Below are 57,671 nucleotides of genomic sequence, written 5' to 3' on the forward strand. Positions count from 1 at the left end.
TAATAGCAGTGAGGGACTTTTTTGTATGGATATCATTTCATATATCAATATACAAATAACTAATAAGAAGGATTGGGCCTTCTTAGAGTTGTATGTTTACTTATAAAGAAGAATAGCCGAATTAATTGGAGAGCGTGTCTTCTATTCTTTGTATTACTATTTTCGGATCAATATCCAGACAATCATATACTTTAGGATTAGTGCAAGGTTTATTTCCAAATATGGAACAAGGCTGGCAGCTTAGATCTTTAATTAAAGCATCTTTTCGTCCCAGGTTAGCTGGATAATAGCCATTTTGCGGTGCGGTGGCTCCCCAAATACTGATTACCGGTACATCTAATAATGCTGCTAAATGCAAATTCGCAGAATCCATTGTAAGAGCGATGTCACATTTAGACATCACGGTTGTTTCTTCATCGAAAGAAATACGATCAATAAGTGAGATTACTGAAGGATATTTTTTGATCCAGATATCTACCTGCCTTTTCTCCCTGATTCCTCCACCAAATATTAATACTTGATATTTGTTTTTTTTGCTAAGGTGTGATATTATACTTTCCATCTTATTCAATGGATATATTTTCGTGTTTTCTTTAGAGAAAGGTGATATTGCAATTAATTTTTTCTTAGAGTTAATATTCAGCTTGTTAAATAATTTATCCGAATTTCTATTCTTTATTATCCCCGGATTGAATGCCGGCTGAAGCCCATTGTAGCCTAAACAGGCAAGTGCCTCTTTGTGTAAATCAATCATGGTCAGACCATCATTACATTTATTGGGTATTCTTTCTTCGGAAAAAAATCTGTTTTCATCAGTTAGGGCTATTTGTATATTAAGATTATTCTGAAGAATACTTTTGTGTAATTTCTGCTCAATGATATCATATTGTAGAAAAGCTATTTTGTCAAATGAGCTGGCAAAAGACCTCATTTTTGCCGAAAAAAGACGTTTCTTCATTGAGAAGATCAGACCCCTGAAAACCCCTTTCGATTTCTTGGATATCATAGGTTTAAATACAACATTCGGAGGCATTACCTCCAGAAAGGTATTGAACCGCTCATTTGTAAGTATTGTAAAGGTGTCATCTTTATATTTTGTCGCCAGAGATACAATTAAGGGTAAAACTATTAAAGCGTCGCCTATCCTGTGATATCTGATAATTAAAGTATTTGCCATTATTTGTATGTGTTTTCTAAAATGCATGTAAATATAATAATATTAGGCTGAGCTTTGTCTTGTTCTAGGCGAAACTTGCCCGATATTTGATAATATCTAATGTAAATTATATAGATAAAGATGGTACTATCCAATAATAAAAAAAGATATTTATCTTTGTGTTTCTTTAAATAAAAAGATATGCCAAAGATTTCGATAATAACACCTACTTACAATTCGGAAAATACAATTCATGGAACAATTGATGCCTTACTCAGGCAAACGTTTTCTGATTTTGAATACATAATCATAGATGGAGTCTCCAAAGATAATACAGTGGAGAAAATAAAAAGTTATATACCAGCATTTGAGCAGAAAGGAGTAAGTGTACGAATATTGAGCGAGCCGGATAAAGGTGTTTACGATGCAATGAATAAGGGGATTACTTTAGTGCAGGGAGAGCTTGTAGGGATTACAAATTCTGATGACTGGTATGAAGATAACGCATTGGAAGTAATGTGGGATAGATTTACTGATGGAGAAGTAAATAGGTCTAACTGTATGATATATGGTATTGAACGGGTTTGGAAAGATGATAAGATATTTAATGTGCAACGGCGTGGTGCTGCTTTCATCTCTGAGAGCGTATTACCGCATTCAACTTTCTTCGTATCAAAGGCTGTCTATGATAAATTCGGGGCTTTCGACTTATCTGTAAAAGTATTAGCTGACTATGATTTTATTTGCAGATGCGTGACTCAGGGTGTAGATTTGGAAGAAGTGGATGTTGTAATATCTAATTTCAGATTAGGTGGTATATCCTCTTCATTCTTTGATTTCTACTCCGATTATTATAGGATAAAGCATAAATATGGATTTATTGATAATAAGAAGTATAAAGAATTGAAGTTTGTTCTAAAAGTGAAAAAGCTTATTAATAAGATATCAAAGAGATGGTAATTATAATTTAGTATACACTCAGATATAACAAATGAGGGTATTATATCAATTACAATACCCTCATTTTTATAATATAAGTTGAGACTTACTTCAATTCCTGATCTATCCAGTTGATTCTCTTGGTAAGCCAATCTTTCAAGTAATTGACTTCTCCCTGATAACTTCCTGTTACAATAGGATTTGGCCATACAGCTTCGTTTAATATCGGCCATCGCTTAAAGTTTTTATACTGAGATACTTCCATCCTATCTGCTAATTCGTCGATAAATGGATATAGGTTACTGAGCTTATCGCTTCGCAATTCGATCCAGCGATCTGCAACCATTTTAGCAAATTCCGGATGCTTAAAGAATTCTTGATACCAGGCAGCTTTAATTCGTGCATACCAACCGGTTGTAATTTCACAGTCTTCATAATTTACATTCCCGAAAGCGATATCGTAGTCCCATACAGGGCCAAAGTATAATTTATCATTATCCCTGTCTTTGTAGACAAAAGTACTTAGACGAAGATTTCCATCAACATTCTTTGATAATTCACTTAATAACAGATAATCAATGAAGGATTTCATATCCAGGTATTTGGGTAATTCTGATATAGTATTGATGTCATTTTTTCCATAAATGATATTTTCTATTTTCTGAATATAATCACGGATATACTCTTTTTGATTGTCTGGGATATCTTCAGGCCTGTTTACACAAAACACCATCTTAGCCTCTTCGGTTTCGAACCATACAGGTTCTCCCTTCCGTTCGTCTATCTCCAGAAGGTATCCGCCTGAGATATTTGTGTCCGATGGCCCCATTTCAGCTATATTTACTCTGTCCTTGTCTATTCTTATATGTTCTCCGATCATATAATTACCGATGAAGTCACCGTTGAGAACGACATCTACATATTCCATACGTGGAGTATAGGCAAATCCCATACGCCGGCTAATTTCAAAAGCGAGTTCATTTCTCATTAAGGTTTTGTCTGAATAATTCGCTAGCAAAACCCAATGTTTGTTTTTAGGCATACCAAGTATTTCACTGGATTTGTCTAATTTTAGACGATATGGTTTCTTGTCCATCCCCCATGTGCTGTTTCCACGACCTCTTATCTCAGTTTTTACTTCGAGCAGTGTTTCTATAGTTTCACCTTTTTCGTCCCTGGATTGAAGCGTAATAGTGGCATTTATATAATCCTCTTTTGATGTAATCGGGTTTCCATTCTCGGTATTAATCGTCAAGAGAGGATAATGGTATCCTTCCGGATCAGGGATTACCGGAGGCGCAGCCTCTTGAGTAATTTTTACTGTCTCAGATCTCTCTGCGGTTTTTATTGATAATGATATCAGGCGTACAGTCTCATCTGTATTTTCAGATGCATTTACTGTAATGTTCATGTTTCCTTTCCCACTTAAAGGGCTGATGGTTATCCAGTCATTTTCTTCTGCAATTATTTTCCATTCGGTATTGGATTTTATTGAAAAAGTTTGTGCTCCTCCTTGTCTGCTGAAGGGCAATTCATTTTTAGACAGACTCAAATACTTAATATCTTCTTTTTCATCGTTTTTGTCGGAACAACTAATTATTGAAAGCAAAAATAAGGAGATCGTAAAGTATAAAATTTTGTTTTTCATGAAGCTGGATATATAAGGTGCATTTATCTTTTACAAAGAAAGTAAGAAAATCGAATAATCAAATATATCCTCATATTTAATTGATATTTTATCCTATATTTTGAATAATAAAAGGGTGTCTTATTTACTTGTTTTTCCCGATAAAAATTCGTATATTTGTTAGATTTTTGAACGCAAAACAACAGGTGGGTATCCATCTAAAAAAATAGCAAGATATAGATATGACAGAGAAACAAAAAATGGCAGGCGAGTCTTACTCGGCGCAGAATATTCAGGTGCTTGAGGGTCTGGAGGCTGTAAGAAAAAGACCTGCGATGTACATCGGGGATATCAGCGAAAAAGGTTTGCATCATCTGGTGTACGAAGTTGTTGACAACTCTATTGACGAAGCCTTAGCCGGTTATTGTGACGATATTAAAGTTACTATTCACGAGGATAATTCTATTTCAGTAAAGGATAATGGGCGAGGTATCCCTGTGGATATCATGGAAAAAGAGAAGAAGTCGGCTCTGGAAGTTGTGCTAACCGTATTGCATGCCGGAGGTAAATTTGATAAAGGAACATACAAAGTTTCGGGTGGCCTTCATGGTGTGGGGGTGTCATGTGTGAATGCTCTTTCTACACACCTGCGTGCCGAAATTCATAAGCAGGGTAATATATATGTGCAGGAGTATTCTTGTGGCAAACCATTAACTGCTGTTGAAAGAATCGGTGAGACAAAGGATAATGGTACAACCATCACTTTCAAACCGGACGATACGATATTCACAGTTACCGAATATAAATATGATACATTAGCGTCACGTCTTCGCGAACTCGCTTTCCTGAATGCGGGAGTTCGTCTTTCGTTGACAGATTTGCGCCAGAAGAAAGAAGACGGGACTTTCCGCACCGATGTATTCTATTCCGAAAGAGGACTGGAGGAATTTGTACGCTATATCGACGCTTCAAAAGAGGCCCTTATCGATGATGTTATACACATTGTGACAGAGAAGCAAGGCGTTCCTGTAGAAGTAGCGATGACTTATAATACTTCCTACAATGAAAATGTCTATTCCTATGTGAATAATATCCATACTATCGAAGGCGGTACTCACCTTACAGGTTTCCGTCGTGCATTGTCGCGTACTCTGAAGAAGTATGCCGATGATATGAAGATGCTGGAAAAAGTCAAAATAGAAATCAGTGGAGACGACTTCCGTGAAGGTCTTACAGCTGTAGTTTCTATCAAAGTAGCAGAGCCGCAATTTGAAGGACAGACCAAAACAAAACTCGGAAACAATGAAGTTATCGGAGCTGTAGATCAGGCTGTAGGTGAAGCTTTAGGGCATTTCCTTGAAGAACATCCGAAAGAAGCTAAGATTATAGTTGAAAAAGTTATACTTGCCGCTACGGCTCGTGCTGCTGCACGTAAAGCCCGTGAAATGGTACAACGTAAATCTCCGCTTACAGGTGGAGGTCTTCCCGGTAAACTGGCTGACTGTTCCAGTAAAGATGCTTCCAGTTGCGAGATATTCCTTGTCGAAGGGGACTCTGCGGGGGGAACTGCAAAGCAGGGTCGTGACCGTGCATTTCAGGCCATTCTGCCTCTACGGGGTAAGATATTGAACGTTGAGAAAGCGATGCCTCATAAAGTTCTGGAGAGTGACGAGATCAAGAATATATATACAGCGCTTGGTGTTTCTATTGGTACCGAAGAAGATTCGAAGGAATTGAATCTGGAAAAGCTGCGTTACCATAAAGTGGTGATAATGACCGATGCGGATGTGGACGGTAGCCATATTGCTACATTGATCCTTACATTCTTCTTCCGTCATATGAAAACTTTACTGGAGAAAGGGTATGTGTATATCGCTACTCCGCCGCTTTACTTATGTAAGAAAGGAAAAGTGGAAGAATACTGCTGGGATGACAGGCAGCGCCGTACCTTTATCGATAAATATGGCGATGGTGATGAAAACTCGATCCATACACAGCGTTACAAAGGTCTTGGAGAGATGAATGCTATCCAGCTTTGGGATACGACAATGAATCCGGACCATCGCACTTTACGTCAGGTGACAATTGAGAATGCTGCCGAAGCCGATCATATTTTCTCCATGCTGATGGGGGAAGATGTTGCCCCTCGCCGTGAGTTTATAGAAGAAAATGCCACTTATGCCAAGATTGATGCCTAAGGGATTTTGACGATAAGAATGAGCCGCAGAAATGCGGCTTTTTTTGTAATAGCCTTTATCAGATAATATTAAAATGACTTTAAGGATATCATATCATTTCTTATCTTTGCATCTGTATATTTTAACTGTAAATAAAATGACCTTTAAGAATATTATCGCTGTGTGCCTTATGCTGTCGCTGATAGCCTGTGCATGTAATAATAAGACTTCTACATCAAAACCAGTGGAAGCATACCAGAAAGTTTCGCCCGATTTCAATGCTGATAGTGCATATCAGTTTGTAGATAAGCAAGTCGCTTTCGGCCCTCGTGTACCTAATACCCCTCAGCATGTTGCCTGCGGCGATTATCTTGTAGGCGAACTGAAGCGTTTCGGGGCGGATGTGCAGGAGCAAAAGATGGTGCTGACTGCATATGATGGAACAAAGCTGAATTCCCGTAATATAATAGGCTCCTACGGACTGGATAAAAAGACCAGGGTATTGCTCTTTGCTCATTGGGATACACGTCCTTATTCAGATCACGACCCTAATCCGGACAATTACCACAAACCGGTATTAGGAGCCAACGATGCCGCCAGTGGAGTAGGAGTGTTGCTTGAAATAGCCCGTATAATCCAGTCTCAATCTCCGGAAGTAGGAGTGGATATCATTTTCTTCGATGCGGAAGATTATGGGATACCTGATTTTGCAGAGAAATCTGTTATCGAAGGGAATACATGGTGCTTAGGCTCTCAATACTGGTCTAAAAATCCACATGTGCCTAACTATAAGGCTAAGTATGGTATCTTACTCGATATGGTAGGAGCTGACGAGGCTACTTTCTACAAAGAAGAATATTCGCGCATTTATGCAAAGAACATTGTAGAGAAAGTGTGGAGTACTGCTAGCCAAATGAACTACGGACCATTTTTCAAAGGAGAGGAAATCGGTATGATTACTGATGACCATGTACCTGTGAATGAGGTACGCCGAATTCCAAGTGTAGATATTATCGATTACAGACCAAATACAGAACATGGGTTCTTCCATTCGTGGCATACCCAGAAAGACGATATGAGCAATATCAGCAAAAAAACACTCGGGGTTGTCGGACAGACAGTTCTGGAGGTTATCTATAAGGAGAAATAAGAATGACTACAATAAACGAGATACAAGACGAAATAATAGAAGAGTTTTCCATGTTCGACGATTGGATGGATCGTTATGCGCTGCTCATAGAACTGGGTAACTCCCTTGATAAGCTGGATGATAAATCGAAAACCGAAGACAATCTTATAGTAGGCTGCCAGAGCCGTGTATGGCTGCAAGCCGATTATGTCGATGGCAGGGTTGTATTCAAGGCAGAGAGCGATGCTGTTATCGTGAAAGGGATAATTGCTTTGCTAATTAAGGTTTTATCAAACAGGACTCCCGATGAGATCATCAATGCAGACCTTTACTTTATAGAAAAGATCGGTTTGAAAGAAAATCTGAGCCCCACCCGTTCCAATGGATTGGTTTCAATGATAAAACAAATCCGTTTCTATGCCATGGCGTACAAGGCAAAAGAAATGGGATAATGTTTCCTGTCAAAATGCCCGGTATACCACGGTCCGGCCTTTTGTCTCTATTGTAAACTCATTGCCTGTACACTCATTCAGCGTTGCCTGCCACCAATTTGTAAATATGTGATTATTTACCGCATATGCAAGATTGTGTGTGGTAAGAGGTATTTTGTCAATAGAGAAAAGTGATACCTGTTGCTTTTTTTTGCTTTCAAATACAGAGTCAGAGTCAATAGCGACAAATATCCCGTAATCTGTAATCATTTCCACATCGGCATCTTTCATATATTCACATAGCAGGCTGATATTTGCTATTGTATGGTCATCCCTTTTGCCTGTGGCTCCCAAAATAGTTATATTTCGCTTCCCCTGTTTTATACAGAATTGTACCGCTTTTGTCAGATCGTTTGTTTCCTGTTCGGCAATGCGGTGTATGATATCTGCAAATTTTGATAAGCTATCCTCCGATAGCGAATCGCAGTCGCCAACAATAGCATCCGGTATTAAATTAGTCTTTTCCAGATTATTAATAGCGCCGTCGCAGCAAACAAGATATTTGCTATTATTCAATATTGCCAAAGCAATAGGATGTGTAGGGAATTCTCCATTCGCTAATATTACTGTTTCCGTTTCCCTGTATGGATAGGGTAAGTTGTATCTTTTCATTCTTAGTGTTCTATAGCCTATAGAACAGCAAAGTTAGCGATTAGTTCGGTTTTTTAATCCATCTGTTTCCTCATTTTGTTCGAATGAGCCGACAGGTGTAGCCGTATTGGAATTACCGGACAGGTCAAACTCTTTCACTTCTTCTTGCCCTGTGCTGTCGAAGTTAAACATCTTGTATTGCTGTCCGTTTTTATCGACTCTTACACCCCATGTCTCGCTTTCAGGAGTGTGCCAGAATGTGCATTTCCATATATTGCCATCGGTTTTGTTGTAAACGCCCTCAAATTCGAGATATTCTAATACATCGTTATATCCGAAAGCATTCCGCCCACTTTCGTGGTCTATGATTGAACAGTCGCCACGGGCATCACATTCAATCCATTTACCGACTTTTACCTGCAAAGGCAATAATACCCCCTTTTGCTTTAGATTTCCATTGGGATAAAATTCTTTATAAATGGTATGGATGGCAGGGTATGCAGGCCTTTCGAATATTTCGATATTGGAATTGCGCCTGTAAGCTTTTGCCTGTACCTGTGTCCCGTCAGGTTTAGTTTCCGTATAATCCAATATAGAGCCTTTAAATTTGGAACTGTACTGACTGATACTTAGTTTTTCGCTACTAATTGCCACCTTAATATTCGGGTAAATTTCGGTGTAAGTGGATTGAGCCGTTGTTGTGATGAAAGCCATTAATACGAGAATTGCGAAAATAGCCGGCTTTAATACAGTTGTTTTCATAATTCAATATGTTTGTGTTTGTAGTTTTGTTAATATGTCAAATATACGAAAAAATGATTTTAACGATTAAAAGCGAGAGTAAATAGATATTTATTATTTACATATTTTAACTATGTATAGTTAAAAAGTAACAAAAGTAACACATTTTACAGTGAACAGTTAGCAGTCATCAGTTAACAACTTGTATCTCGTGTCTTGTATACTCGTAACGTCCCCAAAAGGTAACAAAGGTAACAGATATATCAGTTAACAGTAAACAGTCATCAGTGAACAATATTCTCTCGCAAAGACGCAAAAAGGTAACAAAGGTTACACCTTTTACAATTAACAACTTGTATCTCGTATCTTGTCTACTCGTACCTCTTTACTTATTACTTAAAACTATTACTTACTAAAAAGTAACAAAAGTAACAGCTTTTTTCATTTTTACAGATGTCTCTTTTTCCAGAATTTCAAAGATCTCGTATTCGTTTTATTATATAGATAAAGTTCTTGTGAGAATAGACATATTAATTTTCAAACATTTAGGAAAGAAATTTCAGAAGAAAATAAGGGTTAATATGACTGGTATATAATTTATGAACCGTATCTCTCCACTATTCAATAAAAATAGCGACCTTTGCAAGCGAAAAAATATAGATTAATAATTACATGATAGAAATACATAAAGTACCATCTCCATGTTTTGTCATGGAAGAAGAATTGCTCAGGAAGAACCTTTTGCTTATCAAATCGGTAAAAGAACGGGCGGGAGTAAATATAATACTGGCATTCAAAGCATTTGCCATGTGGAAATCTTTTCCCATCATCCGCGAATATGTTCCTTATTCAACGGCCAGTTCGGTATTTGAAGCACAATTGGCATATGAGGAAATGGGTAGCCTTGCCCATACATTCTCTCCGGCTTATACTCCGGATAACTTTCCTCTATTCATGCGATATAGTAGCCACATTACGTTCAATTCTTTATCTCAGTACGAACGTTTCTATCCGGAAACACTGAAGCATAGAAAGAAAGTTTCGTGTGGTATCCGCATCAACCCCGAATATTCGGTAGTAGAAACGGATCTGTATAATCCCGCAACTCCGGGTTCCCGTCTGGGTGTTCCCGCCAGCCATTTTGGAGATGAGTTGCCCGAAGGGGTGGAGGGCTTGCATTTTCATACGTTGTGTGAATCGTCTTCCTACGATTTGGAAAAAACGCTGGAACAGGTAGAGAAGAAATTCGGACACTTTCTCCCAAAAATAAAATGGCTCAATATGGGCGGAGGTCATCTGATGACCCGTGAAGACTACAATGTGGAACACCTTATAAATTTGTTACTGTCTTTTAAAGCAAAATATCCGAACCTTGAAATTACGATGGAGCCCGGAAGCGCTTTTGCATGGCAGACAGGAATATTAGTCTCCACAGTGGTGGATATTGTTGATAATGGCGGAATTAAAACAGCCATACTCGATGTGTCTTTTGCTTGTCATATGCCCGACTGTCTCGAAATGCCATATAAACCTTATATCAGGGGGGCGTATCATGAGCCGGTGGAGGGACTGCCTACTTACCGAATGGGGGGGAGCAGCTGTCTTAGCGGTGACTTTGTAGGGGAGTGGTCATTTGACGAACCGCTTTTGGTTGGCGACAGGATTATTTTTGAGGATATGATACATTATACCATTGTGAAAACAACTATGTTTAACGGTATCTCGCATCCTGCTATCGCGCTTTGGAACAAATATAACCAACTGGAAATCTATCGTGAGTTCGATTATGAGGATTATAAGAATAGAATGAGTTGATTTGGTAAAATGTTAAAAATGAGGTTGTAGGCAATAAGACTTTTATACAGGCGTTTCATTAATATAACTCTAAAAAAACGGAAATCGCCTATGAAGAAAATCTTTACACCTGAGCAATGTCAACATTTTGAAAAAAATGAAGAGAAGGTTGTCGCACCTTCTGAGAAAACACTGGACTTTCTTAAACAATTTGCACGGGTGCATTATGTAGACAAATCCTTACCGGATACTATAAATGGACTTTGTGTTAATTGAAAAACAGATAAATGAAATAAAGTACAGGCTATTAACAGCTTGTGCTTTTTTGTTGAAAAAGTATGATGTTAGGCTGAATCTCAAATTCGGCCTTTTCTATACCGTCCCGTCCCTTTTTTTACTATATTTACACTCATAATTCTAATTTATAATTTGTAGACATGTCTCACAAAATAGCACCCTCTCTTCTTTCCGCTAATTTCCTGAATCTTCAGGCAGATGTGGAGATGATAAACAATAGTGAAGCCGATTGGTTTCATTGCGATGTAATGGATGGTAGTTTTGTCCCTAATATCTCGTTCGGTTTCCCGGTAATAAAGCAAATCAGTACGATTGCAAAGAAGCCGCTGGATGTTCACCTGATGATTGTCAATCCCGATAAATACATATCGCAGGTAAAGGATGCCGGGGCATATATGATGAATGTGCATTACGAGGCTTGTACCCATCTGCATCGCACGGTTGCAGCTATACATGAAGCAGGAATGAAAGCGGGAGTGACATTGAATCCGCACACGCCTGTTTCTCTGCTCGAGGATATATTGCAGGATGTGGATATGGTACTCCTTATGACTGTGAATCCGGGATTCGGCGGACAAAAATTTATTGAGCATTCCCTCACTAAAGTTTCCCGTTTGAAAGAAATGATATTAAAAAGGAATTTGCAGACTTTGATCGAGGTCGATGGTGGGGTAAACTTGCAGACAGGAAAGCAACTTGTCGATGCCGGAGCCGATGTGCTCGTGGCAGGTAACGCGGTATTCGCAGATGCCAATCCTGCGGAAATGATACATAAACTGAAAAGTATTAAATAATAACTAAATAGGTCTGAGGCCTTCTTTCGACTGGCGGGAATGAAGAATCCGTTTTCCAGAATACCATTCCTGTTTTTTCTTATTCCGCTAATAGCTGGGATTTTATTACAGTATTATTTAAAGATAGAATATTCAGGCATAGCTTTCTCCTTGACAGGGCTGATGGCTATGCTTTTTTCATACCTTATACCGGAAGACAGGCAATTTCGCTGGCGTTGGCTGTTTGGTGCGGGAGTTTGCTTATTTCTGATAAGCGTTGGTATCGTATCCACAACCTTACGTCAGCAAAAATCAGGATTCGAATATCCGGATAAAGTACAGGTATATACAGGTATTGTTGCCGATACGCCGCAGGAGAAAGGAAAAACGACAGCGTACAGGGTGTACCTGCCCGGCGAAGATAAACTGATAGTTTGTTATTTTCAAAGAGATACATTGAATAACAGCAGGCTGCAGCCCGGAGATGCCTTTTCTTTTCAGGGAAAAATACAACCATTTCAGAACATTGGAGATTTCGATTACAGGTACTATATGTACAATCAGGGCTTTGTTGGCTCTGCTTATATCTCTCGGCATTTGTGGCAAACAACAGGAGAAGTGTCTTTATCTCTGAAATATACGGCATTGCGCTGCCGTCAGCATATCATGGACTTTTATAAGTCGTTAGGATTTAATGATACCGAATATGGTATTTTGTCGGCTTTGACCCTTGGTTATCAGGATGGCCTGACAGATGATGTAAAGCAGGGATTCAGGACTACGGGTACGGTACATGTGCTTTCCGTCAGTGGACTGCATGTCGGCATTATCTACCTGATGATAAATTTTCTACTCGGGTTTATTCGCAAAGGTACAAGATATTATTGGCTGAAACCCTTATTGATAATTGTTCTGCTATGGGTATATGCTTTTATTACCGGTTTGCCGCTTTCGGTGATAAGGGCAAGTGCGATGCTCACGGTATTCTGTGCTTCGGAGATTTTCGGACGGAAAAGCTTTTCCCTGCATGCTTTATATATAGCCGGGTTCTTTATCCTGTTGATAAATCCTTTCTCATTATTTGACATAGGTTTCCAGTTGAGCTTTATGTCTGTTCTCTCCATATTATATTTATTACCTAAAGTTTCAGGGTTATTGAAGGTGGAGAATAAATATTTGCGAAATATATGGCAGATGTTCGTATTGTCTGTTGTGGCGCAGCTGGCGACATTCCCTCTTTGTTTATATTACTTTGGCACATTTCCTACTTATTTTTTTGTTACTAATTTACTGATTATACCGTTGGTAACATCGATAACCTATGCCGTGGGAGGTATTGGTCTGGCTAAATTGCTGAGTCTGATAATGCCGGATTTAAGCGCTGCTTTTTACTGCTTGCCTGTAAAAATATTACAGGGTTTAGTCGGGTTGATGACAAGTATTATCAGTTTCTTTGAGAATTTACCATTCGCTTTGGTCAACGATGCGAAAATATCATTTCCGGATATGATTTTAATATATACGTTGATAATAGGTGTTCTTGTGTTTTTTATTTACAAAAAGCCTAAAGGATTGATTCTCGGATTGCTCTCCATACTCTTGTTTTTTATAGTTCGGATATACCATAATGTTAGTATATAGGTACTTCATTTTCAAGGGATATACAATCCAAATTATCTAAAGAATGTCAAAAACAGAACTTTCTTTATAACGATATGGTTCAAAAAGGTGTGTTTAGTTTGTTTTTTTAGTATTTTTGTGCCTGCATAACGCAGGGTTAGAGGAAAAAGTATAAGTGAATGATTTCAAAGATAATAGCAAGTCAGAAAATAACAGAGGTAGAAGAGTTACTCAATAAATATGATAAAATAGTGATTGTGACGCATGTGTCACCCGATGGTGATGCTATTGGATCATCTTTGGGATTATATCATTATCTGAACGATTTAGGTAACAATGTAAATGTAATTGTCCCTAATTCTTTCCCTGATTTTCTGAAATGGATACCTGGTGCAAAGGATATTCTCGAATATGAGAGATATCCTGAATTTGCCCAAAAACTGATTGCTGAGGCCGAATTGATATTCTGTCTCGATTTTAATGTGCCGAAACGGTCTTATCATTTAGGGCCTTTCATTGAAGCGGCAAAAGGGAAGAAGGTATTGATAGACCATCATCCCGAACCTGCTGATTTTTGTGATGTGATGATTTCATATCCCGAAATATCATCGACCAGTGAACTTATTTTCCGCCTTATTTGTCGGATGGGTGATTTTGAGGTGATGAGCCATGAAAGCGCTACTGCGATCTATACTGGAATGATGACTGATACGGGGGCATTTACCTATAATTCCAATAGTGCCGAGATCTATTATATTATCGGCGAATTATTGAAAAAAGGGATAAATAAAGATCAGATATATTCGAACGTTTATCATAACTATTCGGAAGACCGTTACCGGATGCTGGGTTTTACCCTTTCTGAAAAGATGAAGATATATCCTGAATACAACACCGCATTGATATGGCTCACAAACGAAGAACAGAAAAGATATAAAGTAAGGAAAGGTGATACGGAGGGTTTCGCCAATCTGCCTTTAAATATTAAAGGAATTATTTTCTCTGTTTTTATCCGTGAGGACAATGAAATGATAAAAATTTCGTTTCGTTCTCAGAAGGACTTTCCCAGCAATAAGTTTGCGGCTCAATGTTACAATGGCGGAGGACACCTTAATGCTTCAGGAGGAGAGTTTTACGGGACAATGGATGAGGCAATAGCCATATTTGAAAAAGCATTGCCGGAATATGCTGATTTACTAAATAAGAAATAAGTAATTACTAAATACGAATAAGAATACATGAGAAAGATTATTGGCGCAATATTTACTTTTATGAGCTTAGCGATTCTTTTTTCTGCTTGTGGCGGAGAAACATATGCTGATAAACTGAAAAAAGAAAAGAAAGGTATCGAACGCTTTATAAATGATAATAAGATTACGACGAGAGGAACATATCCTGCCGATCATAAATTTGCTGATAACGAGTATTATCTGGATGGGAGCACCGGCGTTTATTTCCGGGTTATCGATCCGGGTAATGACGATAAGCCGGTAAAAGGAAAAACAGATGTGTATCTCAGGTATGAGAATATCCTTAATTTGCTGAATGAAAATGATACTATAGCAGTAAATAATTTTCAGGGCACATATATGACTTTCCGTTATGGGAATTCGTCCACTTATATGGGGAGTAGTACATCCACTACTTATCAGCTCCAGATGTATTATTTCTTGTCTCAGGCATGTGTATTGCCGTTGGAGCAGGGCTTAGGGAATGGGGCTGAAGTTAGTCTGATTGTCCCGTTTGCAAATGGTTCTACTTATCAGCAGGCAAATTACATCCCTCTGTTTTATGGTCGTTTGATATACCAGTTTACATTGGATGAAACTAAAGAATAAATAAGAAAATGGCCTTAATTAAATCTATATCAGGAATACGTGGGACTATCGGCGGAAGAGTCGGGGATGGTCTCAATCCGCTAGATACGGTGAAATTCGTATCAGCATACGCATCTTTTATAAGGGAGAATGTAAAAAATGGCTCTAATGCTATTGTGATTGGTCGCGATGCCCGTATTTCGGGTAAGATGATGGAACAGATAGTTGTAGGTACGCTTATGGGGATGGGATTTGATGTGATAAATATCGGTTTGGCGACAACTCCTACTACCGAACTGGCCGTAGCTATGGAACATGCCTGCGGCGGAATCATCCTTACAGCAAGCCATAATCCAAAGCAATGGAATGCACTGAAACTACTCAACGAAAATGGAGAGTTTCTCAATGCAAAGGAAGGTGAAGAGGTTCTTCGCATAGCCGAAAGCGAAGATTTCCATTATGCGCATATCGACCATATTGGCGGTATAAAAGAAAAAGATTATACGGATAAACATATACAGGCTGTTCTTGATCTTGCTTTGGTCGATGTGCAAGCCATTCAAGCAGCAGATTTTGAAGTTTCCGTCGACTGTGTCAACTCTGTTGGTGGAATCGTTATTCCCAAGCTGTTAAAGGCATTGGGTGTAAATAAAATTAATGAATTGTACTGTACTCCTAATGGTGAATTTCCGCACAATCCGGAACCACTTCCAGAGCACTTGAAAGATATATCGATAATGATGAAAACCACATCGTCTGATGTCGGTTTTGTTGTCGATCCCGATGTTGACCGTCTGGCAATTATTTGCGAGAATGGTGAAATGTTCGGTGAAGAATATACGCTGGTTGCAGTAGCCGACTATGTATTGAAGCATACTCCGGGTAATACCGTATCCAATCTTAGTTCGAGCAGGGCATTGCGTGATGTGACCCGTAAATACGGTTGTGAATATAACCCTGCTGCTGTAGGTGAAGTAAACGTGACTACCAAGATGAAAGCTACCGATGCCGTAATAGGCGGAGAAGGAAATGGAGGGGTTATCTATCCGGCAAGCCATTACGGACGCGATTCGCTGGTGGGTATTGCTTTATTCCTTTCGCATCTGGCACACGAAAAAAAGAAAGTAAGTGAGATACGGGCATCTTATCCGCAGTACTATATAGCAAAACAGAAGGTAGAACTAACGCCCGGACTTGACGTGGACGGTATCCTAAAAGCCGTTAAAGAAAAATTCAGCGAATATGATGTAACAGATATAGATGGTGTAAAAATAGATTTTCCCGATAAATGGGTACACCTTCGCAAGTCGAATACCGAGCCTATTATCCGTGTATATTCCGAAGCGCATACGATGAAAGAGGCCGAAGAAATAGGCGGCGAGATAATGAATGTAATCAGGCAGTTGGCAAAATAAATAAGGCTGATGCATAAAAAATATAGGATAACAATCTTTTTCTTTATAGATTTGTTATCCTTTTTTTATGTAAAGTCGCAGATTGATTTATTAGTTTTGTATATGCAGTAACAATAGCTGGTTACGATTAAATAATGTTGCATAAAATACTATCTTTTGCTTATTCAGTAAATATAATATGGCTAAAATAGAAACATTTAAAGGTTTTACTCCGGAGACGTTCAGGTTCTTTAACGACCTGAAAGAGAATAATTATAAAGAATGGTTCAACGAACATAAGCATATCTACGAGAAGGAGGTCTTGAACCCATTAAAAGCATTGGTTACCACATTATCGCCTGTTATGCATAATATAGACCCGTCATTCGAACTGCGGCCGCATCGCTGCCTGTCGAGAATATACCGGGATGTCCGCTTTTCGAAAAACAAAGATCCGTATAAAGATTTTATGTGGATGGCATTCCAGATTCCGGTGACAAATGATGTCTGGAAAGATTATCCAGGCTACTATCTGGAAATATCAGGAGAGGGATATACTCTCGGATTAGGTCTTTTCCAACCGAAGAAGAAAGTAATGGATGCATTCAGGGAAGAAATAACCTATGATGCAGAAGAATTCCGGCGAGTGACACAAAAGTCAGTATTAGACAGGGGGTATGTTATAAATGGAGAGGAGTATAAACGTCCTATACCTAATGATTTACCTGAATATTTTCAGCCATGGATACATCGCAAAGGCATATGGGTGAGCAAGCACAGACCGGTAGGGGAAGAGTTGTTCTCAGCCGGTTTTGCTAACCTGATGAAAGACGACTTTGTAGCTATGGAATGGCTCTATAACTTTATGAAGGAAGTAACGGTGGACTAATCCGTAAATGTCTTTAACTTACAACTCATAACTCTTAATTCATAATTAAAAATACATTTCAATGAAAAAAATCAGAGCAGCAATTGTCGGATACGGAAATATCGGGCAATATGTATTGGATGCGATACTATCATCACCGGATTTCGAAGTGGCGGGTATTGTACGCCGTGACCCCAACAATGTTCCGGACGAACTGAAAAAATATCCTGTAGTAAAGACAGTAAAAGAACTGAAAGACGTAGAGGTGGCAATTCTTTGTACACCTACACGCAGTGTCGAAGAATATGCAAAAGAGTGTCTTGCTGCCGGAATCAATACCGTAGACAGCTATGATATACACGGAGGGATTGTCGCTTTACGCAGGTCGCTGGATGCAGTAGCCAAGGCTAACAACGCAGTGTCTGTCATTTCTGCGGGATGGGACCCGGGTACGGATTCTATGGTTCGCTCCATGTTTGAATTTATGGCGCCTAAAGGTATCACATATACTAATTTCGGTCCGGGTATGAGTATGGGGCATACGGTTGCCGTAAAAGCCATAAAAGGAGTGAAAGCAGCATTATCCATGACTATTCCTGTGGGTACGGGAATTCATCGCCGTATGGTCTATATCGAAGTGGAAGACGGACATAATTTTGCTGATGTAGCGGCAGCGATCAAAGCTGACGACTATTTCGCACATGACGAAACGCATGTAATGCAGGTAGAATGTGTAGATAACCTCAAAGATATGGGACATGGTGTAAACATGGTGCGTAAAGGTGTTTCAGGAGATACGCAGAATCAGCTTCTGGACTTCAACATGAAGATAAATAATCCTGCTCTTACTGCTCAGGTACTTGTGGCGTCGGCACGTGCTACTTTGAAACAAAAGCCGGGTGCTTATACAATGATCGAGGTACCGGTGATAGATTATATATATGGCGACAAAGAAGCCTTGATAAAGAAATTGGTGTAAAAAATTAATGAAGAATTAAGAATAGGGTATTGCATGTTACAACACTCTCTATTCTTCGTTCTTCATTCTTCATTCAAAAACATGATTTGTTTCCCCAACGCGAAAATAAACTTAGGGCTGAATATTGTTTCCAAACGGACAGATGGATATCATAATTTGGAAACCATTTTTTACCCCATTGGCATAAAAGATGCTCTGGAGATAATAATCCGTGAAGATCAGTTTTGCGACACCTTCGTCGAAGCTGGAATAAAAGTGGACTCTACTACTGAAGATAATCTGGTAATGAAGGCCTTGAGGCTGATGCGCACTAAATATAAGTTTCCTCCGGTTGAGGTACATCTTTTAAAAAAGATTCCTTTCGGAGCAGGACTTGGAGGAGGGTCGGCGGACGCATCTTTCATGTTGAAACTTATAAACAGCACTTTTGGTCTGAATATTTCCAACGAGGAACTGGCAGCATTAGCTGTACAACTGGGAGCCGACTGTCCTTTTTTTATTTACAACCGGCCCGTATTTGCTAGTGGGATAGGAGAGGTATTTGATGAAATAGATTTATCCCTCAAAGGATATTTTCTGGTATTGATTAAGCCGGATATCCATGTGCCTACTAAAGATGCTTTTGCCGAAATAAAACCGAAACAGCCTCATATATCATTGAAAGAAATCATAAAACAGCCTGTTTCCGGCTGGAAAGGGTTGATGGAGAATGATTTTGAAAAAAGTGTATTTGTCAAATATCCTGTAATTGGAGGTTTGAAAGAGGATTTATATAAGAAAGGGGCATTGTATGCATCCATGACAGGTTCGGGCTCTTCTGTTTTTGGAATTTTTAAGGAAGAGCAATCTGATATTCAAAACTCTTATCAGGACTGCATTGTATGGCAGGGACCCGCATAATAGGGCTATATATGTAATTTCATTTCTGAAAATAAAATCGTACCTTTGATAGTTATTATCTATTCAAAAAGAATAGAGGCCTGACTGTATTTAATGAAATATTGTTTAGCTCTTACTGATTGAATATTTTATACATAAAATATTAACAAAAAGGTCTGCGACCTTAGTTTTCTCCGATGAAAAAATATATAATATATTCCCTTTCCGTCCTCATTTTGTGCTTTCTGGCATTTTTTTTACTTTCCAATAATAGCGGGGACGATGTACAATCCAAAGTACCCTATGTGCTGTCGATGACTAAGTCGGTAGAGGTTCCCCATAAGGTAGAATTTGCCGGCGAAGAGCTCATTTTGGACAGATATGATTTACATGAGCGTTACGATCGTGAGATAAACGGGTTTACTTATCTACATTCTACAACTTTACTCCTGATAAAGAAAGCCAACCGTTATTTCCCTATTATAGAACCTATACTGAAAGAAAATAATGTTCCCGAAGATTTTAAATATCTCGCAGTAATAGAGAGTAGCCTCGATCATCGTGCGGTATCATCCGCCGGAGCGGCCGGGTTGTGGCAGTTTATGCCTAAGACTGCACCTAGCTACGGATTAGAAGTATCATCGGAGGTAGATGAACGGTATTCGATAGAAAAATCGACAGAGGCTGCTTGCCGTTATCTGAAAGAGGCTTATGCCAAGTATGGAAGTTGGGCGAGCGTCGCTTTATCCTACAATGCAGGACAAGGGCGGATAAGTACCGAACTGGATAAGCAACAGGCCGAAGATAGCCTTGATCTTTGGCTGGTAAACGAAACTACCCGGTATTATTACCGTATGCTGGCTATTAAGCAAATATTCGAAGACCCGGCTAAATACGGGTTTGTCCTTACAGAAAACGATTTATACAAACCTATTGAGTTTACAAAAGTAGAGGTGGCACAGTCTATCCCCGATTTGGCAAGCTTTGCCAAAGAGAAAGGACTTACCTATGCTCAGTTGAAAGATTTCAATTCATGGCTCAGAGATAGAAAACTAACTATTACTACCAAAAGCCGTAGTTCATATACAATTCTTTTACCTACGCAGGAATCGCTCTATTATAAAAAGGGAGAGAAAATAAAAGTACACGACAAAGCCTGGATTTACAAGGATAGATAAGTGTTTAGAAAGGAACGTTTTAAGTAGCGAAGGCAGAATCAAAGTTTACTTTGCATTATGCCGGGCCACGCAAAACGACTAATGTAATTGAACATTTTTATTTAATGGAAACAAATACACAGGAAGCAAAAGAAACGATAAGCGTGTATGGAGCACGCGTTCACAATCTCAAAAATATAGACGTAGAAATACCCCGCGATTCGCTTGTAGTTATCACGGGTCTTAGTGGTAGCGGAAAGTCGTCATTGGCGTTCGATACTATCTTTGCAGAAGGACAACGTCGTTATATTGAAACATTTTCGGCATATGCACGTAATTTTCTGGGTGGTATGGAGCGTCCTGATGTGGATAAGATAACGGGGCTTAGTCCGGTTATCTCTATCGAACAAAAAACGACTAACCGTAATCCCCGTTCTACGGTAGGCACAACCACCGAGATATATGACTTCCTCCGTTTGCTGTATGCACGTGCAGGAGATGCTTATTCCTACCTTACCGGGGAGAAAATGGTGAAATATACCGAAGAGCAGATTCTGGAACTCATTATGGAGCGCTATATCGGGAAAAAGATATATTTGCTGGCTCCCGTAGTCCGGAACCGTAAAGGGCATTATAAAGAGCTGTTCGAGCAGATCAGTAAGAAAGGCTATCTTACAGTACGTGTAGACGGTGTGATACGGGAAATACTCCCGGGTATGCGTGTCGACAGGTACAAAATGCACAGTATAGAAGTGCTGATAGATAAGTTGCAGGTATCCAATAAATTTGCGGATAATCTGAAGGCCAGTTTGCGCACGGCGATGAAGCAGGGAGACGGGCTTATAATGATTCAGGATGTAGAAACCGGGGACGTACGCCATTTCAGTCGTCAGCTGATGTGTCCTACAACCGGATTGTCGTATAGTGAACCCGCACCTCATACATTTTCATTCAACTCGCCGCATGGAGCATGTCCCCGTTGTAAAGGGCTGGGAATAGTCAATCAGGTAGATATGGGGAAGATAGTACCCAAGCCGCAACTGAGTATTTATGCGGGTGGTATAGCCCCGCTTGGAAAATATAAAAATTCATTGTTTTTCTGGCAAATAGAAGCCATTTGTGAGAAACATGGAGTTTCTATCAAGACACCGATAAAGGATATACCACAAGAGGCGATGGATGATATCATGTTTGGTACTGACGAACGTTTACAGATTAAAAACGAATCGTTGGGAACATCGAATTATGTAGTAGCGTTCGAAGGTGTTACGAAGTATATTGAGATGCAGCAGGATAGCGACTCATCGGCATCGGCACAGAAATGGGCGGAGCAATTTATTAAAACGGATGTCTGCCCTGATTGTAACGGCCAGCGCCTGAATAAAGAAGCGCTTCATTACAAGATAAATGAAAAGAATATAGCCGAACTTGCAGAAATGGATATCCAACGGTTATATGAATGGATACAGGATATGGATGTGCATATCTCGGAGCGTCAGCAAGTAATAGCGCAGGAGATCAAGAAGGAAATTGTATCCCGTCTTTCGTTTCTGCTCGATGTGGGACTGAATTATCTTTCACTGAACAGGGCTTCGGTAACGCTGTCCGGTGGCGAAAGTCAGCGAATAAGGCTTGCCACGCAGATAGGTTCCCAGTTGGTAAATGTTCTTTACATATTGGATGAACCCAGTATCGGCCTGCATCAGCGGGATAATAACAGGCTCATAGATTCATTGAAGAAATTGCGTGATTCGGGCAACTCGGTGATAGTCGTAGAACACGATAAAGATATTATGCTCGATGCCGATTATGTGGTCGATCTTGGCCCCTATGCAGGGCGTCGCGGAGGTAAGGTCGTTTTTGCCGGAACCCCAAAAGAGATGCTAAGTGCAAGTACTATGACTGCTGATTACCTGAATGGTAAACTCAAAATAGAGATCCCGAAGAAAAGGCGAAAAGGTAACGGTAAGAAAATAACAATAAAAGGTGCGACAGGACATAATCTGAAAGATGTGTCAGTCACATTCCCGCTCAATACATTCATTTGTGTGACGGGAGTATCGGGTAGCGGTAAATCGAGCCTTATAAACGGAACGTTGCAACCGATATTGAGCCAGCACCTATACAAGTCATTAACCGACCCGTTGCCATATAAAACATTAGACGGAATTGACAATGTAGATAAAGTTATCAGCGTTGACCAGTCGCCTATCGGACGTACTCCGCGTTCCAATCCGGCAACCTATACAGGTGTATTTTCGGATATCCGTAACCTTTTTGTAGGTCTTCCCGAATCGAAGATCAGGGGGTATAAACCCGGACGCTTTTCTTTTAATGTGAAAGGCGGTCGGTGTGAAGTCTGCGGAGGAAACGGTTATAAGACTATCGGTATGAATTTCCTTCCGGACGTTTATGTGCAATGCGAAGAATGCCACGGGAAACGTTACAACAGGGAGACGTTGGAAGTCCGGTTTAAAGGTAAATCCATTGCAGATGTATTAGATATGACAATCAATATGGCTGTCGAGTTTTTTGAGAATGTACCTGTTATATTACATAAAGTGAAAGTGTTACAGGAGGTCGGTCTGGGCTATCTGAGACTCGGTCAGCCTTCCACGACTCTGTCCGGCGGGGAGTCGCAGCGCATCAAACTTGCATCCGAACTGGCAAGAATAGATACGGGAAATACTATATATATACTGGATGAGCCCACTACAGGGCTTCATTTCGAAGATATAAGAGTATTGCTCGGTGTGCTGAATAAGCTGGTAGACAGAGGGAATACAATCATCGTAATCGAACATAACCAGGATATTATAAAGAGTGCCGATTATATTATAGATATGGGTCCTGATGGGGGAATCGGAGGGGGAACTGTTGTCGCTGTCGGAAAACCGGAAGAGGTAATTAAAGAGAGAAATAGCTTTACGGCTGAATATCTAAGAGATGAGTTAAGTTAATTTGTTTGAAAAGATAATTTTTCAAAAAAATAGATATTATCTATTGCCAATGTGTAAAATTTACTATCTTTGTCGGGTGATAATAGAGAAACGGCAACTATAATATCTGAAGGTAGAAATGTAAAGAAAAATGAGGGTTTCCTCAGATTAATTGATAGATTCACTTACTACTTTGAACCGGAGAATATTACATTCTAATCTATAGTTTCCAAAATCTGTTTTTATTAGAAAGCATTAAAACAATAAGAATTGATGACATGTTGCTTATGGGTACACGTTGTCTTTATCTTAAGAAGATATAATCGAACACAGAGTTGGTTCCTGAAATTACGAATGAACCAAATATCAGGCTGCAATCAGCTCTATTGTGTAGTTTTGTAAAGTTTGTGTTAAGGTTGGGAAGTCTGCGAAGGTGATTTCGCGGACTTTCTGTTTTTATATGATTAACTAACTTTTAATTATTATTGAGTTGTTGAAAATACTTATAATATATAATTTCATAACTTACAACTTATTTTTACCTTTGTCCCCGAATTTAAAGGAAAAGGAATAAATTACTATGAGTCAGCTATCTTTATTGGAAAAACTTGATACTTTGGTTATGCGCTTCGAAGAAATAGGTAAGCTTATAACCGATCCCTCGGTTATTGCTGATATGAAGCGATATGTCAAGCTGAATAAAGAATACCGTGATTTGGAGAAAATAAGTATAGCCCGTAACGAGTATAAACAACTGTTGACTACAATAGAAGAAGCAAAGGATATTCTGGATTCGGAAAATGATGCCGAATTGCGGGAAATGGCTAAAGATGAACTCGAAACAGCCAATATACGTCTGCCGGAGCTGGAAGAGGAAATAAAATTACTGTTAGTCCCGGCAGATCCCGAGGATAGTAAAAATGCTATTGTAGAAATACGTGGAGGTACAGGCGGAGATGAAGCAGCTATTTTTGCCGGAGATCTTTACCGGATGTATATTAAATACTGTGAACTCAAAGGATGGAGAACGGAGATAACCAGCTTGACAGAAGGAACTTCGGGAGGGTATAAAGAAGTGATATTTACCGTTGCAGGCGAAGGTGTTTACGGGATATTGAAATACGAATCGGGTGTACATCGTGTACAACGTGTGCCCGCTACTGAGACACAAGGGCGAGTGCATACCTCGGCTGCTACAGTTGCCGTATTACCAGAGGCAGAGGAAGTAGATGTAGAAATAAATCCGGCCGATATAGAGATGCAGACAGCCAGATCGAGTGGAGCAGGAGGTCAGAATGTAAATAAAGTGGAAACGAAAGTACAATTGACTCATAAGCCTTCGGGTTTGGTCGTTGTCTGCCAGCAGGCTCGTTCCCAGCTGGCAAACAGGGAGTTGGCAATGCAGATGTTGAGGACAAAATTGTATGATATAGAATTGTCTAAATATCAGGCCGAAATAGCCTCAAAACGTAAGACGATGGTATCTACGGGTGACCGTTCAGCCAAAATCAGAACTTATAATTATCCGCAGGGAAGAGTTACGGATCACCGTATCAACCTTACGCTGTATAACTTGTCGGGTGTGATGGATGGCGAAATACAACCGATAATAGACCAGTTGATTATAGCAGAGAATACTGAAAGATTAAAAGAGAGTGAACTATGACAAAGCAAGAATTATTTGAAAATATTAAAAAGAAAAAATCCTTCTTGTGTGTAGGATTGGATACTGACATAAAAAAGATACCATCTCATCTTTTAGAAGAGGAAGATCCTATATATGCTTTTAACAAGGCGATTATAGACGCCACAGCTAAATATTGTGTGGCCTATAAACCCAATACTGCTTTTTATGAAAGCTACGGGGTGAAGGGTATTATTGCTTTGGAGAAAACAATAGAATATATACGGATCAAGTATCCGGATCAGTTTATCATACTAGATGCCAAGCGGGGTGATATAGGTAATACTTCTGAAATGTATGCCGTATCGGCATTTGAACACTTGAAAGCTGGTGCCGTAACGGTAGCTCCTTATATGGGAGAAGATAGTGTGAAGCCATTTGTAAAGTATCCGAAGAAATGGGTTATTCTTTTGGCGCTTACCTCCAATAAGGGTTCGGCAGACTTTCAGTTAACCGAAGATAAAGCAGGAGAACGTTTGTTTGAGAAAGTATTGAGGAAATCTCAGGAGTGGGCTACCGATGAACAACTTATGTATGTGGTAGGGGCTACACAAGGTGAAATGTTTGCCGATATCCGGAAGATTGTGCCTTATCATTTTCTTTTAGTACCCGGAGTAGGGGCACAAGGAGGTAGTTTGGCCGAAGTGGTGAAATATGGGATGAATTCGCAATGCGGACTGTTGGTTAATTCATCACGTGCGATTATCTATGCTGATAATACACGTGAGTTTGCTTTTGCCGCGACAGCAGAAGCAAAGAAAGTACAGGTAGAGATGGCCGGGTATCTGGAAAAGATTATTTGAGAACGTATATCTGAAGATATGAAGCCTCGTAAAATTCATTTTACGAGGCTTATTTTATTTTAGTGTATATTTTTCTGTAAATTGTAAGATGATATATTGTATGAAAAAATTATGAAAACTGAACTTTTTGTTGTAAACTTGCGTTATCCTAAATATAAACTTTTAAAACAAAACAAAATGGGAAAATTTGAAATCAAGAAGAGAAAAAGTGGAGAATACCAGTTTGATCTTAAAGCTAGTAACGGACAAGTAATACTTACAAGCGAAGGCTATACAACTAAGGAAAATTGTAAAAACGGAATTGAATCTGTAAAGAAAAACAGTCAGGTAGATGCCCGCTTTGATAAGCTGGAAGCAAAGAACGGGAAACCGTACTTCAACCTGAAGGCAACTAACGGACAAATTATCGGTACAAGTGAAATGTATGAAAGTGTAGCCAGCCGTGACAATGGTATTGCTTCTGTAAAGAAAAACGCTCCCGAAGCTGAAGTCGTAGACCTGACAGTTGAAAAATAAAGAATAATATTTATTATATGTAGATGAAGGCCTGTTTTACAGGCTTTCGTTTTTTTCTATTAAAATAGAAGAATGAAAAGCGGGAATAGATAAGAATCTATCTCCCGCTTTTCTCGTCGTGTTTTTATAGTATAATGTAATCTCTGATATTTTTATTCGTCTTCACTGTAAGCAAATTCTCCATGTTGGGAAATATCAAGTCCCACAGCTTCTTCTTCTTTGGATACCCTAAGTCCGATTGTTTTGTTAACGATGAAGAACAGGATGAATGTAAGTACTGCACTGTAAACGACTGATGCTCCGGTAGCCACTACTTGTATCCAGAGTTGGTTCCAGTCACCGTATAAAGCACCCTGTACACCTTCTGCTCCGGTAATTGCCTGTGTGGCAAATACACCTGTAAGGATTGATCCTACGATACCGCCTACTCCATGTACACCAAATGCATCCAGAGAGTCGTCGTATTTCAGTTTTGGTTTCATATAAGCAACCATGAAGAAACATACCAGTGCAGAGATGCCTCCTATGGCGAATGCTCCTAATACATCAACTGTTCCTGCTGCTGGAGTTATTGCCACCAGTCCGGCTACTGCCCCGGTACAGAAGCCTACGATAGTAGGTTTTTTATACAAGAACCATTCCAGTGACATCCATACTACTGCTGCCACACAGGTAGCCAGATGTGTTACAAGGAAAGCATTCGCTGCAAGTCCGTCAGCTGCAAGCCCGCTGCCAGCATTGAAACCGAACCAGCCCAACCATAGTAATGCTGTACCGATGAACACGAATGGTATATTATGAGGGGTAAATGGATGACCTATTGTTCTGTACCCTTTACGACGTCCCAGCATAACAGCCATTACCAAGGCTGAGATACCGGCATTGATATGTACGACAGTACCTCCGGCAAAATCAATGGCACCCATCTCCTGAAGCCATCCGCCTCCCCATACCCAGTGTGCCATAGGGTTGTAGACTATGATAGACCAAAGTATGATGAACACGACATAACCCGAAAATTTGATTCTTTCGGCAAATGCACCAATGATAAGCGCAGGGGTAATAACTGCAAACATACACTGGAACAATGCAAACAGTATTTCGGGGATGTTTCCGGCTGTGAGGGTGTCGAGGGTGAGACTGCACAGAAATACTTTATCCCATCCTCCGATTATTGCCCCTAAGGCGTTATCAGACTCCATAAAACTTGTACCGAATACCCAACTGTATCCGAAAGCTATCCATAATATACTGATAACGCCTGTTATAAAGAGACATTGCATTATGACACTCAATACGTTCTTCTGACGTACCAGTCCTCCGTAGAACAGAGCCAGACCCGGTACTGTCATCATCAGTACCAGTACGGTGGCGACTATCATCCATGCCGTATTTCCTGAATCCAGTGTTGCAGGGGCTTCTTCTGTTACTTTTTCTACAATGGTAGTTGCTGCCACCTGTAAAGAATCTGTACTTGTGGCCAGGGAATCTTGTGCTATTACGGCTGTGGGGAGAGTCAGCGAAGCGAACAGCAATATAGTTATATATTTAAATAATCTTCGTTTCATATTTTCTTGTTTTTACCTTAATTAAATTTTATAACCAAATCTTTATTTATCTTCATCTTTATCGTACAACGACTCGTCGCCGTGGTCACCTGTGCGTATGCGTATCGATTGCTCGATACTGGAAACGAAAATTCGTCCGTCACCGCTTTCTCCCGTATATGCCGCTTTTAGTATGGCGTCTATTGACTTTTCTACATTGATATTTCTTACTACGAATGAAATATATATACGGTCTATAGCATTCACGTCATATGCTATTCCCCTGAATATTAATCCTTGACGGGCACTACCCTGTCCTTTTACATCCCACCACGACAAGAAGTCTATATCTGCTTCGTGCAATGCAGCGCGGACTTCATTAAATTTTGATTTGCGGATAATCGCTTCGATTTTTTTCATTTTAAATAATAATTATAGAGTGATTTTTACTTACTTGATGGATATTCCGAATACAAAGTGTATGTCTTCCATTGCCGGATTAGCTATTATATTGGCAAATACGGGTAGAGAGAATGAATCTGTTATTTTTATACTTTTGGATGCATTCAACATAACGGAGGTAACTTTAAATCCTTTGGAAGTGCCGAGAGTCGTATTTTCCCAAGGGGTGAATCCTGTGGATATGCCCATGTCTACACCTTTGACTGAAAAAGGGTATGCTAGTTCCACATAGGTGGAGTAACTGTTATCCCCATTTTCTTTTTTATTTCCTCTTCCCAGAAAGAAAGTATTCCATGTCACGCTCAGAGGAAAGGATTCGGGTAGCGTGTAGCCTACTGTCGCTTCCAGCATATGCCCTCCGTTTCCTTCTGCCGGATAACTGAAATAGCGGTAAGCTCCTTCGCCATCCCACCAATAGTCCGTTACGGCAAGTTTTAGTCCGCTGGTTTCATAGGCTGCTGTGAAATCGACTTCTTTTGTGCCTTCATTGCTGGTAAAATCAGTTGAACCCCATGCACTTAAAGAGAAACCTCCAACGCTTGCACTCAGGCTGGGTTGTATGCTGGCTCCGGCTGTCTTCACTCCACGCCATACATATGAACTTACAATGTCTGCTCCTAAATCAACATCGATCTTTGATTGGGCATCGATCTGGGCCGTCGATAATAAGCCTGATAAAACGATAACTAAGTAAACTTTTTTCTTTAAAGTTGAAATTTTCATAATCAAAAATATTTAAAGATGTTAAAAATGTCTTTTTATTCTCTTTTTGATTAGAAAAATGGTATTGGAGTATTCTTTTTGATGTTTATATCGGCAAAAGTATGTCAAAATATTTTAATGAGCAAATTTGAAGCATGTAAATTTGAAAAAAAGTTTTAATGACTGTTTTTGGTGTGTTATATTGTTTGTGTAATGGCGCTATTTATGCTTATTAGATACTGTTTGTCTCTATAATTAATCAAAATGATTATTGTATATTTTTGAGAACTCTTTATCTATATAGCGAAATAATTGTGTCGACTTATTCCGGATTCTTTGAAAAAGTGAAAGAAGTGATTGAAACAGGTACAGAGAGTAACGCATTCGAAAAAGAGGAAAACTGTTACCTTTGTTACCTTTTAACAAGTAGTAAGTTTTAAGTAATAAGCTGAAAAAATTGTATTTCTGTTTCCGGCTAACTGCTGACTGTTAATTGCATTGAATTACTTATATAAAAGAAAGATACAAAGTTGTTTGGCCATATCGGGCAGTTGCTTAGTCCACTGTTTTACAGGCAATGTTTTGATATATTCGTCTTTGCAGGTAATATTCATTGCTATACAAAGCTTCGTTGAAGGTGTGCAATGCTTGATTATGTCTTCTACCAGCTTTTGATTCCGGTATGGTGTCTCTATGAATATCTGGGTCTGGTGATCGTATTGTATAAAGTGTTCGAGTTGTTTTAGCTTCTTGATACGTTCCGCACCATCGACAGGCAAATACCCCTGAAAGGCGAAACTTTGGCCGTTGAAACCCGATGCCATCAGCGACAAGAGGATGGACGACGGGCCAACTAACGGCACCACTTTATAGCCCTTTCGCTGAGCAATAGCAACTATATCGTTCCCCGGGTCAGCTACTGCAGGGCAACCGGCTTCGGATATAATGCCGATATGAAAGCCATTGGTTATTGGTTGCAGGTAATTATCTATATGTTCGGGTTTGGTATGTTTGTTCAATTCATAGAAGGTGAGTTCGTCTATATTGATATTGCTATCCACCTTTTTCAAGAAACGGCGTGCCGAACGGATATTCTCAACAATGAAATATTTTATTTGCAATATTATTTCCTTGTTGTGTAGTGGCAATACCTGTTCTATGTCGGTTTCTCCTAATGTAACGGGGATAAGGTATAATGATGTTTGCATGCTTCTTATTGTTTTAGTTTATAGAGATAATACCTGTCACCTGTGGTAGTATATTCCGGCAGGATGATGACGAAACTTCTCTTATATTTGTTTATTTATCATTTGTTTGTATGATTTAGTCTTTTCGCTTGTATAGGAAATAAGTAGACTTTCCATTCTCTTCAAAGGTGCTTAAAAGCGTGTAATTTCTGTGAAGGACAGGCAAAGATATATAGTAATCGTAGCTGAAAGAAGCCTCTGATAATATGATGAATTGTACTTTTTTCTCTTCTATATATCTTGTCTGTTCGTCCCTCATTTCGGGGTAAATATTGTAAGGCAGATTGGGAGAGATAAAATATTTTACAGTCGGCATTATATTAGCTTTGGTAAAGATACCTGTTGTGGCATCAAGCCCCATGCACATGAGAGTAGGGTTCTTTTCTTTCGCTATTATGTTGTAGAACTTATAGAAAACACCATTGTCTTCTTCCTGTTGTCTGAAAATGACTTCTTTTGGTTTGCCGAAAAAGTCTTTGGTCATGATTCCGCAAGCAAGGGCTACGAGAGTAAAAAATAGGTAGAAATACCATCGGGCAGGTATCTTAATATACTTGCGCAGTATATCGAGGATAGCGATTAAGCCCGTTATACAGAAAATGTAATAGGGTATGGAATAGTAGAAAACATAATTGGCGGGCATGAATATAACTGTGTACAATGACGCAAATGACAGTGTCAGTCCCATCTTACCCCATATATTTCCTATATACCTGACAGGGAAGTATAGCGCACCGATGAGTATGATTATAAATTCGTAGTTGTCATATTTCAGGCGTTGGTAGAAGCGTACAATCAGGTTCTCCATGATGCGGGCGAAATCGCCGAGCTGCGCATATGTCCTGTTCAGTGTAATGTAAGTATCCCAGGCATGGGAGAGCGCTCCGTTTATCAGGAAATAGATAACGATAGGCAAGGTTACAATCAGTACCCCGGCTAGGAATGCAGCTATATTCCGGAGCAGGTTCTTATATTCTTTTTTTAGCAGTATATTGGTAAATACGGCCAGCAGGGGAAAGAACCAGAAGACGACCAGATTGAGCTTTATAAATAGCACAATGGTACACATAATACCATGTACAAGCATATGTGAGGGTTTGTGCAGAGCAGCGTCTTTATTCTTAAAGTATCTGATGAACAGGTAGAGACTGATGACGATAAATAACGTGATAAATTCTTCGGCCGAACCTCCTTCCGATGAATGCGAAAGCATCAGGACAGGGAAAAAGAGCGCGGTAATGAAGGCATATATTTTATCGAGGTATAATTTTCCTATAAGGTAGGCGGTAAATGTCATGCCCACCCATGCAAGGGATTCGATGAAGTACATGCCTATAAAAGAGTCTTCCGAAAAAAGGGAGCCGATACCATAAATGACGAAGATAAGCGGACCCTTGTGATCGAAGATATCAGTATATAGTGTCTGCCCGTGAAACATAGCTTTACCTATATTGAAATAGAGGTTTATATCCGACCAGTCATTGAACGGATACAATGGCGACATCAGCGAGCAGAAAAAGACAAGAAGGAAAGCGTATATGAATAGAACAATAAATATGTTCTTGTCATCAGATATCGTTTTCTTTATCATTATATATAAATTGAAATCAGAGGCAAAAATAGGAAAAATATTACTGACAGTGAATTGTTTTGCACATTCATTCGAGAATGTTACTTTCATGAATTATAAATTGTTCTAACTTTACAGCCTAAAAAAATAAAAATGAATTTGCCCGGTGATTTTATAATACGTACTAAACCGCTCTTGGGAGAAGAATGGAACAACCTTGTCGCAGCATTAAGCAGTGATTCACCAACAAGTATCCGTTTGAATAAAAAGAAGCGGAAAGAAATATCCGGGACTAAAGTCCCTTGGTGCGAAACAGGTTACTATCTCGACAAACGGCCGCAATTTACGTTCGATCCGTTGTTTCATGCGGGATGTTACTATGTACAGGAAGCGTCTTCCATGTTTGTAGGGCAGGCGTTGAAGCAGTATGTTGAGGGAGATGTAAGAGTTTTGGATTTGTGTGCGGCTCCCGGCGGCAAATCTACTCTGATAGCCGATTTATTGAGTGAGGATAGTTTGCTGGTATCGAACGAGGTAATCCGTTCACGGGCAAATATCTTGTCTGAAAATATGACTAAATGGGGTAATCCGAATGTTGTCGTAATAAACAACGATCCTGCTCATATTGGCAAACTGAAAGGCTTCTTTGATATTATACTTGTCGATGCTCCCTGTTCGGGTGAGGGTATGTTCCGAAAAGATGAAGGAGCAATATCCGAGTGGTCTGTTGATAATGTAAAATTATGCAAAGAACGCCAGCAACGGATTTTAGCGGATATATGGCCTTCATTAAAACCTGACGGATTATTATTATATAGTACATGTACCTATAACCCGGAAGAGAATGAAGAAAATGTACAGTGGATTCGCGATGAATTAGGAGCAGAAGTATTGCCTGTGGATATACAGGAAGAGTGGGGGATAAGCCCATCTTTTGCAGAGGGTATTCCTGCTTATCGTTTTTTTCCCCATAAGACGAAAGGGGAAGGTTTCTTCTTTGCTTTATTGCGGAAGCAGCGGGAAGAGGGTGTCCGTACCGACTTCAGAAGAAAAAAAAATGAGAAAAAGAATAGAGTGGAATTGCCGGATCAGTATAAAGATTATATTTTGGATAAAGAGCAATTTGTGTTTTATCCGAAGGGGGATTTTTGGTATGCCTCCAGGGAAGAACTGTATAATGATGTCTGTATTTTAAATTCCGGTTTGAATATTGTATCGGAAGGTATCTGTTTGGGAGAGTTTAAAGGAAAGGATTTTATTCCCGCGCAATCATTGGCTTTGAGTAATAATCTGAATATAGAAGCTTTCGAAGTTTACGATGCGGATTGGAAAACTGCGATAAGCTATCTGAGAAAGGAAGCCCTGATACTACAGGATATGCCGAAAGGCTATATTCTTTTGACATATAAGGATATGCCGTTCGGATTTGTAAAGAATATAGGGAATCGAGCTAATAACCTTTATCCGCAGGAATGGCGCATACGTTCTGCAAATATACCCGAAATCGAAGTTAATGTGGCGGATTAGCCCTTTACGAAACCGAAGATCCGCCCGATTTTACAGAATGCGCGGAACCCGTTGTATATCCAACGCTTAGACTTCATTATATCGGTAACAAAGCCGTTTTGTTCGAGGTAATAGAGCCGTTCCAGCTTTCTGACTGCATTTTCGTTGAGGAACTCACGGCAGACTTTCAGTTTTTCAGGATATATGACACTGCCGCCAATCCGGGTGCTGAATCCTTCCATATTGTAGATGACGATAAATGTGTCTACATATTTTACCGGTAGCTGGTCGATTCCTATTCCCTGAAAGAATAGTTTCCAGTCGGCGACTACCCGCAGGCTTTCGTCGTACAGTCCATATTTTTCGAAGTTGCTGCGGTGAATAAAGAATGCCTGATGGCAAAGGAATCCGGAAAACAGTTCGTAGATAGCCATATGCCAGTCACGGTCTTTGTATGAGGTGTCTGCTTCCAGTTTGCCTTTTTGCTCCATATAGAAGCTACCACAGATGAAAGGGTCGTGCGGGTCACCTGTAAAGACTTTTTCCAGAGTATCTTTTTCATATAAGGCATCGCCGGAGTTCAGAAAGTACAGGTATTCGCCTTTGGCCTGCTTTATGCCTTTGTTTTGAGCGTTATATATGCCGCTGTCCTTTTCACTTACCCAGTATGATATCTTATCTTCATATTTGCGGATAAGGTCTATACTGCCGTCAGTGGACTTACCGTCGATGATGATAAACTCATAGTCGGTAAATGTTTGTGAAACAACACTGTCGATAGTCTTTTGCAAACCGGCTTTGTCATTCAGGTTTATGGTTATAATGGACAGTTTCATATTTTATTTACGTTGCGATTCTATAAGGAACGGATTGATAAAGGATAATTTCTGAAACAAAGTGAGAACAGCAGCGGCTTTTCTGAGGCTGTAGCCCTTGGCATAGTATATCTGTATACGGTACATCCTTCTTATGCGATCTTTGACAATCTTTTTATACTTATGACAGGTGTATTTATCAAACTCATGCAATAAATATACCATCCATGCGGTTTGGTTCAAGGGCTTTAATGTGGATGACATTCCCCCCAGATGCTGCCGGTACACTGCCATATATTCAGGCAGGAACTTAATTTTACCTGACAGGGAAACAATGAGTTGCAGGGCATAGTCGCCGTTCTTTACAGTGTAATACCAATCGGGTGTTTTATGTGCGTCTTTGCGAAAAAGGATAGAGGCCGTAAGTAGTCCCCAGTCTTTACTAATAAGATCTTCTGTTGTCAATACATCCCGCTCCATTTCTATATTTTCGTCCAGGACGCCGCACAGTAGTGTATAGGCCTTATGAGAGCACAAGGCGAAACCGGGATTGGCTTCCATAAAGTCTACCTGCTTCTGTAGTTTATATGGATCGGTCCAGTAGTCGTCACCATCGCAAAGAGCAATGTATTTGCCTTGTCCGGAGTTTATATTGTTTATCCAGTTAAGCATCATGCCCTGATTGGTTTCGGGTAACCTAAGGCGGATAATGTCGGGGTATTTCTTCTGATATTCAATGCATATGGCCCGTGTGTTATCTGTGCTGCAATCTTCGCCGATAACCAGTTCGATGGGAAAGGTTGTTTTTTGCATCACTATTCCTTCAATAGCTTCAGCTATAAACTTCTCATGATTGTAGGTAATCATGGAAACGGAGACCAATATATTTTGTTGCTTATCCATTTTATAGGCTTAGAATGAACTTTTTATTTTGATGCTTCCTCCAGCTTTATTTTCATATTTTTATTTCCCGGATAACCGGTGAATCTTCCAGTCAAATTACCTTCTTTATCATAGATTAGGTATGCAGGTATTCCTGACACATTCATATTCTCAGATATATACTCCCATTCTTCATTTGTCAGGTAGTAATGTTCTCCATCTATCCCTTTCACTCTCTCGTCCCATAATTTCTTAGGGGAAGAAGGGTTTGTGATATATACAAATACAATATCTTTTGTATTTAGTTCTCTTTTCAGAGGAATCATTTCTTTCATAGCTCCTATGCAAGGGCCACACCACGTCGCCCAGAAATCAATAAGGATTGCTTTTCCTTTATATTTCCGGATGATGGTCTCTATGATTTTTTCTTTTTCTACAGACGGAGTTTCATTAAGTATAACCTTACCCTTATTCGCTGTCAGTCTTTCAATCTCCTCATTCTTGAGAAGAATAACTTTTGCTATTTCCGCGTTCCCAAAGTATTCATTTATATTTTGGATTTGTTTGTTTGATAGAGGTTTCAGCTGATAAGTCAATTGGCTGATATATGCCTGACTAATTGCCACATCATAAAAGAGACCTCTATTGATACCTGTCAGAGGCACAAATATATTTTTAAAATTGGTAATCCATTCTTCTATAGGAGTTTCTTTAATTTCCGGAGTATTAAAAGGTTCTATTCTGAAAATGGTTTGGAATATCCGGCCGTAAACCTCATTGTACAAATATTGGGGGTTATTTAGGTCAAATTCTTTGAGGAATGTAAAATATGAGAGATCAGGTGCCTTAATCTTTATAGTAGTAGTATCTTCTTTTTCCCGGGTATAGTTGTAGAGTTCCTCTACTACTTGTGAAAATTGAAGGGGGGTAGCTAAGTATAAGAGCTTCATATAATAATTAAGAAACATTTTGCTTTTTTCTGAAAGGATAGTATCGTTTTGAAATATTTCGAGTCTATTTTGCAAATCACGTTTCAGGATAGGCCTTATTTCTTTCGGATCATCTATGTAACGATTCAGACTATCTTTGGTTGCAAAACGATACAGATAGCCAGTTTGGCTTGCTTTTATAAAGAGATCAGAAATATGCTTATTGTTTTCAGTATAAAAATCGGGACCCGAAACAGTTTTAAATTCTCGCCCTTCGCATACTATTTTTGTCTCCTTATTTACCTCCAGATTTAGAGTAAAACCTTCAAAAAAATCCGCATAGATGAATCCTATTGTCGGATTAATCTCCAGAGGTACTTCAGCTAAAAAAGTACCATCATCTTTTACTTCTATATCTATTCTGTCAATTTCTAATGTTATAGGTTTTGGAATTGTAAGTTGGATCTTCGATTTATTTTGCGGATTAAATCTAATTATCTTTCCGGATAACTTTGCGGTACCAACTTCTATTTTAGGATTAGGCAGAATATTGCCTTTGTCTTGTGCCGAACTTTGGAGGGTTATTAACAAGACATAAGCTATCAACGTTAATATAATTATACTTTTGAAATTCATCATTTTTTTACTATATTTAACCATGAGAAAAAAAGACAAAAATACAAGGTCCAAAAAACTGCAATTTACAGTTTTAGTCACTGCTGCATTTGCGGCAGCTTTGATTGTATTGCTAATCCTTATCTGGGTTCTTATTCTGTAATCCTTTTTTAAGAACGAATCACTTCTACAATTCTTCTCATATCCTCCTCATCATACCGATGGTCACAAGGTAAAGGTAAGAGATAATTTACAATTCTGTATTCGGCAGAATCTTTTTCTACCAAGTCCAGTGTCGCTTTCCAGTATGTAGATACAAAAATCTTATTGTCTATCAGCTTTTTTCTCAGGTCCGGATCTTCCGAATAGAACATATAGCTGAGTGGACAGGTATCTTGGGGGAAATTGTCGAACTCATATATATTGTCTTTACCTAAGACAGAATGCAGGTACTTAAAGTTGCTTATCTGCTTTCGTTTCAGATTTTCGTAATCTATATTCGCCAGCAAGGCATTTGCCAGATTAGACATCCTTTTTATCGGCTGATCAATAAGGCTGGCGCAATAGTCCAGATAATCCTGATAGGCCGCGCCTGCATTCGCATATTCGATACGCTTCATCAGGTGCGTCATATGCGGAATGGCCATATCCTGTTCGAATACTTCATCCAGCAATGTATCAGTATAAAGGTACGCACCATCGGGTAGTCCGAAAAACTTGCGTGGAGAGTAAATGGTATCTATACTATCATATGGCTTGGAATAGAAAGCATGGGTATTATCCACAATGAGCTGCTTACCAAACCTCCTGACTAGTTTTTCGATAGTATTGCATTTGATCCCATATATGTCTGAATAAAGGAATACTTCATCCCCCGCCAGTTTCTTATCGAAAATCGGATCTATATTGAAATCAACAGGATAGAATTCAGATTCGAGGCCTAATTTCCTTATCGGCTCCCATATTACCTCCGAATTGAGATATGGAATATATATCTTTCTATACTTTTTTGCTCTCAAAATATATTCAAGGCAATTACGGGCAGTATTCAGCTGTACCGCTCCTTTGTGATAATGCTCGCCTTTGCGGAGCTGAAGTTCGAAGTATCCGCCAATTTCTTTCATTCGATATAGTTATGTCTTGAGCGTTTTCTGTTTATTTTTCAACATAATTAAAGCCTTTCCTGCCCTTACTTCCCGGGTTGCCTGTTGTTTAGCTCCGCCTATCCAATCACAATATCCCCGTTTATATCCATCTGTAAGGCTTTCGAAGAACTCCTTTTCATCATTATTATCATTAAGAAGTTTTATGAGTTCTTCCGGTACAATGATTTCACCTTTACTTCTTTCCATATATCGCTGGATTATATTAATTTATAATTATCTAATATTTTATGTATATTCTCTAAAGAATTGAACATCATTACATCCAATATGGAAAGCCAAGGTACAAATTCATTAGCAAACTGCTTGTATTCAATTGGATTTGAAGAAATGAAATACAGGTTTATATTTTCTTTCTTAAATTCTTCGGGAGAATATAACTCCTGTCCCCCGATTGCATTATAATAATCTGTAGCTTTCAACTCCTTACAAATTGCAATTACTTTATCCTGTCCTTTTAATGAATGGTCAATATCAAGGGTGGATGATATGATTATTTCTGTTTTAATATCAAGATATTTGCATATTTCACGAATTGAATTATCTATATAGTGAAACAGATTGGTATCATCATAATTGACTATTCTTTCAATTAGAGGCATCAGCATATCAAAATAAGGAGCTTTTCTATAAGATTCTCTTGTTTGATTTAATAATTTCTTTTTATCGAAGCCAACTGATAAACATCGATCTTTGATATCCAGATAATCCGAGTCTTTTTCCAACGGAATAGTAATCATCAAATCTTTGCCGTTTTGCAGAATTCTGTTCCTGTTAATCCAGCCTTTCTTAGTATATTGAATATTATCATAAATTACATATTTGTCGACAGCATTCAATAATTGGAAATATCCGATATACGGCAGAAAATATGGCTGCATTATCCCCAGTTTCATTTCTCCCAAGGTTTATTTTTTATCAAATCACAGATTTTTCGTACTTCTTCAAATTCCAGATTGGCATATATAGGAAGGCACACGATTTCTTTCGAAATCTGTCCTGCTACCGGAAGATTTCCTACGCTTGCGGATGGTAACCCTTTATATGTAGGGAAATCGCTGATAAGCGGGTAGAAGTACCGGCGTCCGAAAATATCATATTCCTGTAATTTGAAATAGAGGTCATCACGGCTCATACCATATTCTGCCGTATTGATCCGCACAGGATAATACGGGTAGGTGTGTTGTACACCTTTGGCAACTTCCATATAAGATACTCCGGGAATATCTTTCAACAGACTATCATATAGTTTTGCCAACTCCAGGCGTTTGGCTATATAGCTGTCTACATATTTGAGCTGGAGGGAACCATAAGCGGCTTGCAACTCATTCATCTTTGCATTGATGCCCGGTTCTATGACGGTGGTTTCATTGCGGAATCCAAAGTTCTTGAGTAAGTCGATACGTTGCTTGGTCTTTTCATCCTGGCAAACGATCGCACCGCCTTCAATCGTATTATATACTTTTGTGGCATGGAAACTCAGTATTGAAAGGTCGCCCCAGTTCATCACCGACTGTCCGTCTTTCTTTACAGAAAAAGCATGGGCTGCATCATAGATTACACGCAGGCCGTATATATCGGCAATACGTTGTATTTCCTCTACATTACAAGGATTGCCATATACATGCACAGGCATGATCGCTGTTGTTTGCGGTGTTATGGCAGCTTCTATCTTTGCGGGGTCTATATTGTAATATTTATCGTCGATGTCTACAAATACAGGTTTGATATTATTCCACCAAAGGGAATGGGTGGTTGCTACAAAGCTGAACGGCGTGGTTATTACTTCTCCCGTTATACGCAGAGCCTGTAATGCTGTAATTAGAGCCAGTGTACCATTAGAGAATACCGAGATATATTTCACCCCGAGGTAATCGGCCAGTTCCTGTTCGAACTGTTGATGAAAAGGCCCGTTGTTAGTCAATATCTTATTGTCCCATATCTGCTGCAGATAAGGAATAAATTCTTCTAATGGCGGTAGTGCCGGTTGCGTTACAAATATTTGTTTGCTCATAATCTTTATTTCTTATATCGATTACAGGTACATAAATAAAAGATAATTATCTATTCTGTAATGTCATTATGATTTTTTCTTGCTTCTGAATCCATTCGTTTTGTCTATCATTCTCTTTTTTAAGGTCAATGACATGCAAAGTTAATTCTTCTATTTTTTGGAGGAGTTTTATCTGCATTTCATTTAGATTCAATCCATTCTGTTGCATTTCTCTTTCAGAGGGAATATTTGGTAAATGTTTATTCTCATTAATGAAATTTTCTATTTCAGACAAGGATTTAAGTTGATAGTCTGTATCAAAAACGAAGTCTGCCCCTTTATTTATTTTTATCTCAATCTCATCGGCTATTATTTTACCTCTAACATCTAGTTTCGCTTGAGGATTTGTTGTTCCTATACCAATATTTCCTATATCTGTAGTCGCTAAAGTTGTAGTAAGAGGAAACTGATCAGTTACATTTACTTTCCCTGCTGGATCATATTCCTTAATAACTAGAGGCGTTAATTCGGTCGGACGGCCCTCAAAATTTGTTGTTCGCATACACCATGATTTTATCCATATTGCTGTCCAAAAATGAGCAGTTGTTCCGATAACAAAGTCATATCGATTTTCTATCTCAAAAATACGAAGTTCATAATTACCGACACTTCCATAATGAATCTCTCTGTTAATTTTAAGTCCATCTCGAGTGGATATAATAAATGTTTGTTCTCCCATATAAATACAACCTAGACTTCCTCCCAAAATTTCAATTTTTAATTTTTCATGAGGTTTAGTTTCATTTTTAGGTAAAGAACCTACATGGTAAAATCTTTCTCCTATTGTAGGTTGGGTACCAATAGCGTAGCCTTGTGCAGAAATATCCACAGGAAAGATTATAGCTAAAAAAGTAATAAATAATAATAGATTTTTCATAGTATTTTATATTTGGCGGTAAATCTTTTTGATGAAATAAGGTATTATTTTTTTTATCTTACCCTTTAGCGATTTGTCGCCATAGAGAAGTATTTCCAGTCTCCGTTTATGTTTTGTAAAAGCTTCTGTATATTTATACTTGAAGTATCTGTCGTATTCGTTTATAAATTCTATGATTCGCAGATACTGTGTTTTATCATCCATTTTCGACCATTGTCCGTTGTCGTGTATCCGGTAAGCGGAAGTGACATCTTCAAGATAGAGCAAAGTACCGAATTGCCCCATATACATACCCAGCATCCAATCGGCAATCTCCATATCGAACAGCTTGGGATCGAGATTTTGCACATATTTACCTCTGAAAACGCAACAAGACAGGTTACCTATTTTGTTTTCCAATGCCAGTTGTTCAGTGGTAATAAGTTTGTAATCTTTGTTATCTGTCCAATCGAATATTTCTTCTCTGTTTTGGTCGATAAACAGCCGTAAATGCCTGTTGTAACTCATCGAAGATTTTGCATACGCTTCGAGATGATCTATGTGATTCTGTAAATGATTTGGTTTCAGCCAATAATCATCTCCTTCCATAATAGCGACATAATCCCCCGTACAGGCGGCAAAGGCTTGCTGGTAATTTTTATTATAGCCTACATTATGAGACTTTTGAAGGTATGTGAACTTGAATTGAGTCTTACTTTCGTATTCTTTTATGATATCCACCGTGTTGTCGGAAGAACAATCATCGGCCACAATAATCTCTACATCATGCACAGTCTCCTGCATCAGTATGCTTTCGAGCGTCTGAGGCATATATGCAGCCTGATTATATGTGATTAGTATGACGTTTATTTTCATTATAGGTAAAAGAAAGTATTATATGATGCGTTTTTATAACATAATTGCCTATTGTGGTTATACATATCAAAGTAATAAATAGGTCTGTGACCTTAGTTTGCATTAGTTTTTTCCCCGGAAAAGATCCTTCGGAATACTTTCCTTATGTATTTGACGGGAGATAAAAAAAAGTCTCCTATCTTATATTCTATTGAGTTTTTGTACAAACCTGCTTCCCTTTTATAGTAGGTTGCTTCAATATGGTCTCTTATCGGATTGAAATATTCAAGGTACAAAGGTAGGTGATTCCTGAAGATTTCGAGTAATAACCGCTCATTTTGTTCTTTTGTTATCGATGTCAGCATTGAAACATCTTTTATCCGGTAAAGGAAATGGTATCCATCCAGTTTTATTACTTTATCGGCAGGTTGAATTATAGATAGCCAGAAGTCCCAGTCTTCAAGGCCTTGCGTCGCCATATTTTTGTTATATCCCTGTGTCTTCAGAAAGTCGGTTTTCCTGAAGAAACCGGCAGGAGGGATTCTGTTTTCTGTCAGCATATCCTCGAACCTGAACGGAGGTGGTGTTTGTTTTTCATTCCGGGCCCCAAACAGGATGCGGTTCGAATAAATTACTTTCGTGTCCGGTTGTTCCCGGAATGTACATACTGCCTCTTCCATATATTCCGGGGATATTTTATCATCGGAATCCAGCGGAAGGATAAACTCTCCTTCTGCATGCATTATTCCATAGTTCCGGGTTTCGGCTAATCCTCCGTTTTCTTTTTTCAGGTATTTTATACGGGAATCTTTTTTACACCATATTTGAGCCACTTCTTCGGTGTTGTCGGGTGAACCGTCATTTACTACAATACATTCCCAGTCCTGAAATTTCTGTTCAAGGACAGATTGTAGTGTTTCGGGTAAATATTGCGCCTGATTGTAACAAGGCACTATAACTGATACAACTGGTTTATCCATTGTCTTTTTCGTATATATTAAACCACTTTAGAAATCCTAATTTCTTCAAAAGTTTTACGCTTATTGCAGTTTTAAGTTTATATATTTCTTGCTTTTTTTCCATCCAGTCTTTATATATATTATTATATAACGGATATGATAATTCTATATGTCTGTTACGTTCGTCCAGCAGTATTCTTCTGTTTTGTATATCGGAGCTGATGCCATCTATATAGAATGTCGAAAAGTAACTGTTTATATGTTTATACCGGCAATTAATCAGGCAAACAGCATCGATAAAAAAAGCCCAGTCGGATACTATTTTCATTTTTTCGGAATAATAGCCATAATTGACAAGTGTTTCTTTTTTTATGAAAGAGGCCGTATGTGGCAGAGTATCTTCGGCAAAATATTTAAAATCAGGATTGTCCGGATAAGTCTTTATGTAACTATGCCTGTTTGCATCTGCGATTTCGAGGTTGTAATAGATTATATCCTCCCCCGATAATTTGTCGATGACCTCATTCAAATCGGCATCCGGCCTGATCGTATCGCCGCTGTTTATAAATAATACATATTCTCCGTTAGCCTGCTTAATTCCTTTATTCATAGCATTGTATATTCCGGAATCGGGCTCACTTATCCAATAGTTTATCCTGTCTGCATGTTTTGTTATGATACTAACACTATTATCACTGGAATTACCATCAATAACAATATATTCAAAGCCAGCGTTTCTTTGACATACAATGCTTTCGATTGTCTTTTCCAATCCGACAGCATTATTGAAATTAATTGTTATAATGGATAGTTTCATATTCTATTTATTCAATATGTCTTTATATAACTGTATATACTTTTGGGTTTGTAACGTATCCGGGAATGTATTGATTGCATAATATCTGATCCCTTTTCTCTCAAAGATATATTTATTATTTAAGAAATCGTTAATTCCTATGGTTAAAGCTTCTATCCCTATTTCGGAGAGTAGTATTCCGTTTTCCCCGGTTTTTACATGTTCTGCCATACCTCCGTTGCTGAAACTCATGACGGGAGTGCCGTTAGCAAAAGACTCCAGCATGACATTGGGAAGGTTGTCCTCTTTAGATGGTATAACAGTAAGGTCAGCGGCAGAGTATAAGAGATTGAGTGCTGATATATCTGTTATTTTATCGAAATGGATATGGTTGATGCCGGCCCGTATTTTCATGTTTTCGGGTAGCTCGCCTACTGATATTACCTGAAAATCGCTACGCTCGATCTTATTAATAGTATCAAAAAACATCGGGAACCCTTTTTGTATATTATTCAGATGTGCACCTACTATAATGAGGGTTTTCAGACCATTGTTGACTCCTGCCTCTTGTTTTGCATAAGTTTTATCTATAACCGGATAATTTGAAAAATCGAGCCCGTTGGGTATCAGATAATGAGGATAACGTCCCAGAGCAGCACTCACTTCCGACTTTTTCTTCATCCATTCCGATAAACAAACTACATGGATATTATCGTTTTGGTTTATCGCTTTTGTCTTTATCCTTTTTACTTTGGCATCCATTTTGCCGTACGTGCCGATATTCTTTATTCTGTCCGATTCGAAATGAAACATGCCCATAAAAGGATTTATGTCATGTAGTGTCCATACGATGGGCTGCTGTATGTTTTTAAAGAAAGTAGGATAATTGAGAAATTCCGAAATCCAATGTAAATGGATGATGTCGGCATCTTTTATGATGGGCAGTTGTTCTAGCCTGTATGATGTCGTTGCAAAAGTAGCAATTTCATAATTTTTAGGGTATTTATTTAGTTTTACCCAATGGAAGTGTTCTGTATGGAGATTATATTTTTTCAATGCCCTTATTATAAGGGAACGCCCTGTGCCGACTGTACGAATATTGTTTGCAGCCGCAAATTCAGGATCGACATGGAAGCGCTGAATGAACTCGGACTGTATATCCGGTTCCTTCATCAGATGCTGGTGGAGCCTGAGTGCGGCGATTCCTGCACCGCCACCTGTTATTCCTGTTGATATATGGGTGATTTTCATTTATAACGTATATTTTTATAGATATAATGGAGAGAAGTACTTTTCAGATATCTTTTCAGCCTTTTTTCCCAAGAAGAATCTTTTCCATAGATATAAAACCGTTGTAAATATTTTTTTGCATACTTATTTTCTTTAATAGGTATTTTTTTTACAACAATAGAACCAGCTAAGTCTACATTATATCGGTTATCCAGAGCTATACTGTTTGTTCCACTTCCATCGACTCCTATATTATCGACTAACGATTTATGGGGATATAGGCATAGCCCGTTATTTATAAAAATAGTAGCATACCATTTTATAGCCCATGTTTTTAGTGTACCTTCATAGTTTTGTTCAATCTGGGAGAATTGGTTGATAGAACCATTTAGATTGAAATCGTGAAAATCTGAACGAACGGGTAGGCTTTTGTATAAATAAGGTATGTCTGTGATACGTTTATCCCATGCCCTTTTCCATGTAGCCCATCCCCAGCAACTCATAAAGCGTAAAAAGTATGTTTCGGGTAATTTATTTGCTCCTGTTGTAACAGGAACAAATCCTGATATGTGCATTACTTTATCTTCTTTTTCATATAAATCCAGTGCCGCATTCATATATGTGAGAAAATAAGGGGATGTAACGATGTCGTCTTCCAGTACAATCACTTTGCCATATTGATTAACTATTCGGGTTATTCCATCCTCGATAGAATTTGCAAGGCCATTGTTCTTTTCTGATTCGAAGATATGGACCTGGCGACACCATTGCTTTTGCCTGAGAACTCTTCTTGTTTCAGTTATCTCCTTCTGCATGATGAGGTCTGCATCCTTTTTGGGGCCATCGGAGAATATGTATAGAACAGATTCTTCAGCCAATGTGTTACTGGCTAACGCTTCCAACGTTTCTTTTGTTTTAGAAGGTCTGTTGTATACAAAAAGGACTATGGGTGCCAGCATATTTTTATTTCAATAATTTATATATATCGTATTTGGAAAAGACAGCTTTTATTTGTTCATCATTTTTTGTAACATTGATATTCCACAATGCTGTTTCACTTTGCATATCATTATTTAATATAGTATAATCCACGCCTTTTATGTTTTGGGTATATACCTTTTTTGCATAGGTCATTTTTAGAAGAGACATTGCTTTAAACCAAACATCATCAGCTGTGGGACAGAGAGTCATGAATAGTTTTTCATTTGTAACATCCTTGTGAAAACAATCAGGAGGATATAAAATCCCCCCAACTCCTGTTGGGAAATTTAATTTGTTTATATATGAGTCTTTAACGGGAGAATCCCATTGTGTGTAGCCATATAAAGTGCCATCTTCATGAATTTTTATTCTAGATCCTCTACAGAAATGTATAACTTTTGGATTTTTTTTATATGAATTCATCAAGTTTTCGATTAAATCATAATTGTAGAGGACATCGTCGTCGACTGTAATGATAATATCATCCGGATATTTTCGTAATGCCGGTACAAGTTTTTTATAGGACTTTATATCTTCGCAAAACCCGATGGTAAGCCCCCTTTTTTCGAGCCTTTTAAGAGAAACGGGTATAGTATCTGTCGTAAACTCATCTTCAGCTAACCAAAGAATTATTTTATTGGGTTTTACTGTTTGGCGCATTATACTTTCGATGGTGAGATATACTTCATGAATCCTTCGTCCGTAGCTGGTTAGTGATACGATAATTTCATTATCAATGTGCTTTTCTGTTGTAATACCTATCTTGTCACTTTCTTCTGCTAAATATTTATATCGCTCAATTTTGGTGATGTCTTTATCGCGTTGAATTTCATCATAAACGATTCCTCTGACAATCTGGTCAATATACAGGGTGTTATGGATTATTTGTTTTAACTTGGAAAATATATTGAATTTATTCTTAATATTTTTTAATTTATTCTTTCTTCGTAAAAGAGTTTGTGGAAGAGATAGGTTATTATATGCTATTTTGTAATAGCGGTATTTCTGAAATGCTGGATATAGTCTTAATGTTTCTTTATATCCTTTTTTATATTCTTTTTGCGCTTCTCTTTTATTTACATCCGGGATCATCGACAAATACATGAAAAAATCATCATAGAGCTGCTTTACCGGATGTGCGTAAAATGATTGGGGGATATTATTGGATTTACTATACTCAAGAAAATCATTTGCGGCCCATATATTGCATATACTGCTGTGTATGCTGATTGGTTTATTCACAACGGAATCCGGGCTATTATAATAGTTATATAATACTTTATTCAATGATACAACTTTATCACACTTTGATATATATTTGAGTAAAAAGGCCTGATCTTCCGAATATTTTAATTTATCCGGAAATATTATATTATATTTTTGTATTATAGAGTTTCTGAATGCATACGCCCATACAGAATGTTTATAATATGGCGTTTTAACAAAGTTGTGATTGTTCTCTACTGTATATGGTGGTAAGTGGATGTATTCTACAGATTGATTACTGATCCGTCGATAACCGAAGGTATATAAATCCAAATCGAATAATTTGATTTTTTTAGAGAGAGTTTCCAACCATACCGGTTCTACCCAGTCATCAGCATCGACAAATAGAATCCATTCGCCAGAAGCGACTTTCAGTCCGAGATTACGAGCCGAACTTACCCCTTTATTTTCCTGATGGAAAACTTTGATCCGATTATCTAGCTTCGCATAATTCTCACAGATTTCACCTGAATTGTCACTACTGCCATCATTAATAAGGATTAATTCAAAATCCGGAACCGATTGTGATAATACACTTCCTATACTACGCGAAAGATAATCGGTAGTGTTGTGTACAGGGATAATGATGGAGAATTTATGCATAATTCAAAAATCTTCTATATGATATATATCTCCCCTGTATCTGTTTCCACATGTTTTATCTATAGATAATTCATGTGGCAATTTCAGACGGGAAACAATTCTATAAATAATATTTCCTATTTTATCTTTTATTCTTTGTTTTTTTGAACGTTGATAAGTATAAATATCAGAAATATATTGCTGTGTATCGGCATACTTACAAAAAATATACTTGATAGGGCTAGAATATTCTATATGCCAAGGTTTAATATGTCCACAAAAGTGGATAATCGTTGGCTTTTTGATTGCTCTTTCTATATCGCGGAAATATTTCCGGCTTATTATGAATTTATTATAACTGAACAGAAAGAATTCCATTAAATTGAATTTGAAATCAAGAAGTAATTTTCTATTACAATAGAATTCATTGATAAAATCCTGATCCCAATAGCAATACTTCCTGGGATTAGAAGTTATCCTCTTTATTGCTTCCGAAAGGATATTGTCCTTTCTCCACTCCTTTAAATTCATCAGGAGGACCCCGGCATTGATATATCCCAGTGATGGGTCGTAACCTAAACGGTTATATAGTCTTATATTATCATTTTCGGAATCGCGGACACCGGCTATAGCATAGTTTTCTATATTAATATCCCATAGCTCTTTTAAATTGCCATCAACAATCATATCGCAATCCAAATACAATATTTTATCTAAATCAGGTAATACTGAGGGAAGTAGAAGTCTCAGGTAGGTGGCATAGTTTATATGTCCGGATATAGGGAAATCTTGAAATAAATCTTTGTCTATATGATAAAAAAATACGGTTTTCCCATAATCAGCGACCATTTGCTGTATAGTTTTACGGTTAACCTCATTCATATTGTTTGTTAAGAGGTGAAACGTTATAGCATCTTGCTTATTATTCTCTAATATCGAATACAGAAGAATTGTGCAATATGGCGCATAATTGTTATCCAAACCACAGGCTATATGTATCATTCTTTTATTATTTGAAATCTGATTTATTATTCTTTTTAATTAAAGATACGAATAAATTTGAATTTTATCCGAAACCAACATTCTTTCATTTGATATAATCTCAGGGATAAAGCAGGAAATGAAGTTTGTTTTTTCCACATTGCCATCAATTCGTATTTTTTTTCATCCGGGTCGAAATGTACAGTATTCATCCAATCCAGATAACGCCCTATAACGAATAGTTTATTTGCCCAGTAGATATATCTTTTCTTTATGTTGTAATGGAATATTTTTAATTCTTCTTCAAACAATAGCCCTCCGCTCAGGGATTTTGGTGTTACTTTGGAATTATGTTGTCTGAAATAATTAAGATTTTCATAATAATATATTACTTTCCCTTGTGCAGCTAATTCGATCCAAAACAAATTATCACCACATGATTTATAGTTCATATATTCTTGTGATATGGAACTTAAAAAAGATTTCTTGAATATTGCTGAACTGGCATTATAGATATCGTTATTGTCTATCAGATGTTTCTTTATATAATCGACACCGTTATATACTTTATATAGCATCCCTCTGGCTTTGGCTTTCAAGTATGGTTCGCTGCGTAATCCGTCTCTGAAAATTTTCCCCTTTTCGTTTACAAAGTAAGAGGTCGAATAAGCTATCGCTGTATTGTTATTTTCTTCTATAGCTTTCGTTAATTTTTCCAAAAATGTAATGTCTGCGTAATCATCACTTTCTGCAATCCAGATATATTCACCTTTTGCCAGTTCAAAGCCTTTATTCCATTGTTTAAAAGTCGAGCCTGAATTAATCGTATTATAGATAATATGGCTGACTTTTGGCTGATTTCTATATAATTCTATAATCTCTCTGCTATTATCTGTTGAACAATCATCCAATATTATCAGTTCAAAATCTTGAAAAGTTTGATTCAAAATACTGTCAATGCGTTGCTTTAAGAAAGGCGCATGATTGTAGTTGGGGAGGATTACTGAAACCATTTTTTATCAAATATGCGTTTGCACGAAGATTGCAATACTTTTAGAATCTTGATAGGTATAAAATTTTCGTATCGATAAACCTTATGTGATAAGGCATTATTACATGATATTAACCAATCATTTACACTTAGTATCTCTTGATATGTACCAAATTCCTTTATATAAATATCTAAATGCTTTTTTTGTACATACACATTGATTTCTTGTTGTTTATTATTATCTTTTTTGAGGAACTCTATCATTGAATTTTCTTTTATTCTGTAATAGAAGCCGATATACGGAAGTTTCAGCACTTTTTTTTGTGTTGTACTAAGTAAATGTACCCAGAATTCCCAGTCTTCCCAACCATGAATCAAATTGATATCATAACCTCCAGTTATAATCCAATCTTCTTTTTTATAAAATGCAGAACAGTATATCATATTTAACTTCAAAATATCTCTATAATTATATTTTGGTAGATTCCATTTGCCATCTTTTTCTCCAAACAAGAATGCATCTGCATATATAATTCCAATATCCGGATTGTATTTTATAGCATCAAGAGCTAATGATATATATTCTTTACCAATTTTATCGTCTGCATCGAGGGGAAGTATCCATTCTCCTTCAGCCATACTTATTCCTGCATTTCTGGCAGAACTTAAACCTCCGTTTTCCTTTTTCAAATATTTAAACCGGCAGTCTTTATCACACCATTCATGAGCGACAGCTTCGGTATTATCTGGTGAGCCATCATTTACTATTATGCATTCCCAATCGGAAAAAGACTGGTCTAATACGGATTGTAATGCTTCCGGTAGATATTGTGCCTGATTGTAACAAGGTACTATAACAGATACTTTAGCCATGCTTAATGGTACTTTATTTGTTTGTCCAATTGTATCTTTAATATTCTTTTATGAGAATTCAGAGAAAGTGTGTCTCGCCTTAAATACAAATATAATAATATAAAATAATTTATTTTAATAGAGAGTTTTTTTAGACTACTCCTGCAAAAAACTGTATAAATTTGGATCTTATTGCTTGCAGTCTCTAAACACTTATAAAGCCAGTTAATAATTTGTTCTTTATATATGTTCCTTATCTCTGGATATTTATCAAAGAAAATATGGAACATTTTTACTACATTGATGTTCATGTTATTTGTCGAAGTCGTAGAATTCGGGTGAATTCTATATAGCGATAGTGTTATATTAACTCCTCTGATTACATAGCCATTTGCTAGAAGCTCCAACCATAATTCGTAATCTTCAGTACCAAACTTATTCTCATCATTAAATCCTCCAACTTCAATGATGGCCTCTTTTTTTGCAATAACAGTCAATATAGGGACTTGATTCTGCCATAGAAACGAAGATAGTCCGTTGTCACCCTTATATTCTCCGGGGATAATCTTCATATCGCGGAGTATTTCCAGATTCGACAATTGATTGTTATCACTGAAAATATAAGCATTTGTAAAAAGAACATCCTGATTGCCAGAATAGAATTCCTTTAGGGATAGTTCAAGCTTTTGAGGAAGCCAAAGATCATCAGAGTCCAGAAAAGCTAAAAGTTCGCCTTTACTATACTTTATTCCAAAATTTCTAGCTTTCGCCTGTCTCGCATTTTCCTGATAGAAATACTGTATGCGATTGTCTTTTTCCTGATGGCATTTTATAATCTCTTTTGTTTTATCAGTAGAGCCATCATCAACAATTATCAATTCCCAATTGTGATATGATTGTTTTACCACCGACTCTATTGAATCAGCGATATATAATTCGGAATTATATGCTGGCATTATGATGGAAACTAACGTATTATTCATTTACTATAATCCAATCTGATGGTACTATATCATTTATATTATACTTAACTGTATCTCCAAACCATTGCATTGGGGCAAAAGAAATCCCATCCCTTTCGGATAACCATGCTCCCCACCAACTAAAACTGCTGTTTGCAATAATATGGTGCCGGCAGGCCTGCATAAGCGCCATGTCCTTCCAACTGTCTTTACCCGTATTCCAATCAATAACTTGCATGTCGGGGAGAAAAGAGAAATTCTCTTTAACATATTCAGGATTATCCGAGAATAGATAAAAAGATAATGGTTCTTTTGTTTCTTTTTCTAACCGTTTAATAGATTCTATATAATAATGCAAATTTAAAATGCCATGATAAGCATTTACACTTTTCAGGGAAATATAATCTCCCCGGCGTATATGGATACTTACAGAATTTCTGTCAAGAATTATATTCTTTAATGTTTCATTTTTTTTATCTAACAGAGGAAATTCAAAGTCTTTAGTTAAATCAGCTCTAATTTGTTTAAAGTATTTCTCAGACTGAAAATAGCCATTTAAATATATGTCTTTTATATTCGATGGTATATCTACGAATTCATTTTCCTGCTGATTTATTCGAATTATCTTTATATTAAGAATTCTTCTCAGATATTTATACCGTATTCTATCAGAAAATAAGATTTTTTCTTGTATGCCATTCAGTTTTTTTGATCTCAGGTTTTTAAATATAGGTAGTTCAAAATCGCGAGCTGTAAAATCCTCGGTAGATTCATTATGGGCTCTCAAAAAAGAAAGATCAAAAAGTATATTTTTCTTTTTGTGTATTTCCAATGCTCTTGCAACTGCATACTGAAACATTTGATTCCCTAATCCACCTTGTAGTTTTACAATTTTCATTCTATGGATTTAGCAAGCTGATTACGTACATATATGTCTCCGAATTCTGTGTTTAGAAAATCTTTTGATTGCACCAGGTTACACATATCTTCAACATTATACCATATAGAATTCTCTAGTTTCATTGATTCTCCTACTGAATAGTTAAATTCGACAGATTTGTTTAATGACTCTAGTCTTTTTATACAATTTAATGCTTTTGTTGTTTGTTCCGGAACAGTATATTCAAAAGATATATACTTAATAATAGATGATAAACCCTTTAATACTTCGAGTTCATACCCTTCAACGTCAATTTTGATAAAAACAGGGGTGCCAAATTTTTTTATAATGTTATCCAATGTTGTAATTTTTGTTTTTACAGTTTTATTCCAATTATATTCTTTGAAACGTCCATCTTTTACGGATTTTATCCAATCTTCAGAGAATGAGGATATTGTGTTCGCATTAGATATGTGAAAATCTTTTTCACTTTCTTCAGCTCCAACTCCTTCTGTTACAATAGTTATCTTATGTCCAAATTTTTTTTCTAATATTAGATAGCAAGATTCTTGGGGCTCTATTGCTACTACTTTCGCACCTAGTTTCAACAGCGGTTCAACTCTATTACCTATATTTGCTCCAACATCAAAACATAAATCATTTTTGGATACAAATTGACTGTAAAAGTCAGCTCTTTTTATTATTTCGGACTTTTGTCTATTCAATTCTTCTCTCTCTCTTATTTTATTTTTTATTTTATGAATGTTTTTTTCTCCGATAATCTTTTTTATAAAATCTTTCATCTCATTATAGACTATTATTTTTAATAATATTTGCTTTAAGTAATTTGGAATTACATATTTATAATTTCATTATATCAACACTTAACTGATTTATCAAAAGTCCGGTCGTACCATCCACTTTCATCATCTGTTCATTAATCTCCTTATGGAGCAATACAATTTCAAATTGTAAAGAAGAATCATTATAGAAAAGGCTTTCATCCATTCCTCTCGATATACCGACGACTATTTTATAAACCCCTCTTTGTAAGAATATTTCATTGCTTAGGAATTCTATTTGGTACTCACCTTCATTTAGAAATTGAGGTGCAGACCAAGTGGTACTTATAGGAGTATCTAAAGCCGTACAAAGTCCACAGGCAAAAATGACATTTTTCAGATTACCATGAGTAACTTTAAATTTTAAAATAACGCTCCATTTTTCCCCTGTTAGTATTTCGCTGGACATTTCACCGTTCTCATTTGCTATGTGAGCGGATTCTATTATTAGATTTTCATCAATTTGTTTGTTAAATTGAGCAATACTAATATTCTTTCCTTCTGTGATATATGTTTCTAAGATATCATCTATATTGCCGGACTTATATAAGGTTCCATTTTTTAAGAGAATACCTTTTTTGCATAATCTTTTTATTGAATCTAGGTTATGGCTCACAAACAACACAGTTCTCCCTTCTCCTCTCGATACATCCTGCATTTTCCCAATCGCCTTCTTCTGAAATTCAGCATCCCCAACAGCCAATACCTCATCCACTACCAGGATCTCAGGTTCGAGATATGCGGCGATAGCAAAGCCTAAGCGTACAGTCATCCCGGAAGAATATCTTTTTGCAGGGGTATCTATATATTTTTCCACGCCTGCAAAGTCTATTATTTCATCCAGTTTTCTCGTTATTTCATGTTTGGTCATACCCATGATAGTGCCATTCATGTAGATATTTTCCCGTCCGGTCAGCTCAGGGTGAAAACCTGTACCTACCTCTAATAGAGATGCAATTCGTCCCTTTGCTTTAATTATCCCTGTCGAAGGAGTAGTTACACGCGACAATAATTTCAAAAGGGTAGATTTTCCGGCTCCATTCCGCCCTATGATACCGACCACATCCCCTTGTTCAACTTCAAAATTGATATCTTTCAACGCCCATACATATTGGCTTATAGCTTTCGAACTTCTGTCATTAACCTCGCCTACTTTAAGGTACGGATCTTCTTTTCCTCTTACAAGATGCCACCAGCGGTTCAGGTCATGGCTGATAGTTCCCGTACCGACCACCCCAAGACGATATTGTTTTGATATATTTTCAAACTTTATTGCTATATTCGACATTTTCTGTTTTTTTTATTATACTACATCTATAAAGTTTCTTTCCACTTTATTAAAGACCCCAATTCCGGCAATCAATACAACCACGGTAACACCAAAGCTATATGCAAGTGAAGCCCACGAAAACTCTCCTGTTCCCATCGTGGCAAATCTGAAGGTCTCTACAATAGGAGTTAAGGGATTCAATGCAATAATCCATTTGTATTCGCTATATCTCTCCGACATTACCGACAAAGGGTATATTATAGGAGTTATATACATCCACAACGAAACCAGAAAGCTAATAAGGATGCCCATATCCCTGTATTTTGTTGTCATAGAAGAGATGATAATGCCTGTACCTATGGCAAAACATGCTGTCATTAATATCAGAAGCGGGAATAATAATATATATATGTTGGGTGAGATATCTATTCCTTTAGCATAATAAAAATATAGGTATATTACTGCAAAGGTAGCAACCTGGATAGCTAGTTTCAACATTGTGGATATTGCACCCGAAATAGGCACCACCATCCGGGGAAAATATACTTTGCTGAAAACACCTGCATTGCTGAGGAATGTCCCCTGAGCCCTTCCCAGGCACTCTGCGAAATAGTTCCATATCAATATCCCGGATAAGTAGAACAAAGGCTGGGGTAGGCCGTCTGTCGGAATGTTCGCGATTCCTGCAAATACGAACATGTACATGATTGTTGTAAACAATGGTTGGATAATGTACCATATAGGTCCTAAGACCGTTTGCTTATATGCTGTTACGATGTCACGGTGTATGTATCTCTTTATGAGGTCTCTATACTTCCATGTCTCACCGAGATTCAGAGAGAAGCTGTTATCACGAGGTTTTATTATTATATCCCAATGCTCTTTTTCAGATTCCATTTATTATGCTTTTGTTTGTGTCCTATTGCCCAGCGTGCAAAGATAGCTATTTTTACTCAATTATTTATTATAATAGTAGCCTTTGATTGTGAATATTACCGATAAATAGTTAATAAAAAAAACCTATATGAGTTTTACTCATACAGGCTTCTGTAATCTTTGGCTGTTATAGCTCGGATTATTTCTTTGGAGCAGTAGCAGCAGCGATTGAATCTTCAATAGCTTTAGTAGCAGCAGCGATTGAATCTTCGATAGCTTTAGCTTTAGCAGCAGCTTCTTCAGCAGCTTGAACTGCAGCGATTGAGTCAGCAGTAGCTTTAGCTTTAGCTTCTTCAGCAGCTTTATTACCACATGATGCGAAAGAGATTGCAATAACAGCAACAGCAAATAATACTAATTTTTTCATTTTTCTTTTCTATTAAAACTTAAACGGTAAATGTATTTGAGTTATTTCTGATAACACGATGCAAAGATATATATATTTCTTTACATGTTGTATAGCATAATTATGTTTTTTTTAGTGTTTTTCTTATTTTCTTCCAAAATTATGCATTTAAGGCTGATCTTATGAAATAACTGTTTAGTTTTCATATAGATATCTTTTTATGCTTTTTTTAGGAGTTTTCTCAAATTCACTCGGGTATATCTGTATTGCCGTTATGTTTTCATAGCTTGCCAACTGTTTGTTCAGGTTCTGTCTGTTTTCTTCCATAATAGCCGGAAGCATTTCCTGTTCAACGTGTGCGGCGTCCATTGTTTCATAATCGGGATGCGTCAGTGCTACTAGTTTGCCGTTTCTTTCAACAATAAGGCTTTCGAGTACAAACGGCATATTGTTCAACCGGGCTTCTATCTCCTCGGGGAATATGTTTTGTCCGCTCGGACCCAATAACATTGTTTTGCTGCGTCCTCTGATAAATATCCTGTTGTTGCTGTCTATAGTGCCCAAATCGCCTGTTCGCAGCCATCCGTCTTCGGTAAATGTAGCTTTGGTTGCCTCTTCATTTTTATAGTATCCCATCATTACATTTTCTCCTCTGACCTGTATTTCGCCCACTGTATTGTAAGGATCGTCGGAATCAATTCTCACCTCCATTATATTATCCAATATCTTGCCGCATGAGGTCGGGATAAAATCATAATTGTGGTCGTATGAAATAAGCGGTGCGCATTCGGTCATTCCATAACCTACGGTGAACGGGAATTTTATTTTGTGTAGAAAGGTTTCCACTTCTTTGTTTAAAGCGGCCCCGCCGATGATAACCTCATGGAAGTTGCCTCCCAGCCCTTCCATCATGCCTTTTCGTATTTTTGAATATATCTGGTCTCTTACAATTGGTATTTTCAGAGCCATTTTAATAGCAGGCTTTTCTATCTTCGGGAGGATGGACTTCTTGTATATTTTTTCTATAACCAAGGGTACGGAAATAATCAGATGGGGCTTTATCTCAGCAAAGGCTTCTGCCAGTATCTTCGGAGAAGGCGCTTTCCCTAATAAGGTTGTATGAGAACCTTCGGTGAGGGAATAAAGGAATTCGAAAGCACAGCCATAGGCATGGGCCAAAGGCAGGAATGATACTATATTTTGCCCCCTGAATAAAAGCTTCAGATAATGGGCATGTGTGATATTCCCGGCAAGGTTGTTCGCCGAAAGCATAACTCCTTTACTAAATCCTGTTGTGCCTGAGGTATAGTTAATGAGTACAAGTTCCGAGTTGTCTACTTTGGCATATTTAATGTCGTCTTTCTTATATCCGTCAGGATATTTCTTTTCCATTTTTTCGTCTAATGAATCGACAATAAATGATAATTTTTCACCTTTCTGTTCGTGGAGGCATTTATAACTGTTGTCGTTCACCGAGAAGACCCCTCGTATTTTGGGCAGATGGTCTTCGTCCAAAGAATCCCATATCTGGCTACTCGAAAACAGGAGGACGGCTTCAGAATGATTTATAATATGCTGTACGCTGTCGGCATGAAAATCCTGTAATATAGGTACTATGATGCCGCCGTATGTAATAACAGCCAGGTAGGTGACACACCAAGGTATATTATTTTTCCCGATAAGGGCTATTTTATCACCTTTCTTTATTTGAGCTTCTTCCAGTATAATATGTATACGGGCTATTTCATAAGCTAAGTCTTTGTAGTATAGTGTTTTTTGTTCTGAATAATCGGATAATCCTTTTAGTTCCCAGTTGTTTTTGAAGCTATTGGCGTATAAATCGATCAGGTTCTCTTTAATCATGAAAATTGCTCATTTTAGGTGAATTTGTGCAAAAATAAATAGTCTCCTTATATTCTACAAGTATTTTATCACTAAAATTGCGACAATTGTTGTAATTTTGTACTCTTTTAAATTACGGATTCATTCGAATCTGGTGCTATGTAGTTTAATGTCAGATGAATGTATGATTTCTCCGGAATTTTATCTATGTAGTAAACAGCCTGATATTTTCGGATGTTTAATTTATAGTTCTTTGAAAGTTGGAAAAAGTAATAATAAAAAGGCTGTATTTCGTGTTACTTTTGTTACTTTTTAACAAGTAATGAGTTTTAAGTAATAAGTGAAGAGGTACGAGTAGACGAGACTCGAGATACAAGTTGTT

52 protein-coding genes are annotated in these 57,671 nt (G+C 37.8%); 19 read left to right on the forward strand and 33 right to left on the reverse strand.

Annotated elements, in window-relative coordinates:
• Positions 1-121: 121 nt before the first annotated feature.
• Positions 122-1,177: a glycosyltransferase family 9 protein gene (locus B3317_RS13990; RefSeq protein ID WP_291112658.1), complete on the reverse strand. Its 1,056-nt coding sequence runs from the start codon at positions 1,175-1,177 to the stop codon at positions 122-124.
• Positions 1,178-1,357: 180 nt separating this feature from the next.
• Here B3317_RS13990 and B3317_RS13995 point away from each other — a divergent pair, with 180 nt between their 5' ends.
• Complete coding sequence (locus B3317_RS13995) at positions 1,358-2,116, forward strand: glycosyltransferase family 2 protein (RefSeq protein ID WP_291112660.1); 759 nt, start codon at positions 1,358-1,360, stop codon at positions 2,114-2,116.
• 85 nt (positions 2,117-2,201) lie between these two features.
• Here B3317_RS13995 and B3317_RS14000 read toward each other — a convergent pair whose 3' ends face one another.
• The gene (locus B3317_RS14000; RefSeq protein WP_291112662.1) at positions 2,202-3,743 is read right to left on the reverse strand and encodes a CotH kinase family protein; all 1,542 of its coding nucleotides are present in this window, start codon (positions 3,741-3,743) and stop codon (positions 2,202-2,204) included.
• Between the two features lie 221 nt (positions 3,744-3,964).
• Between B3317_RS14000 and gyrB the strand changes: the two genes are divergently transcribed.
• The 3 genes from gyrB (at position 3,965) to B3317_RS14015 (ending at position 7,480) form a co-directional block, all read left to right on the forward strand.
• The gene (gene gyrB, locus B3317_RS14005; protein ID WP_291112664.1) at positions 3,965-5,920 is read left to right on the forward strand and encodes a DNA topoisomerase (ATP-hydrolyzing) subunit B; all 1,956 of its coding nucleotides are present in this window, start codon (positions 3,965-3,967) and stop codon (positions 5,918-5,920) included.
• A gap of 136 nt (positions 5,921-6,056) precedes the next feature.
• Complete coding sequence (locus B3317_RS14010; protein ID WP_291112666.1) at positions 6,057-7,049, forward strand: M28 family peptidase; 993 nt, start codon at positions 6,057-6,059, stop codon at positions 7,047-7,049.
• 2 nt (positions 7,050-7,051) lie between these two features.
• The gene (locus B3317_RS14015; protein WP_291112668.1) at positions 7,052-7,480 is read left to right on the forward strand and encodes a SufE family protein; all 429 of its coding nucleotides are present in this window, start codon (positions 7,052-7,054) and stop codon (positions 7,478-7,480) included.
• Positions 7,481-7,489: 9 nt separating this feature from the next.
• Here the strand turns inward: B3317_RS14015 and B3317_RS14020 are convergent, their stop codons facing one another.
• A complete protein-coding gene (locus B3317_RS14020) occupies positions 7,490-8,131 on the reverse strand; it encodes a thiamine diphosphokinase (RefSeq protein ID WP_291112670.1) in 642 nt (213 codons plus the stop codon).
• Positions 8,132-8,164: 33 nt separating this feature from the next.
• Positions 8,165-8,872 (reverse strand): hypothetical protein, encoded by a 708-nt coding sequence (locus B3317_RS14025; protein ID WP_291112672.1) that lies wholly within the window; start codon positions 8,870-8,872, stop codon positions 8,165-8,167.
• A gap of 651 nt (positions 8,873-9,523) precedes the next feature.
• On the opposite strand from B3317_RS14025, the gene nspC reads away from it, so the two are divergent.
• The 14 genes from nspC (at position 9,524) to B3317_RS14095 (ending at position 26,371) form a co-directional block, all read left to right on the forward strand.
• Positions 9,524-10,666 carry a carboxynorspermidine decarboxylase gene (gene nspC / locus B3317_RS14030; RefSeq protein WP_291112674.1) on the forward strand — a complete coding sequence of 381 codons (1,143 nt, stop codon included), beginning with the start codon at positions 9,524-9,526 and terminating at the stop codon, positions 10,664-10,666.
• A 416-nt stretch (positions 10,667-11,082) separates the two neighbouring features.
• Entirely contained in the window at positions 11,083-11,736 is a 654-nt protein-coding gene (rpe, locus tag B3317_RS14035) for a ribulose-phosphate 3-epimerase (protein WP_291112676.1), read from the forward strand.
• A gap of 39 nt (positions 11,737-11,775) precedes the next feature.
• A complete protein-coding gene (locus tag B3317_RS14040) occupies positions 11,776-13,356 on the forward strand; it encodes a ComEC/Rec2 family competence protein (RefSeq protein WP_291112678.1) in 1,581 nt (526 codons plus the stop codon).
• Between the two features lie 158 nt (positions 13,357-13,514).
• Positions 13,515-14,546 carry a DHH family phosphoesterase gene (locus tag B3317_RS14045; protein ID WP_291112681.1) on the forward strand — a complete coding sequence of 344 codons (1,032 nt, stop codon included), beginning with the start codon at positions 13,515-13,517 and terminating at the stop codon, positions 14,544-14,546.
• Positions 14,547-14,573: 27 nt separating this feature from the next.
• The gene (locus tag B3317_RS14050) at positions 14,574-15,173 is read left to right on the forward strand and encodes a DUF4827 family protein (RefSeq protein ID WP_291112683.1); all 600 of its coding nucleotides are present in this window, start codon (positions 14,574-14,576) and stop codon (positions 15,171-15,173) included.
• 8 nt (positions 15,174-15,181) lie between these two features.
• Positions 15,182-16,567, forward strand: coding sequence for a phosphoglucosamine mutase (gene glmM / locus B3317_RS14055; protein WP_291112685.1), 1,386 nt, complete (start codon positions 15,182-15,184; stop codon positions 16,565-16,567).
• A gap of 178 nt (positions 16,568-16,745) precedes the next feature.
• The gene (locus tag B3317_RS14060) at positions 16,746-17,435 is read left to right on the forward strand and encodes a DUF2461 domain-containing protein (protein WP_291112687.1); all 690 of its coding nucleotides are present in this window, start codon (positions 16,746-16,748) and stop codon (positions 17,433-17,435) included.
• Positions 17,436-17,496: 61 nt separating this feature from the next.
• On the forward strand, positions 17,497-18,393 hold the full coding sequence (locus tag B3317_RS14065) for a diaminopimelate dehydrogenase (protein ID WP_291112689.1): 897 nt from the start codon (positions 17,497-17,499) through the stop codon (positions 18,391-18,393).
• A gap of 81 nt (positions 18,394-18,474) precedes the next feature.
• Positions 18,475-19,293 carry a 4-(cytidine 5'-diphospho)-2-C-methyl-D-erythritol kinase gene (ispE, locus tag B3317_RS14070; protein WP_291112691.1) on the forward strand — a complete coding sequence of 273 codons (819 nt, stop codon included), beginning with the start codon at positions 18,475-18,477 and terminating at the stop codon, positions 19,291-19,293.
• Positions 19,294-19,469: 176 nt separating this feature from the next.
• The gene (locus B3317_RS14075; RefSeq protein ID WP_291112693.1) at positions 19,470-20,450 is read left to right on the forward strand and encodes a lytic transglycosylase domain-containing protein; all 981 of its coding nucleotides are present in this window, start codon (positions 19,470-19,472) and stop codon (positions 20,448-20,450) included.
• Positions 20,451-20,554: 104 nt separating this feature from the next.
• On the forward strand, positions 20,555-23,389 hold the full coding sequence (gene uvrA / locus B3317_RS14080; RefSeq protein ID WP_291112695.1) for an excinuclease ABC subunit UvrA: 2,835 nt from the start codon (positions 20,555-20,557) through the stop codon (positions 23,387-23,389).
• A 559-nt stretch (positions 23,390-23,948) separates the two neighbouring features.
• Positions 23,949-25,034, forward strand: coding sequence for a peptide chain release factor 1 (gene prfA / locus B3317_RS14085; protein WP_291112697.1), 1,086 nt, complete (start codon positions 23,949-23,951; stop codon positions 25,032-25,034).
• A complete protein-coding gene (pyrF, locus tag B3317_RS14090; RefSeq protein ID WP_291112699.1) occupies positions 25,031-25,855 on the forward strand; it encodes an orotidine-5'-phosphate decarboxylase in 825 nt (274 codons plus the stop codon). The genes prfA and pyrF overlap by 4 nt, the downstream gene beginning before the upstream one ends.
• A 177-nt stretch (positions 25,856-26,032) precedes the next feature.
• Positions 26,033-26,371, forward strand: coding sequence for a YegP family protein (locus B3317_RS14095; RefSeq protein WP_291112701.1), 339 nt, complete (start codon positions 26,033-26,035; stop codon positions 26,369-26,371).
• A gap of 152 nt (positions 26,372-26,523) precedes the next feature.
• Here the strand turns inward: B3317_RS14095 and B3317_RS14100 are convergent, their stop codons facing one another.
• The 5 genes from B3317_RS14100 to B3317_RS14120 form a co-directional block, all read right to left on the reverse strand.
• Positions 26,524-27,939: an ammonium transporter gene (locus B3317_RS14100; protein WP_291112703.1), complete on the reverse strand. Its 1,416-nt coding sequence runs from the start codon at positions 27,937-27,939 to the stop codon at positions 26,524-26,526.
• A 42-nt stretch (positions 27,940-27,981) separates the two neighbouring features.
• Positions 27,982-28,338 carry a P-II family nitrogen regulator gene (locus B3317_RS14105; RefSeq protein WP_291112705.1) on the reverse strand — a complete coding sequence of 119 codons (357 nt, stop codon included), beginning with the start codon at positions 28,336-28,338 and terminating at the stop codon, positions 27,982-27,984.
• A gap of 30 nt (positions 28,339-28,368) precedes the next feature.
• Complete coding sequence (locus B3317_RS14110; protein ID WP_291112707.1) at positions 28,369-29,103, reverse strand: hypothetical protein; 735 nt, start codon at positions 29,101-29,103, stop codon at positions 28,369-28,371.
• A gap of 482 nt (positions 29,104-29,585) precedes the next feature.
• Positions 29,586-30,290 carry an SAM-dependent methyltransferase gene (locus B3317_RS14115; protein WP_291112709.1) on the reverse strand — a complete coding sequence of 235 codons (705 nt, stop codon included), beginning with the start codon at positions 30,288-30,290 and terminating at the stop codon, positions 29,586-29,588.
• Between the two features lie 115 nt (positions 30,291-30,405).
• Positions 30,406-32,010, reverse strand: coding sequence for an ArnT family glycosyltransferase (locus B3317_RS14120; protein WP_291112711.1), 1,605 nt, complete (start codon positions 32,008-32,010; stop codon positions 30,406-30,408).
• Between the two features lie 42 nt (positions 32,011-32,052).
• Here B3317_RS14120 and B3317_RS14125 point away from each other — a divergent pair, with 42 nt between their 5' ends.
• The gene (locus tag B3317_RS14125) at positions 32,053-33,426 is read left to right on the forward strand and encodes a methyltransferase RsmF C-terminal domain-like protein (protein WP_291112713.1); all 1,374 of its coding nucleotides are present in this window, start codon (positions 32,053-32,055) and stop codon (positions 33,424-33,426) included.
• Here B3317_RS14125 and B3317_RS14130 read toward each other — a convergent pair.
• The 24 genes from B3317_RS14130 to B3317_RS14245 all read right to left on the reverse strand — a co-directional run bounded on the left by B3317_RS14130 (position 33,423) and on the right by B3317_RS14245 (position 57,310).
• Positions 33,423-34,241, reverse strand: a complete 819-nt coding sequence (locus B3317_RS14130) for a glycosyltransferase family 2 protein (RefSeq protein ID WP_291112715.1) — start codon at positions 34,239-34,241, stop codon at positions 33,423-33,425. The two genes, B3317_RS14125 and B3317_RS14130, sit on opposite strands and share 4 nt — an antisense overlap.
• Before the next feature lie 3 nt (positions 34,242-34,244).
• Positions 34,245-35,123 (reverse strand): glycosyltransferase, encoded by an 879-nt coding sequence (locus B3317_RS14135; protein ID WP_291112716.1) that lies wholly within the window; start codon positions 35,121-35,123, stop codon positions 34,245-34,247.
• 23 nt (positions 35,124-35,146) lie between these two features.
• A complete protein-coding gene (locus B3317_RS14140) occupies positions 35,147-36,670 on the reverse strand; it encodes a TlpA family protein disulfide reductase (RefSeq protein ID WP_291112717.1) in 1,524 nt (507 codons plus the stop codon).
• A gap of 146 nt (positions 36,671-36,816) precedes the next feature.
• Positions 36,817-37,770, reverse strand: coding sequence for a hypothetical protein (locus tag B3317_RS14145; protein ID WP_291112718.1), 954 nt, complete (start codon positions 37,768-37,770; stop codon positions 36,817-36,819).
• A gap of 9 nt (positions 37,771-37,779) precedes the next feature.
• The gene (locus B3317_RS14150) at positions 37,780-37,998 is read right to left on the reverse strand and encodes a YdeI/OmpD-associated family protein (RefSeq protein WP_291112720.1); all 219 of its coding nucleotides are present in this window, start codon (positions 37,996-37,998) and stop codon (positions 37,780-37,782) included.
• An 11-nt stretch (positions 37,999-38,009) separates the two neighbouring features.
• Positions 38,010-38,705: a WbqC family protein gene (locus B3317_RS14155; protein ID WP_291112722.1), complete on the reverse strand. Its 696-nt coding sequence runs from the start codon at positions 38,703-38,705 to the stop codon at positions 38,010-38,012.
• Positions 38,702-39,823, reverse strand: coding sequence for a DegT/DnrJ/EryC1/StrS family aminotransferase (locus B3317_RS14160; protein WP_291112724.1), 1,122 nt, complete (start codon positions 39,821-39,823; stop codon positions 38,702-38,704). The genes B3317_RS14155 and B3317_RS14160 overlap by 4 nt, the downstream gene beginning before the upstream one ends.
• A 46-nt stretch (positions 39,824-39,869) precedes the next feature.
• The gene (locus B3317_RS14165) at positions 39,870-40,739 is read right to left on the reverse strand and encodes a hypothetical protein (RefSeq protein WP_291112726.1); all 870 of its coding nucleotides are present in this window, start codon (positions 40,737-40,739) and stop codon (positions 39,870-39,872) included.
• A gap of 6 nt (positions 40,740-40,745) precedes the next feature.
• Positions 40,746-41,594 carry a glycosyltransferase gene (locus tag B3317_RS14170; RefSeq protein WP_291112728.1) on the reverse strand — a complete coding sequence of 283 codons (849 nt, stop codon included), beginning with the start codon at positions 41,592-41,594 and terminating at the stop codon, positions 40,746-40,748.
• Positions 41,595-41,686: 92 nt separating this feature from the next.
• Positions 41,687-42,553 carry a glycosyltransferase family 2 protein gene (locus B3317_RS14175; RefSeq protein WP_291112730.1) on the reverse strand — a complete coding sequence of 289 codons (867 nt, stop codon included), beginning with the start codon at positions 42,551-42,553 and terminating at the stop codon, positions 41,687-41,689.
• Complete coding sequence (locus B3317_RS14180; RefSeq protein ID WP_291112732.1) at positions 42,546-43,349, reverse strand: glycosyltransferase family 2 protein; 804 nt, start codon at positions 43,347-43,349, stop codon at positions 42,546-42,548. Before B3317_RS14180 ends, B3317_RS14175 begins: the two co-directional genes overlap by 8 nt.
• A 3-nt stretch (positions 43,350-43,352) precedes the next feature.
• The gene (locus tag B3317_RS14185) at positions 43,353-44,579 is read right to left on the reverse strand and encodes a glycosyltransferase (RefSeq protein ID WP_291112734.1); all 1,227 of its coding nucleotides are present in this window, start codon (positions 44,577-44,579) and stop codon (positions 43,353-43,355) included.
• Positions 44,576-45,517 (reverse strand): glycosyltransferase, encoded by a 942-nt coding sequence (locus tag B3317_RS14190; protein WP_291112736.1) that lies wholly within the window; start codon positions 45,515-45,517, stop codon positions 44,576-44,578. Before B3317_RS14190 ends, B3317_RS14185 begins: the two co-directional genes overlap by 4 nt.
• A 4-nt stretch (positions 45,518-45,521) precedes the next feature.
• Entirely contained in the window at positions 45,522-47,408 is a 1,887-nt protein-coding gene (locus tag B3317_RS14195) for a glycosyltransferase family 2 protein (protein WP_291112738.1), read from the reverse strand.
• Between the two features lie 3 nt (positions 47,409-47,411).
• On the reverse strand, positions 47,412-48,389 hold the full coding sequence (locus B3317_RS14200) for a glycosyltransferase family 8 protein (RefSeq protein WP_291112740.1): 978 nt from the start codon (positions 48,387-48,389) through the stop codon (positions 47,412-47,414).
• A gap of 35 nt (positions 48,390-48,424) precedes the next feature.
• Positions 48,425-49,381 carry a glycosyltransferase family 2 protein gene (locus B3317_RS14205; RefSeq protein ID WP_291112742.1) on the reverse strand — a complete coding sequence of 319 codons (957 nt, stop codon included), beginning with the start codon at positions 49,379-49,381 and terminating at the stop codon, positions 48,425-48,427.
• Entirely contained in the window at positions 49,369-50,232 is an 864-nt protein-coding gene (locus tag B3317_RS14210; protein WP_291112744.1) for a glycosyltransferase family 2 protein, read from the reverse strand. The genes B3317_RS14205 and B3317_RS14210 overlap by 13 nt, the downstream gene beginning before the upstream one ends.
• Positions 50,233-50,234: 2 nt before the next feature.
• Positions 50,235-51,194, reverse strand: a complete 960-nt coding sequence (locus tag B3317_RS14215) for a glycosyltransferase family 2 protein (protein ID WP_291112746.1) — start codon at positions 51,192-51,194, stop codon at positions 50,235-50,237.
• Positions 51,187-52,071 carry an alpha-1,2-fucosyltransferase gene (locus B3317_RS14220; RefSeq protein WP_291112748.1) on the reverse strand — a complete coding sequence of 295 codons (885 nt, stop codon included), beginning with the start codon at positions 52,069-52,071 and terminating at the stop codon, positions 51,187-51,189. The genes B3317_RS14215 and B3317_RS14220 overlap by 8 nt, the downstream gene beginning before the upstream one ends.
• Positions 52,068-52,856, reverse strand: coding sequence for an FkbM family methyltransferase (locus B3317_RS14225; protein ID WP_291112750.1), 789 nt, complete (start codon positions 52,854-52,856; stop codon positions 52,068-52,070). Before B3317_RS14225 ends, B3317_RS14220 begins: the two co-directional genes overlap by 4 nt.
• Before the next feature lie 58 nt (positions 52,857-52,914).
• Complete coding sequence (locus B3317_RS14230; protein WP_291112752.1) at positions 52,915-54,183, reverse strand: ABC transporter ATP-binding protein; 1,269 nt, start codon at positions 54,181-54,183, stop codon at positions 52,915-52,917.
• Positions 54,184-54,198: 15 nt separating this feature from the next.
• Positions 54,199-55,062, reverse strand: a complete 864-nt coding sequence (locus B3317_RS14235; protein WP_291112754.1) for an ABC transporter permease — start codon at positions 55,060-55,062, stop codon at positions 54,199-54,201.
• A 178-nt stretch (positions 55,063-55,240) separates the two neighbouring features.
• The gene (locus tag B3317_RS14240; RefSeq protein ID WP_291112756.1) at positions 55,241-55,468 is read right to left on the reverse strand and encodes a hypothetical protein; all 228 of its coding nucleotides are present in this window, start codon (positions 55,466-55,468) and stop codon (positions 55,241-55,243) included.
• 174 nt (positions 55,469-55,642) lie between these two features.
• A complete protein-coding gene (locus B3317_RS14245) occupies positions 55,643-57,310 on the reverse strand; it encodes an AMP-binding protein (RefSeq protein ID WP_291112758.1) in 1,668 nt (555 codons plus the stop codon).
• Between the last annotated feature and the right edge of the window lie 361 nt (positions 57,311-57,671).

The sequence above is a fragment of the Dysgonomonas sp. UBA7710 genome, assembly GCF_002482385.1.
GTDB lineage: Bacteria > Bacteroidota > Bacteroidia > Bacteroidales > Dysgonomonadaceae > Dysgonomonas.

Bases quoted from the DNA above. Each gene is read 5' to 3' on its own strand.
- B3317_RS13990 (WP_291112658.1), bottom strand. From the start codon at position 1,177: ATGGCAAATACTTTAATTATCAGATATCACAGGATAGGCGACGCTTTA.
- B3317_RS13995 (WP_291112660.1), top strand. From the start codon at position 1,358: ATGCCAAAGATTTCGATAATAACACCTACTTACAATTCGGAAAATACA.
- B3317_RS14000 (WP_291112662.1), bottom strand. From the start codon at position 3,743: ATGAAAAACAAAATTTTATACTTTACGATCTCCTTATTTTTGCTTTCA.
- gyrB (WP_291112664.1), top strand. From the start codon at position 3,965: ATGACAGAGAAACAAAAAATGGCAGGCGAGTCTTACTCGGCGCAGAAT.
- B3317_RS14010 (WP_291112666.1), top strand. From the start codon at position 6,057: ATGACCTTTAAGAATATTATCGCTGTGTGCCTTATGCTGTCGCTGATA.
- B3317_RS14015 (WP_291112668.1), top strand. From the start codon at position 7,052: ATGACTACAATAAACGAGATACAAGACGAAATAATAGAAGAGTTTTCC.
- B3317_RS14020 (WP_291112670.1), bottom strand. From the start codon at position 8,131: ATGAAAAGATACAACTTACCCTATCCATACAGGGAAACGGAAACAGTA.
- B3317_RS14025 (WP_291112672.1), bottom strand. From the start codon at position 8,872: ATGAAAACAACTGTATTAAAGCCGGCTATTTTCGCAATTCTCGTATTA.
- nspC (WP_291112674.1), top strand. From the start codon at position 9,524: ATGATAGAAATACATAAAGTACCATCTCCATGTTTTGTCATGGAAGAA.
- rpe (WP_291112676.1), top strand. From the start codon at position 11,083: ATGTCTCACAAAATAGCACCCTCTCTTCTTTCCGCTAATTTCCTGAAT.
- B3317_RS14040 (WP_291112678.1), top strand. From the start codon at position 11,776: ATGAAGAATCCGTTTTCCAGAATACCATTCCTGTTTTTTCTTATTCCG.
- B3317_RS14045 (WP_291112681.1), top strand. From the start codon at position 13,515: ATGATTTCAAAGATAATAGCAAGTCAGAAAATAACAGAGGTAGAAGAG.
- B3317_RS14050 (WP_291112683.1), top strand. From the start codon at position 14,574: ATGAGAAAGATTATTGGCGCAATATTTACTTTTATGAGCTTAGCGATT.
- glmM (WP_291112685.1), top strand. From the start codon at position 15,182: ATGGCCTTAATTAAATCTATATCAGGAATACGTGGGACTATCGGCGGA.
- B3317_RS14060 (WP_291112687.1), top strand. From the start codon at position 16,746: ATGGCTAAAATAGAAACATTTAAAGGTTTTACTCCGGAGACGTTCAGG.
- B3317_RS14065 (WP_291112689.1), top strand. From the start codon at position 17,497: ATGAAAAAAATCAGAGCAGCAATTGTCGGATACGGAAATATCGGGCAA.
- ispE (WP_291112691.1), top strand. From the start codon at position 18,475: ATGATTTGTTTCCCCAACGCGAAAATAAACTTAGGGCTGAATATTGTT.
- B3317_RS14075 (WP_291112693.1), top strand. From the start codon at position 19,470: ATGAAAAAATATATAATATATTCCCTTTCCGTCCTCATTTTGTGCTTT.
- uvrA (WP_291112695.1), top strand. From the start codon at position 20,555: ATGGAAACAAATACACAGGAAGCAAAAGAAACGATAAGCGTGTATGGA.
- prfA (WP_291112697.1), top strand. From the start codon at position 23,949: ATGAGTCAGCTATCTTTATTGGAAAAACTTGATACTTTGGTTATGCGC.
- pyrF (WP_291112699.1), top strand. From the start codon at position 25,031: ATGACAAAGCAAGAATTATTTGAAAATATTAAAAAGAAAAAATCCTTC.
- B3317_RS14095 (WP_291112701.1), top strand. From the start codon at position 26,033: ATGGGAAAATTTGAAATCAAGAAGAGAAAAAGTGGAGAATACCAGTTT.
- B3317_RS14100 (WP_291112703.1), bottom strand. From the start codon at position 27,939: ATGAAACGAAGATTATTTAAATATATAACTATATTGCTGTTCGCTTCG.
- B3317_RS14105 (WP_291112705.1), bottom strand. From the start codon at position 28,338: ATGAAAAAAATCGAAGCGATTATCCGCAAATCAAAATTTAATGAAGTC.
- B3317_RS14110 (WP_291112707.1), bottom strand. From the start codon at position 29,103: ATGAAAATTTCAACTTTAAAGAAAAAAGTTTACTTAGTTATCGTTTTA.
- B3317_RS14115 (WP_291112709.1), bottom strand. From the start codon at position 30,290: ATGCAAACATCATTATACCTTATCCCCGTTACATTAGGAGAAACCGAC.
- B3317_RS14120 (WP_291112711.1), bottom strand. From the start codon at position 32,010: ATGAAAGTAACATTCTCGAATGAATGTGCAAAACAATTCACTGTCAGT.
- B3317_RS14125 (WP_291112713.1), top strand. From the start codon at position 32,053: ATGAATTTGCCCGGTGATTTTATAATACGTACTAAACCGCTCTTGGGA.
- B3317_RS14130 (WP_291112715.1), bottom strand. From the start codon at position 34,241: ATGAAACTGTCCATTATAACCATAAACCTGAATGACAAAGCCGGTTTG.
- B3317_RS14135 (WP_291112716.1), bottom strand. From the start codon at position 35,123: ATGGATAAGCAACAAAATATATTGGTCTCCGTTTCCATGATTACCTAC.
- B3317_RS14140 (WP_291112717.1), bottom strand. From the start codon at position 36,670: ATGATGAATTTCAAAAGTATAATTATATTAACGTTGATAGCTTATGTC.
- B3317_RS14145 (WP_291112718.1), bottom strand. From the start codon at position 37,770: ATGAAAGAAATTGGCGGATACTTCGAACTTCAGCTCCGCAAAGGCGAG.
- B3317_RS14150 (WP_291112720.1), bottom strand. From the start codon at position 37,998: ATGGAAAGAAGTAAAGGTGAAATCATTGTACCGGAAGAACTCATAAAA.
- B3317_RS14155 (WP_291112722.1), bottom strand. From the start codon at position 38,705: ATGAAACTGGGGATAATGCAGCCATATTTTCTGCCGTATATCGGATAT.
- B3317_RS14160 (WP_291112724.1), bottom strand. From the start codon at position 39,823: ATGAGCAAACAAATATTTGTAACGCAACCGGCACTACCGCCATTAGAA.
- B3317_RS14165 (WP_291112726.1), bottom strand. From the start codon at position 40,739: ATGAAAAATCTATTATTATTTATTACTTTTTTAGCTATAATCTTTCCT.
- B3317_RS14170 (WP_291112728.1), bottom strand. From the start codon at position 41,594: ATGAAAATAAACGTCATACTAATCACATATAATCAGGCTGCATATATG.
- B3317_RS14175 (WP_291112730.1), bottom strand. From the start codon at position 42,553: ATGGATAAACCAGTTGTATCAGTTATAGTGCCTTGTTACAATCAGGCG.
- B3317_RS14180 (WP_291112732.1), bottom strand. From the start codon at position 43,349: ATGAAACTATCCATTATAACAATTAATTTCAATAATGCTGTCGGATTG.
- B3317_RS14185 (WP_291112734.1), bottom strand. From the start codon at position 44,579: ATGAAAATCACCCATATATCAACAGGAATAACAGGTGGCGGTGCAGGA.
- B3317_RS14190 (WP_291112736.1), bottom strand. From the start codon at position 45,517: ATGCTGGCACCCATAGTCCTTTTTGTATACAACAGACCTTCTAAAACA.
- B3317_RS14195 (WP_291112738.1), bottom strand. From the start codon at position 47,408: ATGCATAAATTCTCCATCATTATCCCTGTACACAACACTACCGATTAT.
- B3317_RS14200 (WP_291112740.1), bottom strand. From the start codon at position 48,389: ATGATACATATAGCCTGTGGTTTGGATAACAATTATGCGCCATATTGC.
- B3317_RS14205 (WP_291112742.1), bottom strand. From the start codon at position 49,381: ATGGTTTCAGTAATCCTCCCCAACTACAATCATGCGCCTTTCTTAAAG.
- B3317_RS14210 (WP_291112744.1), bottom strand. From the start codon at position 50,232: ATGGCTAAAGTATCTGTTATAGTACCTTGTTACAATCAGGCACAATAT.
- B3317_RS14215 (WP_291112746.1), bottom strand. From the start codon at position 51,194: ATGAATAATACGTTAGTTTCCATCATAATGCCAGCATATAATTCCGAA.
- B3317_RS14220 (WP_291112748.1), bottom strand. From the start codon at position 52,071: ATGAAAATTGTAAAACTACAAGGTGGATTAGGGAATCAAATGTTTCAG.
- B3317_RS14225 (WP_291112750.1), bottom strand. From the start codon at position 52,856: ATGAAAGATTTTATAAAAAAGATTATCGGAGAAAAAAACATTCATAAA.
- B3317_RS14230 (WP_291112752.1), bottom strand. From the start codon at position 54,183: ATGTCGAATATAGCAATAAAGTTTGAAAATATATCAAAACAATATCGT.
- B3317_RS14235 (WP_291112754.1), bottom strand. From the start codon at position 55,062: ATGGAATCTGAAAAAGAGCATTGGGATATAATAATAAAACCTCGTGAT.
- B3317_RS14240 (WP_291112756.1), bottom strand. From the start codon at position 55,468: ATGAAAAAATTAGTATTATTTGCTGTTGCTGTTATTGCAATCTCTTTC.
- B3317_RS14245 (WP_291112758.1), bottom strand. From the start codon at position 57,310: ATGATTAAAGAGAACCTGATCGATTTATACGCCAATAGCTTCAAAAAC.